At 66.7% G+C, this 55882-nt stretch carries 56 protein-coding genes and 1 tRNA gene (1 of these 57 cut by a window edge); 28 read left to right on the top strand and 29 right to left on the bottom strand.

The features are described from left to right. Positions 1-276 precede the first annotated feature (276 nt). The 20 genes from AB6807_RS37505 to serA form a co-directional block, all read right to left on the bottom strand. Positions 277-804, bottom strand: a complete 528-nt coding sequence (locus AB6807_RS37505; protein WP_371088565.1) for a BON domain-containing protein — start codon at positions 802-804, stop codon at positions 277-279. 101 nt (positions 805-905) lie between these two features. After that, positions 906-1103 carry a CsbD family protein gene (locus tag AB6807_RS37510; protein ID WP_116909124.1) on the bottom strand — a complete coding sequence of 66 codons (198 nt, stop codon included), beginning with the start codon at positions 1101-1103 and terminating at the stop codon, positions 906-908. Positions 1104-1224: 121 nt separating this feature from the next. Continuing rightward, the gene (locus tag AB6807_RS37515) at positions 1225-2049 is read right to left on the bottom strand and encodes a DUF429 domain-containing protein (protein WP_371088566.1); all 825 of its coding nucleotides are present in this window, start codon (positions 2047-2049) and stop codon (positions 1225-1227) included. 4 nt (positions 2050-2053) lie between these two features. After that, positions 2054-2935, bottom strand: coding sequence for an EamA family transporter (locus AB6807_RS37520; protein ID WP_371088567.1), 882 nt, complete (start codon positions 2933-2935; stop codon positions 2054-2056). A gap of 7 nt (positions 2936-2942) precedes the next feature. Further along, the gene (locus AB6807_RS37525; RefSeq protein WP_116909127.1) at positions 2943-3365 is read right to left on the bottom strand and encodes a BLUF domain-containing protein; all 423 of its coding nucleotides are present in this window, start codon (positions 3363-3365) and stop codon (positions 2943-2945) included. Between the two features lie 2 nt (positions 3366-3367). Further along, positions 3368-4099 (bottom strand): GTP cyclohydrolase I, encoded by a 732-nt coding sequence (gene folE, locus AB6807_RS37530; protein WP_116909128.1) that lies wholly within the window; start codon positions 4097-4099, stop codon positions 3368-3370. Positions 4100-4172: 73 nt separating this feature from the next. Next, positions 4173-4934 carry an endonuclease/exonuclease/phosphatase family protein gene (locus tag AB6807_RS37535; RefSeq protein ID WP_116909129.1) on the bottom strand — a complete coding sequence of 254 codons (762 nt, stop codon included), beginning with the start codon at positions 4932-4934 and terminating at the stop codon, positions 4173-4175. Then, complete coding sequence (nudB, locus tag AB6807_RS37540; protein ID WP_371088568.1) at positions 4931-5407, bottom strand: dihydroneopterin triphosphate diphosphatase; 477 nt, start codon at positions 5405-5407, stop codon at positions 4931-4933. The genes AB6807_RS37535 and nudB overlap by 4 nt, the downstream gene beginning before the upstream one ends. 12 nt (positions 5408-5419) lie before the next feature. Continuing rightward, on the bottom strand, positions 5420-7225 hold the full coding sequence (aspS, locus tag AB6807_RS37545) for an aspartate--tRNA ligase (protein WP_116909131.1): 1806 nt from the start codon (positions 7223-7225) through the stop codon (positions 5420-5422). A gap of 37 nt (positions 7226-7262) precedes the next feature. After that, a complete protein-coding gene (locus tag AB6807_RS37550; RefSeq protein ID WP_116909132.1) occupies positions 7263-7895 on the bottom strand; it encodes a DUF502 domain-containing protein in 633 nt (210 codons plus the stop codon). A 23-nt stretch (positions 7896-7918) separates the two neighbouring features. Beyond that, the gene (locus tag AB6807_RS37555; protein ID WP_371088569.1) at positions 7919-8272 is read right to left on the bottom strand and encodes an FmdB family zinc ribbon protein; all 354 of its coding nucleotides are present in this window, start codon (positions 8270-8272) and stop codon (positions 7919-7921) included. Between the two features lie 102 nt (positions 8273-8374). Next, a complete protein-coding gene (locus AB6807_RS37560; RefSeq protein ID WP_371088570.1) occupies positions 8375-9823 on the bottom strand; it encodes a sodium:solute symporter family protein in 1449 nt (482 codons plus the stop codon). Between the two features lie 13 nt (positions 9824-9836). Further along, the gene (gene ubiB / locus AB6807_RS37565; protein ID WP_116909135.1) at positions 9837-11402 is read right to left on the bottom strand and encodes a ubiquinone biosynthesis regulatory protein kinase UbiB; all 1566 of its coding nucleotides are present in this window, start codon (positions 11400-11402) and stop codon (positions 9837-9839) included. After that, positions 11399-11968: an SCP2 domain-containing protein gene (locus AB6807_RS37570; RefSeq protein WP_116909136.1), complete on the bottom strand. Its 570-nt coding sequence runs from the start codon at positions 11966-11968 to the stop codon at positions 11399-11401. The genes ubiB and AB6807_RS37570 overlap by 4 nt, the downstream gene beginning before the upstream one ends. Before the next feature lie 56 nt (positions 11969-12024). Continuing rightward, positions 12025-13056, bottom strand: coding sequence for a Tim44 domain-containing protein (locus tag AB6807_RS37575; protein ID WP_116909137.1), 1032 nt, complete (start codon positions 13054-13056; stop codon positions 12025-12027). A gap of 32 nt (positions 13057-13088) precedes the next feature. Then, positions 13089-13820: a bifunctional demethylmenaquinone methyltransferase/2-methoxy-6-polyprenyl-1,4-benzoquinol methylase UbiE gene (gene ubiE / locus AB6807_RS37580; protein WP_116909138.1), complete on the bottom strand. Its 732-nt coding sequence runs from the start codon at positions 13818-13820 to the stop codon at positions 13089-13091. Positions 13821-13966: 146 nt separating this feature from the next. After that, on the bottom strand, positions 13967-14380 hold the full coding sequence (locus AB6807_RS37585; protein WP_116909139.1) for a gamma-butyrobetaine hydroxylase-like domain-containing protein: 414 nt from the start codon (positions 14378-14380) through the stop codon (positions 13967-13969). Continuing rightward, a complete protein-coding gene (locus tag AB6807_RS37590; protein WP_371088571.1) occupies positions 14380-14820 on the bottom strand; it encodes an HIT family protein in 441 nt (146 codons plus the stop codon). Before AB6807_RS37590 ends, AB6807_RS37585 begins: the two co-directional genes overlap by 1 nt. After that, the gene (locus tag AB6807_RS37595) at positions 14817-18695 is read right to left on the bottom strand and encodes a DUF3683 domain-containing protein (protein WP_371088572.1); all 3879 of its coding nucleotides are present in this window, start codon (positions 18693-18695) and stop codon (positions 14817-14819) included. Before AB6807_RS37595 ends, AB6807_RS37590 begins: the two co-directional genes overlap by 4 nt. A gap of 181 nt (positions 18696-18876) precedes the next feature. After that, entirely contained in the window at positions 18877-20106 is a 1230-nt protein-coding gene (serA, locus tag AB6807_RS37600) for a phosphoglycerate dehydrogenase (protein ID WP_116909141.1), read from the bottom strand. Positions 20107-20287: 181 nt separating this feature from the next. Between serA and ugpB the strand changes: the two genes are divergently transcribed. The 6 genes from ugpB (at position 20288) to AB6807_RS37630 (ending at position 27828) form a co-directional block, all read left to right on the top strand. After that, positions 20288-21601 carry a sn-glycerol-3-phosphate ABC transporter substrate-binding protein UgpB gene (gene ugpB / locus AB6807_RS37605; protein WP_116909142.1) on the top strand — a complete coding sequence of 438 codons (1314 nt, stop codon included), beginning with the start codon at positions 20288-20290 and terminating at the stop codon, positions 21599-21601. A gap of 128 nt (positions 21602-21729) precedes the next feature. Further along, entirely contained in the window at positions 21730-22611 is an 882-nt protein-coding gene (ugpA, locus tag AB6807_RS37610) for a sn-glycerol-3-phosphate ABC transporter permease UgpA (RefSeq protein ID WP_116909143.1), read from the top strand. 54 nt (positions 22612-22665) lie between these two features. After that, positions 22666-23514, top strand: a complete 849-nt coding sequence (gene ugpE, locus AB6807_RS37615) for a sn-glycerol-3-phosphate ABC transporter permease UgpE (RefSeq protein ID WP_116909144.1) — start codon at positions 22666-22668, stop codon at positions 23512-23514. Between the two features lie 15 nt (positions 23515-23529). Next, positions 23530-24537 (top strand): sn-glycerol-3-phosphate ABC transporter ATP-binding protein UgpC, encoded by a 1008-nt coding sequence (gene ugpC, locus AB6807_RS37620; protein ID WP_116909145.1) that lies wholly within the window; start codon positions 23530-23532, stop codon positions 24535-24537. 2 nt (positions 24538-24539) lie between these two features. Further along, the gene (gene ugpQ / locus AB6807_RS37625; protein WP_371088573.1) at positions 24540-25286 is read left to right on the top strand and encodes a glycerophosphodiester phosphodiesterase; all 747 of its coding nucleotides are present in this window, start codon (positions 24540-24542) and stop codon (positions 25284-25286) included. 52 nt (positions 25287-25338) lie between these two features. Beyond that, on the top strand, positions 25339-27828 hold the full coding sequence (locus AB6807_RS37630; protein ID WP_371088574.1) for a DUF3772 domain-containing protein: 2490 nt from the start codon (positions 25339-25341) through the stop codon (positions 27826-27828). Between the two features lie 45 nt (positions 27829-27873). On the opposite strand, the gene AB6807_RS37635 is transcribed toward AB6807_RS37630, so the two are convergent. Further along, positions 27874-28344 (bottom strand): Lrp/AsnC family transcriptional regulator, encoded by a 471-nt coding sequence (locus tag AB6807_RS37635; RefSeq protein ID WP_116909148.1) that lies wholly within the window; start codon positions 28342-28344, stop codon positions 27874-27876. 221 nt (positions 28345-28565) lie between these two features. Here AB6807_RS37635 and AB6807_RS37640 point away from each other — a divergent pair, with 221 nt between their 5' ends. The 4 genes from AB6807_RS37640 to AB6807_RS37655 all read left to right on the top strand — a co-directional run bounded on the left by AB6807_RS37640 (position 28566) and on the right by AB6807_RS37655 (position 31861). Next, complete coding sequence (locus tag AB6807_RS37640; protein ID WP_371088575.1) at positions 28566-29570, top strand: ABC transporter substrate-binding protein; 1005 nt, start codon at positions 28566-28568, stop codon at positions 29568-29570. 73 nt (positions 29571-29643) lie between these two features. Next, the gene (locus tag AB6807_RS37645) at positions 29644-30540 is read left to right on the top strand and encodes an ABC transporter permease (RefSeq protein ID WP_116909150.1); all 897 of its coding nucleotides are present in this window, start codon (positions 29644-29646) and stop codon (positions 30538-30540) included. After that, positions 30540-31334, top strand: a complete 795-nt coding sequence (locus tag AB6807_RS37650) for an ABC transporter ATP-binding protein (RefSeq protein WP_371088576.1) — start codon at positions 30540-30542, stop codon at positions 31332-31334. Before AB6807_RS37645 ends, AB6807_RS37650 begins: the two co-directional genes overlap by 1 nt. Further along, positions 31334-31861 carry a GNAT family N-acetyltransferase gene (locus AB6807_RS37655; RefSeq protein ID WP_371088577.1) on the top strand — a complete coding sequence of 176 codons (528 nt, stop codon included), beginning with the start codon at positions 31334-31336 and terminating at the stop codon, positions 31859-31861. The genes AB6807_RS37650 and AB6807_RS37655 overlap by 1 nt, the downstream gene beginning before the upstream one ends. Before the next feature lie 7 nt (positions 31862-31868). On the opposite strand, the gene AB6807_RS37660 is transcribed toward AB6807_RS37655, so the two are convergent. Continuing rightward, the gene (locus tag AB6807_RS37660) at positions 31869-32147 is read right to left on the bottom strand and encodes a hypothetical protein (RefSeq protein WP_371088578.1); all 279 of its coding nucleotides are present in this window, start codon (positions 32145-32147) and stop codon (positions 31869-31871) included. 112 nt (positions 32148-32259) lie between these two features. Between AB6807_RS37660 and hemA the strand changes: the two genes are divergently transcribed. The 6 genes from hemA (at position 32260) to AB6807_RS37690 (ending at position 37861) form a co-directional block, all read left to right on the top strand. Further along, entirely contained in the window at positions 32260-33531 is a 1272-nt protein-coding gene (gene hemA, locus AB6807_RS37665; RefSeq protein ID WP_371088579.1) for a glutamyl-tRNA reductase, read from the top strand. A gap of 101 nt (positions 33532-33632) precedes the next feature. After that, a complete protein-coding gene (gene prfA / locus AB6807_RS37670; RefSeq protein WP_371088580.1) occupies positions 33633-34721 on the top strand; it encodes a peptide chain release factor 1 in 1089 nt (362 codons plus the stop codon). Further along, positions 34721-35575: a peptide chain release factor N(5)-glutamine methyltransferase gene (gene prmC / locus AB6807_RS37675; protein ID WP_371088581.1), complete on the top strand. Its 855-nt coding sequence runs from the start codon at positions 34721-34723 to the stop codon at positions 35573-35575. Before prfA ends, prmC begins: the two co-directional genes overlap by 1 nt. A 29-nt stretch (positions 35576-35604) precedes the next feature. Then, on the top strand, positions 35605-35931 hold the full coding sequence (gene grxD / locus AB6807_RS37680) for a Grx4 family monothiol glutaredoxin (protein WP_093134857.1): 327 nt from the start codon (positions 35605-35607) through the stop codon (positions 35929-35931). 49 nt (positions 35932-35980) lie between these two features. Further along, on the top strand, positions 35981-36499 hold the full coding sequence (locus AB6807_RS37685; RefSeq protein WP_116909157.1) for a cupin domain-containing protein: 519 nt from the start codon (positions 35981-35983) through the stop codon (positions 36497-36499). A gap of 51 nt (positions 36500-36550) precedes the next feature. Then, positions 36551-37861 carry a hemolysin family protein gene (locus AB6807_RS37690; RefSeq protein ID WP_116909158.1) on the top strand — a complete coding sequence of 437 codons (1311 nt, stop codon included), beginning with the start codon at positions 36551-36553 and terminating at the stop codon, positions 37859-37861. A 34-nt stretch (positions 37862-37895) separates the two neighbouring features. On the opposite strand, the gene AB6807_RS37695 is transcribed toward AB6807_RS37690, so the two are convergent. Together AB6807_RS37695 and AB6807_RS37700 are read right to left on the bottom strand one after the other, a co-directional pair. Continuing rightward, complete coding sequence (locus tag AB6807_RS37695) at positions 37896-38576, bottom strand: lytic transglycosylase domain-containing protein (protein ID WP_371088582.1); 681 nt, start codon at positions 38574-38576, stop codon at positions 37896-37898. Beyond that, a complete protein-coding gene (locus AB6807_RS37700; protein WP_371088583.1) occupies positions 38573-40318 on the bottom strand; it encodes a proline--tRNA ligase in 1746 nt (581 codons plus the stop codon). The genes AB6807_RS37695 and AB6807_RS37700 overlap by 4 nt, the downstream gene beginning before the upstream one ends. 147 nt (positions 40319-40465) lie before the next feature. Between AB6807_RS37700 and AB6807_RS37705 the strand changes: the two genes are divergently transcribed. Both AB6807_RS37705 and AB6807_RS37710 read left to right on the top strand, forming a co-directional pair. Continuing rightward, a complete protein-coding gene (locus tag AB6807_RS37705; protein WP_116909161.1) occupies positions 40466-41131 on the top strand; it encodes an RNA pyrophosphohydrolase in 666 nt (221 codons plus the stop codon). After that, on the top strand, positions 41082-41672 hold the full coding sequence (locus AB6807_RS37710) for a CNP1-like family protein (protein ID WP_207786674.1): 591 nt from the start codon (positions 41082-41084) through the stop codon (positions 41670-41672). The genes AB6807_RS37705 and AB6807_RS37710 overlap by 50 nt, the downstream gene beginning before the upstream one ends. A gap of 58 nt (positions 41673-41730) precedes the next feature. Here AB6807_RS37710 and proB read toward each other — a convergent pair whose 3' ends face one another. The 4 genes from proB to rplU all read right to left on the bottom strand — a co-directional run bounded on the left by proB (position 41731) and on the right by rplU (position 44682). Beyond that, positions 41731-42870 carry a glutamate 5-kinase gene (proB, locus tag AB6807_RS37715; RefSeq protein ID WP_371088584.1) on the bottom strand — a complete coding sequence of 380 codons (1140 nt, stop codon included), beginning with the start codon at positions 42868-42870 and terminating at the stop codon, positions 41731-41733. 80 nt (positions 42871-42950) lie between these two features. Next, entirely contained in the window at positions 42951-44027 is a 1077-nt protein-coding gene (gene cgtA / locus AB6807_RS37720; protein WP_371088585.1) for an Obg family GTPase CgtA, read from the bottom strand. A 70-nt stretch (positions 44028-44097) separates the two neighbouring features. Beyond that, positions 44098-44358: a 50S ribosomal protein L27 gene (rpmA, locus tag AB6807_RS37725; RefSeq protein WP_116909165.1), complete on the bottom strand. Its 261-nt coding sequence runs from the start codon at positions 44356-44358 to the stop codon at positions 44098-44100. Positions 44359-44370: 12 nt separating this feature from the next. Further along, positions 44371-44682 carry a 50S ribosomal protein L21 gene (gene rplU, locus AB6807_RS37730; protein ID WP_042578903.1) on the bottom strand — a complete coding sequence of 104 codons (312 nt, stop codon included), beginning with the start codon at positions 44680-44682 and terminating at the stop codon, positions 44371-44373. Between the two features lie 192 nt (positions 44683-44874). Here rplU and AB6807_RS37735 point away from each other — a divergent pair, with 192 nt between their 5' ends. The 10 genes from AB6807_RS37735 (at position 44875) to AB6807_RS37780 (ending at position 54349) form a co-directional block, all read left to right on the top strand. Next, positions 44875-45867 (top strand): polyprenyl synthetase family protein, encoded by a 993-nt coding sequence (locus AB6807_RS37735; RefSeq protein WP_371088607.1) that lies wholly within the window; start codon positions 44875-44877, stop codon positions 45865-45867. A gap of 51 nt (positions 45868-45918) precedes the next feature. Further along, positions 45919-45995, top strand: a tRNA-Pro gene (locus AB6807_RS37740). A gap of 113 nt (positions 45996-46108) precedes the next feature. After that, positions 46109-47842, top strand: a complete 1734-nt coding sequence (gene pilB / locus AB6807_RS37745; protein ID WP_371088586.1) for a type IV-A pilus assembly ATPase PilB — start codon at positions 46109-46111, stop codon at positions 47840-47842. A gap of 26 nt (positions 47843-47868) precedes the next feature. After that, entirely contained in the window at positions 47869-49098 is a 1230-nt protein-coding gene (locus tag AB6807_RS37750) for a type II secretion system F family protein (protein ID WP_116909168.1), read from the top strand. After that, complete coding sequence (locus AB6807_RS37755) at positions 49098-50063, top strand: A24 family peptidase (protein WP_371088587.1); 966 nt, start codon at positions 49098-49100, stop codon at positions 50061-50063. The genes AB6807_RS37750 and AB6807_RS37755 overlap by 1 nt, the downstream gene beginning before the upstream one ends. A gap of 39 nt (positions 50064-50102) precedes the next feature. Beyond that, positions 50103-50711, top strand: a complete 609-nt coding sequence (coaE, locus tag AB6807_RS37760) for a dephospho-CoA kinase (RefSeq protein ID WP_371088588.1) — start codon at positions 50103-50105, stop codon at positions 50709-50711. A gap of 69 nt (positions 50712-50780) precedes the next feature. After that, positions 50781-52274 carry an MBOAT family protein gene (locus tag AB6807_RS37765; protein ID WP_371088589.1) on the top strand — a complete coding sequence of 498 codons (1494 nt, stop codon included), beginning with the start codon at positions 50781-50783 and terminating at the stop codon, positions 52272-52274. Between the two features lies 1 nt (position 52275). Further along, positions 52276-53310 carry a hypothetical protein gene (locus tag AB6807_RS37770; protein ID WP_371088590.1) on the top strand — a complete coding sequence of 345 codons (1035 nt, stop codon included), beginning with the start codon at positions 52276-52278 and terminating at the stop codon, positions 53308-53310. A 39-nt stretch (positions 53311-53349) separates the two neighbouring features. After that, on the top strand, positions 53350-54105 hold the full coding sequence (zapD, locus tag AB6807_RS37775; protein ID WP_371088591.1) for a cell division protein ZapD: 756 nt from the start codon (positions 53350-53352) through the stop codon (positions 54103-54105). 34 nt (positions 54106-54139) lie between these two features. After that, positions 54140-54349, top strand: coding sequence for a DNA gyrase inhibitor YacG (locus AB6807_RS37780; RefSeq protein ID WP_116909173.1), 210 nt, complete (start codon positions 54140-54142; stop codon positions 54347-54349). Between the two features lie 46 nt (positions 54350-54395). Here the strand turns inward: AB6807_RS37780 and AB6807_RS37785 are convergent, their stop codons facing one another. Beyond that, positions 54396-55882, bottom strand: the 3' portion of a protein-coding gene (locus tag AB6807_RS37785; RefSeq protein WP_371088592.1) for an acyltransferase family protein. Its footprint extends 499 nt past the window's final position; only the last 1487 of its 1986 coding nucleotides appear in the window; the start codon falls outside the window, past its right edge; it ends in the stop codon at positions 54396-54398.

The following is a 55882-nucleotide window of genomic DNA, read 5'->3' on the forward strand; positions in this document are numbered from 1 at the left end:
GCGAAGCCTTCGATTATGCACTGCTTTTTCAAACCGCGTCAACTTCGAAGGAAGTTTTTTTACCCGACTCACTCGCAGTCAATTCCGAAGAACCCACCGCGACTCACCTTGCAGTGACTGTCAGTCGAGCTCTCGATTATGCACAGTTTTCCGCACCTGACGCAAGAACCTGACAAGTTTTTTGCCTCAAGCCGCCTCCAAGCGCCGCACCAGGTCGGTTCAGACAACAAAAAAGCCCGGACAGGCCGGGCTTTTTCCTGCACAGAAGCGTAGAGATCAGCTCCTGACCTCCAACTGGTTGTCCACCGAAGTCACGCCCTGCACTCCCTTTGCAATCTCTTCTGCACGCGCCTTCGCAGCGGCCGTCGGCGCCGGCCCCTTCAGGCTCACAGCTCCCGCCTTGGTATCGACGTTGATCTTGATCGCGCTCAAGTCCGGGTCCTTCGCCAGCCCAGCAGACACAGATGCGGTGATGGCCGCATCGTCCACAGTCGCGCTCACTGCAGCACCCGCGTCCTTGGCCGCTTCCTTCACGTTCGCCATGCCGTCCTTCACTTCGGCAGTCGTTCCTGAAGCGTCGACCTTGGCCTTGGCTTCCCTGACTGCTTCACCCGTCTTCGTGGCGGCGGTCTGCGCGGCCTGCTCGGTCTTCGCGACGGCGCTGTCCAGCTTCTCGCCGGCGGTGCGGTTGTCCGACTTGTCGCAGGCGGCAAGCGTCAACGCGGCACCTGCAGCCAAGACGACAAGCCATGCCCGCGAACGCGGCATAGCAGTGGATGGGGCGTATTGCTCTTGTTTGCTCATGAGAACCTCCTGTCAATCTGCGTGAGTCACCTGGAATCACGCAAAAAAGAAAAAAGGGCTGCACACACCCGCTTGGCGGGCACGTGCAACCCTTGGTCCGGTCACAGCTTGTCGGCGCCGCGCTTGATCGCGTCCTTGGCGTCTTCCTTCACGTCGCCGTAGGTCTTCTGTACCTTGCCGGCGGCTTGGTCGGCCACGCCTTCGCCCTGGAGCTTTTCATTGCCCACCACCTTGCCGGCGGCTTCCTTGATCTTGCCCTTGGCCTCTTCGACTCGGCCTGCCACTTGGTCCTTGTTCATGATGCGTTCCTTCCTGCGTAGGTGAATGTGTGGGCCGGGTTGACCCACTGGCTTCAATCTATGCCCCACGCACAGGCACCGAACACCGCCGGAAGCCCGAAGCGGTGTAGGACAACGAGGCTCAGGCGGTGACGATCCATCCTTCAAGCGGGTCGAAACGCTCCGGCAAGCCATAGCCGGGCCCGACGCTGCTCGCGCGAAGCGAACCCCAAGCTGCCTGCAGCAGGCACATCACCGCGTCGATGTCGTCACCACGGCTGTCGCCCAGCAATTCCGCACGTTGCGCAGCGGTGATGTCGAGCGCAAGGCCGAGTCGACTGCTCCCGCTTTCCAGCGCCGCGAGCAAATCAGTGCGCGCCGCAAGCCGCTCGGGCGTTTGCCTGGCGAGGTCGTCGCTCTTGTAGCTGCGCCGTGCGATCAGTTCGCGTGCCAGCAGGCCGGGGTAAGCCTCCAATGCAATACGGTCGGCGCCATCCCCCTCGTGCAACCCCGGAATGCGCGCACCCGCCGCCAGCAGGCGCGGCACGCCCGCGTGCAGCATGTATGCCACCGGCGGGTTCACCCACTTCATCGACGGGCTGGACCCTGCCGGCAGGTCAGCCGCACGGTGCGCGAACTTGCCACCCACGGGCCGGGCCGCGCAGAACGCAGCGAAGGTGCTCCGGATCTCTGCGCGGCTCAAGCCCGCGTAGTGCGCCATCAGCGGCGCCCATTGCACGGGCCAGCCCAGGTGCTCGACCAGCTCGCGCGGCAGGCTGAACGGAAAGTCGAAGCCACCGACCCAGGAAGGCGTGGCGCGCAACCAGTCTCCCCAGGCGTCGAGCGTGGAAAAACGCTGCAGGCCCGTCAGCCTGACGCGTCGAGCGCCGGCAAGCTCCCCGAGCGCCACCACGATGGGCTTGCGCCGCGTCGGCGCGCTCGAGAAGTCGCAGCCGAACAGCACCATCGCCTCAGCCCAGCGCCAACGCCACCACGCCGGCGGCGATGAACACCGCGCCCAGCAGCCGCAGCAGCCGGTCGCCCTCGCGCAGCAGGTGCCCGCCGATCAGCGCGGCGAACAGCATCGACACCTCGCGCGCCGGCGCCACATGGGAGATGGGCGCCTGCTGCACCGCGTACAGCACGAGCACATAGGACACCGGGCTGACCGCCGCCACCAGCACCGCGTACTTCCACTGCTGGCGCCACAGCCGCGCGGTGGTCGCGCGGTCGTTCAGCGCGACCGGGGCCAGCAGCACCATGCGCACGAGGTTGCCGAAGTAGTCGAGAAGAATCGGCGACATGGCCAGGAACTTGACCGCGTAGCTGTCGGCCACCGTATACGCCGCGATGAAGCCGCCGGTGAGCACGCCGTAGCGAATGCCCTTGAGCACCCGCTCGCGCTGCACCGGGTCGTGCGCCTTGCGCCACAGCTTGGGCCCGCCGGCCACCAGGAACACGCCGCCCACCACGCCGGCAATGCCTGCCACGCCGACCGCGCTGATCTTCTCGCCGAGAAACAGCACCGCCACCAGCGACGACAGCAAAGGCCCCGAACCCCGCGCGAGCGGATAGACCACCGTCAGGTCCGACCTGCGGTAGCCGCGCAGCAGCACGATGAAATAGAAGATGTGCAGCACGCCGCTGAGCACGACGAAGCCCCACTCCGTCGGGCCCCAGCCCGGCACCACGTTCCAGCCCAGCGTGATGCCCACGGGCGCCCAGATCAGCATGTTGAACACGCTGGTCTGGAAGCTGAAGCGCGCGTCGCCGTTCGCCTTCTTGGCGGCGATGTTCCAGCCGGCATGAATGACCCCGGCGAGCAGGATCAGCGCGAATGCGGAGAGCGGCACCCCGCGTTCAGTGGCGGCCGACGATGGCGGCGGTGGCCATCAGTTCTTCCAGCAGCGCCAGCGAGACCTTGCCCGAGACCTTGTACGGGTCGAGCTCGGGCTTTTCGGAATACTTCAGCAGCGTCGAGGCGTTCAGCTTCGACAGGTTGACCTGGCCCATGGTCCATCCGCCGAAACGGCGTTCGGCGATTTCCTCGTAGTGCAGCAGCACCACGTCCTTGTGGCGCGCATCGCGCTGGATGTGGCCGTACAGGTCGCTGATGGCGTCGCGCCCGCCCTCGATCGCCTGCAGGAAGGTGCCCGCGCCGTAGCAAAGAATGCCGGTGATGCCGCAGGCCGGGTTGTGCGTGCGCGACTTGCTGAGGATCGCCTCGATCGCCTCGGGACTGGTGTCGACGGCGCGGCTGGCGTAGAGGAGTCGGACCAGCATGTTCAGCTCTTTCTGGGAAGGAGAGACAAAAATTCGCGGCGCAGGCTCGGGTCTTTCAGGAACACGCCGCGCATCACGGAATTGATCATCTTGCTGTCCATTTCCTTCACGCCGCGCCAGGCCATGCAGAAATGTTCGGCTTCCATCACCAGCGCGAGGCCGTCGGGGCGCGTCTTTTCCTGGATCAGGTCGGCGAGTTGCACGATGGCTTCTTCCTGGATCTGCGGACGCCCCATCACCCATTCGGCCAGGCGCGCGTACTTCGACAGGCCAATCACGTTGGTGTGCTCGTTCGGCATCACGCCGATCCAGAGCTTGCCGATGATCGGGCAGAAGTGGTGCGAGCAGGCGCTGCGCACGGTGATCGGGCCGACGATCATCAGCTCGTTCAGGTGCTCGGCGTTGGGAAACTCGGTGAGCGCGGGCGGCGGCACGTAGCGGCCGCGGAACACCTCGTTCACGTACATCTTGGCGACGCGGCGCGCGGTGTTGTCGGTGTTGTGGTCGTTCTCGACGTCGATGACCAGGCTGTCGAGCACGCCCTTCATCTTCACCTCGACCTCGTCGAGCAGCGCTTCCAGCTCGCCGGGCTGGATGAATTCGGCGATGTTGTCGTTGGCGTTGAAGCGCTTGCGCGCGGCGGCAATGCGCTCGCGAATCTTCACGGAGACGGGCGTTCCCTCGTCATCGTCGTTTCGATCGGGGCGCGGGTCGACGTCGGTTTTCCTGAGCATGGCGGGGATCGTACCAGTGAATGACTCCAGACATTCGGGGCTGCAACGCCCGTCCCTTCTTGGAGCGATGCTATCAATTGAGTAGCGTGAAATCGGCGACCAACGGCAGGTGGTCGGACATGCGGGCCCAGATCGGTCCCCTGGGAACCGAACAGGCCAGCGGCTCCAGCTTGCGTCCGTAGACGAAGTCGAGCTGCGCCACCGGCAAGCGCGAGGGATAGGTGAGCGTGCGCGGGCCGCGCAGGTCGCTGGCATCGCGCATGCCCATGGCGTTCATGGCGTAGCGCATGCGCGCACCCCAGTCATTGAAGTCGCCGGCCACCACTACGGCTTCGCCGGGCGGCACCTCGCGGTCGATGAACTCGCGCAAGCGGGCAATCTGCCGCACCCGGCTGCCTTTGATGAGGCCCAGGTGCACCACGATGGCGTGCACCGGCTGGCCGTCCACGTCGATCACCACGTGCAGCAGGCCGCGCTGCTCGAAACGGTGATCGGAAATGTCCTGGTGGCTGGTGCGGATCACCGGCCAGCGCGTGAGCAGCGCGTTGCCGTGCTCGCCATGGCGCGTGACGGCATTGGTCTCGTAGACGGCGGTATAGCCCTCGGGCGCCAGGAAGTCGGCCTGCGGCAGTTCGGGCCAGCGGGCGAAACGCTGCGCGGCCTGCCGGTTCATCTTGCGAACCTCCTGCAGGCAGATGATGTCCGCATCGAGTTGTTCGATGGCATGGCCGAGGTTGTGGATTTCGAGTCGCCGGGCGGGCCCGATGCCCTGCACACCCTTGTGGATGTTGTAGGTCGCGACCCGGAGGTTCTGTGCTGCTGCCGGCTGGTTCATCGGGCAAATTCTGGCAGCAACAGAATGGCTTCGGCGTTCGATGGGGAAAAGCACGCGTCCGCCGCCTCCTGGTAAGGCAGCCAGCGCCAGTCGGCGTGCTCGCGCGGTGCGAGCGTGGGGGTGAGGCGTTCGGGCACGCACAGGCCGAACAAGTGCTCGGTGTTGTGGGTCACGCCGGGCGCGTAGCGGGCACGCCAGCGCGGGTAGATCTCGTAGACGTTGCGCAGCTGCCAGTCGACCAGCTGCAGAGCCAGCGCGGTGCCCTCGCCGCATTGGAAGCCGGTTTCCTCTGCCACCTCGCGCGCAGCGGTGAGCGCGAGCGGCTCGTCGACAACATCCTTGCTGCCGGTGACCGATTGCCAGAAGTCGGTCTCCGCATCCGCACGCCGGATCAGCAGTACATCGAGCGCCGGCGTGTGGATCACGACCAGCACCGACTCCGGGATCTTCCAGGGCCGGGGGCTGGTCGTCATGGCGTCAGGCCATCAAGCGGCTTGGGGCGTGTTGCGCAGCTTGATGTGCAGCTCGCGCAGCTGCTTCTCGTCGACCGGGCTGGGCGCCTGCGTCAGCAGGTCTTGCGCGCGCTGGGTCTTGGGGAAGGCGATCACGTCGCGGATCGACTCGGCGCCGGTCATCAGCATGACCAGGCGGTCCAGGCCGATGGCGATGCCGCCGTGCGGGGGGGCGCCGTATTGCAGCGCGTCCAGCAGGAAGCCGAACTTCAGCTGCGCGTCCTCGGCGCTGATCTTCAGCGCGCGGAACACCTTGCTCTGCACTTCCTCGCGGTGGATACGCACCGAGCCGCCGCCCATCTCGATGCCGTTGAGCACCATGTCGTAGGCCTTGGCGATGCACTTCTCGGGCGCGGTGTCCATGAGGTCTTCATGGCCGTCCTTCGGTGCGGTGAACGGGTGGTGCACGGCGCTCCAGCGCTGGCCTTCCTCGTCGAACTCGAACATCGGAAAGTCCACCACCCACAGCGGTGCCCAGCGGTCGTCGAACAGGCCGCTCTTCTTGCCGAAGGCGCTGTGGCCGATCTTCACGCGCAGCGCGCCGATGGCGTCGTTGACGACCTTTTCCTTGTCGGCGCCGAAGAACAGGATGTCGCCGTTGCGCGCACCCGTGCGGGCGATGATCTCGGCCAGCGTGTTGTCGTCCAGATTCTTCACGATCGGGCTTTGCAGGCCTTCGCGGCCAGCGGCCGCGTCGTTCACCTTGATGTACGCCAGGCCCTTGGCGCCGTAGATCTTCACGAATTCCTGGTACGCGTCGATTTCACCGCGCGACAGACCGCCTTCGCCACCGCCGCCGGGCACGCGCAATGCGACCACGCGGCCGTCCTTTTGCGTCGCGGCGTTCGAGAACACCTTGAATTCCACGCGCTTCATCAGCTCGGTGAGCTCGGTGAACTCGAGCTTCACGCGCAGGTCGGGCTTGTCCGAGCCGTACTTGAACATCGCGTCGCCGTACGTCATGGTCGGGAACACCGGCAGGTCGATGCCCGCGGCGTTGCGGAACACGTTGCGGATCATGCCTTCGAACATCTCGCGGATTTCCTCTTCGGCGAGGAACGAGGTCTCGATGTCGATCTGCGTGAATTCGGGCTGGCGGTCGGCGCGCAGGTCTTCGTCGCGGAAGCACTTCACGATCTGGTAGTAGCGGTCGTAGCCGGCCACCATCAAGAGCTGCTTGAACAGCTGCGGCGACTGCGGCAGCGCGAAGAAGCTGCCGTCATGCACGCGGCTGGGCACGAGGTAGTCGCGCGCACCTTCGGGCGTGGACTTGCCGAGCATCGGCGTCTCGATGTCGATGAAGCCGTTGGCGTCGAGGAACTTGCGCGTTTCCATCGTCACCTTGTAGCGCAGCATCATGTTGCGCTGCATGGCCGGGCGGCGCAGGTCGAGGACGCGGTGCGTGAGGCGGGTGGTTTCCGACAGGTTGTCGTCGTCCAGCAGGAACGGGGGCGTGACCGAGGGGTTGAGCACCTTCAGCTCGTGGCACAGCACTTCGATCTTGCCGCTCTTCAGACTGTCGTTGGTCGTGCCTTCGGGGCGCGAGCGCACCAGGCCGGTGATCTGCACGCAGAACTCGTTGCGCAGGTTCTCGGCCACGGCGAAGGTCGAGGCGCGGTCGGGGTCGCACACCACCTGCACGTAGCCTTCGCGGTCACGCACGTCGATGAAGATCACGCCACCGTGGTCGCGGCGACGGTTGACCCAACCGCACAGGGTGACGGTCTGGCCCAGCAGGGCTTCGGTCACAAGACCGCAATAGTGAGTACGCATGGCCATAGGAATCCATTCCGGCGCCTTGTGGGCGCGTTCGTTTTTATGAGTTGGAAGACTTCACCGCCACCGTGGCGGGGCCGCCTGGAACGACCACCCCCATCGAGACGATGTACTTGAGCGCTTCGTCCACGCTCATCTTCAGTTCGATGCAGTCGCTGCGCTTGAGCATCACGAAGTAGCCGCCCGTGGGGTTGGGCGTGGTCGGCACGTAGACGCCGAGGTAGTCGCCGCCACCGAGGTGCTCGACCACGTCGGCACCCGGCGTGCCGGTGACGAAGGCGATGGTCCAGACCCCTTCGCGGGGCCATTGCACCAGCACCGCCGTGCGGAAAGCGTTGCCGTTCTCGGAGAACAGCGTGTCCGACACCTGCTTGACGCTCGAGTAGATCGAGCGCACCACCGGAATGCGCCGCACCACGGCGTCGCCCCAGCCGAGCAGGCGCTTGCCGACGAAGTTGCTGGCCACGGCGCCCACCACCAGCAGGATCGCCAGCGTGAGCAGCACGCCGAGGCCGCGGATGTTGTTGTCGTACAGCCAGCGCTGCCAGGCGCCGGGCAGCACCCAGAGCGTCTGGTCCAGCGTGTCGATGATCCACTTCAGCACCGCGAGGGTGATGAACAGCGGAACGATCACCAGCAAGCCGGAGAACAACCATTTGCGCAGGGCGAGCATGGTGGTGGGGAGGTAGTTCTGGGTCAGTCGCCGCTCTTGGCGGCGGGGGCCGGGGCCGGCGAGGGGGCCGGGGCGGCGGGCGCAGGCGCTGGGCTGGGCGCCGCGGCGGGGCTGGCCGAAGCCGATTCGCCGGACTTGGCGTTGGCGGTGTCGCTCGACGCGGGCGCGGTCGACGGCTCGGACTTCTTGCCGCTGCCGTCCCGGAAATCGGTCACGTACCAGCCCGAGCCCTTGAGCTGGAAGCCGGCGGCCGTGACCTGTTTCTCGAAGGCACTCGCGCCACAGTTCGGACACACCGTGAGCGGCGCGTCGGACATCTTCTGCAAAGCGTCTTTGGCAAAGCCGCAGGCGCTGCACTTGTAGGCGTAGATGGGCATGGGAATGGGGTAAAAAAAGCGGCGCAGCTGCCGCTCGCAAAGCCCTCGATTATAGGGGCGCCCCCGCCAAACAGCGCCCGGCGTGGCCGCCGAGCCCCTGCGTCAGGCCGGCTCCGTCGCCAGGGGACGGTGCGGCGTGTGGGTGTTGGTGAGCCATTGCGGCAGCAGCGAACCGGCCACCATGCCCACGAACGCGCACAGCACGCCCGCCAGCTGCGCCGGAAAGGCGTTGCCCCAGGGCATGGCCAGGAACAGCAGCCACACCCCGATGCCCGACACGATGGACGCCACGGCGCCCTGCGTGGTGGCGCGGCGCCAGTACAGGCCGCACACCAGCGGCACGAAAGCGCCCACCAGCGGCACCTGGTAGGCGCCCGACACCAGCTCGTAGATGGGCGTGCCCTGCATGCGGATGGCGTAGGCCAGCACGGCGGCGCTGAACAGCAGCACCGTGATGCGCATCGTCCTGAGGTTCTCGCGGTCCGTGCCGGCCGGGCGGAACTGGCGCCAGATGTTCTCCGTGAAAGTGACGCTGGGCGCCAGCAAGGTGGCCGAGGCGGTCGACTTGATGGCCGAGAGCAGCGCACCGAAGAACAGCACCTGCATCACGAACGGCATCTTCTGCAGCACCAGCGTGGGCAGCACCTTCTGCGGATCTTCCTTCAGCAGCGTGGCTGTCTGCTCCGGCATGATCAGCAGCGCGCTGGCCACCAGGAACATCGGCACGAAGGCGAACAGGATGTACGCCACCCCGCCGATCACCGGGCCGCGCTGGGCCGCCTTCACGCTGTTGGCCGACATCACGCGCTGGAACACGTCCTGCTGCGGAATGGAGCCCAGCATCATCGTGATGGCGGCGGCAAAGAAGAACACCATGTCGTGCCAGTTCGGCTCGGGCCAGAACTTGAACAGGTCCTTGCTGACGGCAAAGGCGACCACCTTGTCGGCGCCGCCGGCCATGTTGCCCGCGAACATCGCGATGACGGCCAGGCCGGCCACCAGGATGATCATCTGCATGAAGTCGGTGACGGCCACCGACCACATGCCGCCGAACAGCGTGTAGGCCAGGATGGAAACCACCCCGATCACCATGCCCAGCGGAATGCTGATGGCGCCGGCCGACAGCAGGTTGAACACCAGCCCCAGCGCCGTGACCTGCGCCGACACCCAGCCCAGGTAGCTCAGCATGATGATCAGCGAGCACGCCACTTCCACCGTGCGGCCGTAGCGCTCGCGGTAGTAGTCGCTGATGGTCAGCAGCGTCATGCGGTAGAGCTTGCCCGCGAAGAACAGGCCCACCAGGATCAGGCAGGTGCCCGCGCCGAACGGGTCTTCCACCACGCCGTTCAAGCCCCCTTCGATGAACTTGGCCGGAATGCCGAGCACCGTTTCGGAGCCGAACCACGTCGCGAAGGTGGTCGTGACGATCATGAACAGCGGCAGGTGCCGTCCGGCAATGGCGAAGTCGGTGGTGTTCTTCACCCGCTTGGCGGCGTACAGGCCGATGGCGATGGTGACCAGCAGATAGACGATGACCAACGTCAGCAGCACAGCGAAAACTCCTCTAGAACAAGCGCACCCGCACCAGCAACTGCATGGCGAGCAACCCCAATACAAAACCTATGCCACCGTAGACGATGGTCTGGAGCAACCGGTTGGTGCGCTTTTGTTCGGCCAGCAGTTCGAGCAGTTCGCGCCGGTTGTCGGCGGGGCGATTTTCCAGGAAATCGTGCAGAAGTCGCGGAAACTGAGGAAGCAATTTGGCGTAGCGCGGCGCTTCGGCCTTGAGTTGCTGCAGGAGCTTCTTGGGGCCGATCTGGTCGACCATCCATTTCTCGAGAAAAGGCTTGGCCGTCGCCCAGAGGTCGAGGTCGGGGTCGATGTTGCGGCCCAGGCCCTCGATGTTGAGCAGCGTTTTCTGCAGCAGCACCAGCTGCGGCTGGATCTCGACCTGGAAGCGGCGCGACGTCTGGAACAGCCGCATCAGCACCATGCCCAGCGACAGCTCCTTCAGCGGCCGGTCGAAATACGGCTCGCACACGGTGCGGATGGCTGCTTCGAGCTCGTCGATGCGCGTGCCCACCGGCACCCAGCCGCTTTCCAGGTGCAGCTCGGCCACGCGCTTGTAGTCGCGCCGGAAGAAGGCCACGAAGTTCTGCGCGAGGTACTCCTTGTCCGACTCGGTCAGCGTGCCGATGATGCCGAAGTCCAGCGAGATGTAGCGCCCGAAGGTCTCGGGCTCCAGGCTCACCTGGATGTTGCCGGGGTGCATGTCGGCATGGAAGAAGCCGTCGCGGAACACCTGCGTGAAGAAGATCGTGACGCCGTCGCGGGCCAGCTTGGGAATGTCGACGCCCGCCGCGCGCAGGCGGTCCATCTGCGCAATGGGCACGCCCTTCATGCGCTCCATCACCATGACTTCGGGGTGGCAGAAGTCCCAGAACATCTCGGGGATCAGCACCAGGTCGAGCGAGGCCATGTTGCGGCGCAGCTGGGCCGCGTTGGCGGCCTCGCGCACCAGGTCGAGCTCGTCGTGCAGGTACTTGTCGAACTCGCCCACCACCTCGCGCGGCTTCAGGCGCTTGCCGTCGGCCGAGAGGCCTTCGACCCAGCCGGCCATCATGGCCATGAGCGCCAGGTCTTTCTCGATCACGCCGCGCATGTTGGGGCGCAGCACCTTCACCGCGACCTCGCGCACCTCGCCCTGGTTGGTGCGGATGGTTGCGAAGTGCACCTGCGCGATGGACGCGCTGGCGATGGGCGTCTCGTCGAACTGCACGAACACGTCGCCCACCGGACGGCGGAACGCGCGCTCGATGGTCGCGATGGCCACGGCCGAGGGAAACGGCGGCACGCGGTCCTGCAGAAAGGCCAGCTCGTCGGCGATGTCGGGCGGCAGCAGGTCGCGCCGCGTCGACAGCACCTGGCCGAACTTCACGAAGATGGGGCCGAGCCGCTCGAGCGCCTCGCGCAACCGCTGGCCGCGCGGCGCATCGAGGTTGCGCCCGATGGACACCACGCGCGCCACCACGCGCAGCCAGGGCTTCTGGAAGCTCGTGAGCACGAGCTCGTCGAGACCGTAGCGCAGCGCGACCCAGACGATGAACAGGCCGCGATAGAAGCGACTCATTCGACCCTGCCCGCCGAGCCAGACGCCGAGCCGCCGGCCTTGGCCGTGCGATCGCCGACGAACTGGCGCAGCGCGCCCACGACCCGGCGCACGCCGTTGCCCAGCGTGTGCGCTGGCACGTCGCCGATCACGCGTGCGAGGTCGTCCTCGACGTCCCAGCGCACATGGTCGACCAGCCAGTTGACCTCTGCGGCCAGTTGCACGTCACCCAGGATCTGCACCGCGGGCTTGTCGCCGCGCAGCGTGGCGCGGGCAATGTCGAAGGGGGAGTCGTCGGTGACGGTGAGCGTCAGCTCGGGCACCGAGCCCGCGGGTGCCAGGTCAAGCAGGCCGGCCGGCGTGGCCACCAGCTCCATGGTGACGAAGCGCCACTGAAAGCGCACCACCCGCCCCTGCTGGCGCAGCAGCCGCTGCTGAGCCTCGGGCTCCTGCTGCAGCACATGGTTCAGGAACAGGACGACGCGGTGCTGGATTTCGTGCACCGCCCAGTCCGGGGGTTGCAGACGCTCGCCGACGCGGTTGAACAGGTCGCCGAGAAAAGAAAAAGGGGACGATGGTGTGGCCATGTCCCCATTATCCCGTCTGTGTCGCGGCCCTGTGGGAGCCGCGCTTCAGGTTTTTCTTACTGCAGTGCCTGCACGCCGGCCACCAGCCAGCCGCTGTTGCCGCTGGTCGGCTTGGTCATGTTCCAGACTTCGCGGAACGGACCCGGGCCTGCCGAGGCGTCTTCGCGGATCATGCCGGAGAACTCCACGCTGGCCATGTAGGCGTCGGGCAACTCTTCGATGCCCAGCAGCTTGGCGTCGAGCATCACGACTTCGGTCTTGTTCGAGGCACCGCCCGTGTGGCTGGCGCGGTCGGCCAGCTGCGTGCGAATTTCCTCGACCATGCTGTCGGTCATCATCGAACGCAGCATCGACACGTCGGCGCGGTCCCATGCATCCTGCAGCGTCACGAAGTTGCGCTTGGCGGCACCGAGGAAGCCGTCGACATCGAAGCCCGCGGGGATGCCCCAGGACTGCGAGCCGCCGAGCGCCGAGCCGATCATGCTGCCACCGGCCGCGGCACCCGCTGCCGAGAGGCTGCTGCCGTGCGGCGCGTCGTTCGAGGGTGTGGCGTCGAAGGACGTCGCGTTGCGCTCCCACGGACGGGCCGAGGCGTCGTTGCCGACATTGGCCGGGCTGTACTGCGCGGGGGCGCTGGCGTTGCTCGGGCTGGCACCCGCGCCCTGGAACGCGAAGCCACCCTGGCGGCTGGCGCCCGAGGCCTGCGAACGCGCCTTGAACATGCGCCACACCATCACGCCGGCCAGCACCAGCAGGCCGATCAGCAGGATGTTGCCGAAGCCGGCGCCCAGGCCCAGCGAATGCGCGAGCCATGCGAGGCCCAGGCCGGCCGCGAGGCCGCCGAGCATCGCGCCCCACGGGCGCTTCGGTGCAGCGGCCGCCGGTGCGGGCGTTGCAGGCTTGGCTGCCGCGTTGGTCGCGTTCTGCTGCGCGGGTGCGCCGGGCGATGCGGGCGGCGTGGCCTGGCGTTGCGTCACGTTGGACGACTGGCGCCCGAACGACTTGCCGCCACCCATGCGTGCCGCCTCGGCCTGGACACTGCCCAGGACCAAAGCCGCCGCCAAAAACAAAGTACCCAAATTCTTCATGTCGTCTCCTCTCGAGCGAAAGATTCGCGTCATCAACATTTGATTCCAACATGCAGCGCGGCGATGCCACCCGTCATGTTGTGATAGTCCACATGTCCGAAACCGCCCTCTTTCATGAGGGTCTTGAGTTCCTCTTGCGAGGGGTGCATCCGGATCGATTCGGCCAGGTAGCGATAGCTCGCGTCGTCGCCGGCCACGAGCTTGCCCAGGCGGGGCAGCACGTTGAAGGAGTACCAGTCGTAGGCCTTGGCCAGCGGCTTGGCAACCTTCGAGAACTCGAGCACGAGCAGCTTGCCGCCCGGCTTGATCACGCGGTTCATTTCCTTGAGCGCGACGTCCTTGTGCGTCATGTTGCGCAGGCCGAAGGCCACGGTGACCACGTCGAAGTGGTTGTCGGGGAACGGGAGCTTTTCAGCGTCGCAGACCGTGGTGGGCAGCGAGACGCCGGCGTCGAGCAGGCGGTCGCGGCCGGTGCGAAGCATGGCTTCGTTGATGTCGGTGTGCACCACCTGGCCGCTGGCGCCGACCTTCTTCGCGAAGGCCAGGGCGAGGTCGCCGGTGCCGCCCGCGATGTCGAGCACGCGCGAGCCTTCGCCCACGTTCGCGACCATGACGGTGTACGCCTTCCAGGCGCGGTGCAGGCCGGCCGACATCAGGTCGTTCATGATGTCGTAGCGCGAGGCAACCGAATCGAAGACACCGCGAACGCGGCGGGCCTTCTCGCTTTCGTCGACTGTTTCGAAGCCGAAGTGTGTGGTACTCATGCGACCGATGTTAGGCCGGAAGCCTTCACATCAAGCCGACGACCCCGCGGGCACGGCGGGCATTCGTTGCTTTTTTTGTCGCGCCCTTCCGGGGTGTAGGGCCATGGGGCCCGGTGCGGCGCCGGAGTTTCGAGAGATTTCGCCGCTCAGTGGCTGCTGCAGGCCGGGCCGCTGTCCTCGATCATCGGCGCGTCGCGGTCCACGCCCGCCGCGGCCAGGCGGCTTTCGTAGGTGGCCCACAGCTCGGCCTGTTTCGCGCCCAGCTCGTAGAGCAGGTCCCACGAGTAGATGCCGGTGTTGTGGCCGTCGCTGAAGGTCGGCTGCACGGCGTAGTTGCCCACGGCCTCGAGCGCGACCAGCTCGACCTCGCGCTTGCCCGTCTGCAAGATCTCCTGCCCCGGGCCATGCCCCTGCACCTCGGCCGACGGCGAACAGATGCGCATCAGCTCGAACGGAATGCGAAAGCTCGCGCCGTCCGAAAAACCCACTTCGAGCACGCGCGACTGGCCGTGCACGGTGATCGATTGCGGCGTCGGTGCGCCCGGTTTCAAGCCTGCCATCAGAAGCTCCCGTTGCTCAATCGCTCGATCATCGCAGCCTCGGCGGCCGGCAGGCGCGCGGTGGTGGCGGCCTCTTGCGCGGCATTGCGCTCGCGCAGCATCGGCGCCCACACCGAACCCGGAAAGTGGCTGTCGTCGGTGAAGCGCGCAATCACGTGCCAGTGCAGGTGCGCCACCATGTTGCCCAGCGCCGCCAGGTTGATCTTGGCCGGTTGCAGGTGCTCGCGCAGGCTCTGCTCGACCAGCGCCACGGCCTCCATGCACAGCATGCGGTCGGCCGCGTCGAGGTCGGAAAACTCCGGCGCATGGTCGCGCCACACCACGCGGTAGAAGGCCGGAAAGCCCGCCTCCTGCGCATGGATGACGCGCAGCTTCGCGCCCTCGAACACCAGCCGGCCGCCAGGGCCGTCGCACAGCACGCAACCTTGCACGCTCGTCATACCAGCACCCGCTCGATCCCGCCCTGGTTGGCCGCGGCCACATAGGTCGGCATCCAGTCGGCGCCGAGGATCTTGTTGGCCATCTCGACCACGATGTAGTCGGCTTCGAGCAGGCCGTTGTTCAGGTCGTTGCCGTAGCGCGAGAGGCCCTGCAGGCAGCTCGGGCAGCTGGTGAGGATCTTCACGTTGTCGTTCGCGCCGACCTTGCCGCTGTCGCGCAGCACGGCCTCGCCTTTCTTCAGCTCTTCTTCCTTGCGGAAGCGGATCTGCGTGGAGATGTCGGGCCGCGACACGCCCAGCGTGCCCGACTCGCCGCAGCAGCGGTCGTTCTTGAGCACGTTGTCGCCCACCAGCGCCTTCACCGTCTTCATCGGGTCCTGCTGCTTCATCGGGCTGTGGCAGGGGTCGTGGTACAGGTAGCCACCGCCGCCCGCGTCCGCCAGGGTGATGCCCTTCTCGAGCAGGTACTCGTGGATGTCGATGATCCGGCAGCCCGGGAAGATCTTGTCGAACTGGTAGCCCTGCAGCTGGTCGTAGCAGGTGCCGCAGCTCACCACCACCGTCTTGATGTCGAGGTAGTTCAGCGTGTTCGCCACGCGGTGGAAGAGCACGCGGTTGTCGGTGATCATCTTCTCGGCCTTGTCGAACTGGCCGCTGCCGCGCTGTGGATAGCCGCAGCACAGGTAGCCGGGCGGCAGCACGGTCTGCACGCCCGCATGCCAGAGCATGGCCTGCGTGGCCAGCCCGACCTGCGAGAACAAGCGCTCCGACCCGCAGCCCGGAAAGTAGAAGACCGCCTCCGTCTCAGACGTGGTCGCCTTCGGGTTGCGGATGATGGGCACGTAGTCCGCGTCCTCGATGTCGAGCAGCGCGCGCGCGGTCTGCTTGGGCAGGTTGCCCGGCATCTTCTTGTTGATGAAGTGGACCACCTGCTCCTTCAGCGGCGCAGGGCCCAGCGTGGCCGGTGGCGCGCCAGTCTGCTTCTTCGCGAGGCCGCGCAGCAGGTCGTTGGCCAGGCGCTGTGCCTTGAAGCCCACGCCCACCATGCCCGCGCGCACCGCCTTGATGGTCTGCGGGTTGGTCGCGTTCAGGAAGAACATGGCCGCCGCGTTGCCGGGGCGGAAGCTCTTCTGCCCCATCTTGCGCAGCAGGTTGCGCATGTTCATGGACACGTCGCCGAAGTCGATCTTCACCGGGCATGGCGTGAGGCACTTGTGGCACACGGTGCAGTGGTCGGCCACGTCCTCGAACTCTTCCCAGTGCTTGATGCTCACGCCGCGGCGCGTCTGCTCTTCGTACAGGAAAGCCTCCACCAGCAGCGAGGTGGCGAGGATCTTGTTGCGCGGGCTGTACAGCAGGTTGGCGCGCGGCACGTGGGTGGCGCACACCGGCTTGCACTTGCCGCAGCGCAGGCAGTCCTTCACGCTGTCGGCAATGGCGCCGATGTCGCTCTGCTGCATGATCAGCGACTCGTGCCCCATGAGCCCGAAGCTCGGCGTGTAGGCGTTGGTCAGGTCGGCGTGCAGCGTCTCCGCCACGCCCGCCGGCGCGCGCAGCAGCTTGCCCTTGTTGAAGCGGCCTTCGGGGTCGACCCGGGCCTTGTACTCGGTGAACGGACGCAGCTCTTCGTCGCTCAGGAACTCGAGCTTGGTGATGCCGATGCCGTGCTCGCCCGAGATCACGCCGTCCAGGCTGCGCGCCAGCGCCATGATGCGCACCACCGCGGCATGCGCGGTCTGCAGCATGTCGTAGTTGTCGCTGTTCACGGGAATGTTGGTGTGCACGTTGCCGTCGCCCGCGTGCATGTGCAGCGCGACCCACACCCGGCCCTTCAGCACGCGCTTGTGGATGGCCGTGCACTCGGCCAGGATGGGCGCGAACTCGGCGCCCGAGAAAATTTCCTGCAGCGGCTGGCGCAGCTGGGTCTTCCAGCTCGCGCGCAGCGAATGGTCCTGCAGCTGCACGAACTGCGCATCCACGTTGCGCAGCCAGCCGGCCCACAGCGCGCGCACCTCCTGCACCAGCGCCACGGCCTGCGCCACGCGATCTTCCAGCAGCTCGGCCGCCGGAATCTCGTGGGCGTCGTCGGTCTTGCCCAGCGGCAGGTTGCCGCGCGTGAGGAAGGTCTCGAGCTCGTCGGTGAGCGCGAGCTTGTTCTGCAGCGACAGCTCGATGTTGATGCGCTCGATGCCGTCGCTGTACTCGGCCATGCGCGGCAGCGGAATCACCACGTCTTCGTTGATCTTGAAGGCGTTGGTGTGCTTGCTGATGGCGGCCGTGCGCTTGCGGTCGAGCCAGAACTTCTTGCGCGCCTCGGGGCTGATGGCAATGAAGCCTTCGCCGCTGCGCGAGTTGGCGATGCGCACCACTTCCGACGTCACGCGCGCCACCGCATCGGCGTCGTCGCCGGCGATGTCGCCGAACAGCACCATCTTGGGAAGGCCGCCGTGCTTCTTCGACTTGGTGGCGTAGCCCACGGCCTTCAGGTAGCGGTCGTCCAGGTGCTCCAGCCCGGCCAGCAGCACGCCCGAGCGTTTCTGCTCGGCGAACATGAAGTCCTTGATCTCGACGATGCTGGGCACCGCGTCCTTCGCGTTGCCGAAGAACTCCAGGCACACGGTGCGCGTGTGCGCGGGCATCTTGTGCACCACCCAGCGGCAGCTGGTGATGAGGCCGTCGCAGCCCTCTTTCTGGATGCCCGGCAGGCCCGAGAGGAACTTGTCGGTCACGTCCTTGCCCAGGCCTTCCTTGCGGAAGCTGCGGCCCGGAATGTCGAGCCGCTCGGTACGCAGCTTCGTCTTGCCGTCGGCCGCGTAGTACTGCAGCTCGAACACGGCGCTCTCGGCGTCGTGGATCTTGCCCAGGTTGTGGCCGATGCGCGTGACCTCGAGCCACTCGGCCTGCGGCGTCACCATGCGCCAGGAGGCCAGGTTGTCCAGCGCCGTGCCCCACAGCACGGCCTTCTTGCCGCCCGCGTTCATGGCCACGTTGCCGCCCACGCACGACGCCTCGGCCGAGGTCGGGTCGACCGCGAACACGAAGCCCGCGCGCTCGGCCGCGTCGGCCACGCGCTGCGTGACCACGCCGGCCTCGGTCCAGATGGTGGGCACGGGGTCGGCCAGGCCGGGCAGCGGCATGTGCTCGACCTCGGTCATCGCCTCGAGCTTCTCGGTGTTGATGACCACGCTGTTCCAGGTCAGCGGAATGGCGCCGCCGGTGTAGCCGGTGCCGCCCCCGCGCGGAATGATGGTCAGGCCCAGCTCGATGCAGCCCTTGACCAGCAATGCCATCTCGGCCTCGGTGTCGGGGCACAGCACCACGAACGGATACTCCACGCGCCAGTCGGTGGCGTCGGTCACGTGCGACACGCGCGAGAGGCCGTCGAACTTGATGTTGTCCTTGGCCGTGAGACGGCGCAGCACGCGCGTGGCCTTGCGGCGCAGGGCGGCCACGTCGCGGAACTTGGTGTCGAAGGCCGCCACGGCCTCGCCCACCAGGCCGGTGAGCTCGCCCACGAGCTGGTCGCGCGAGGGGTCGCTGTCGGGGGTGCGGCGCTTCTGCACCTCGCTCAGGCGGTGCTTGAGGGCATCGACCAGCTGGCCGCGGCGGCGCGGGTTGTCGAGCAGGTCGTCGACCAGGTAGGGGTTGCGCTGCACCACCCAGATGTCGCCCAGCACCTCGTAGAGCATGCGTGCCGACCGGCCGGTGCGGCGCTCGGCGCGCAGGGTCTGCAGCAGGTCCCAGCCGCGTTCGCCCAGCAGGCGAATCACGATTTCTCGGTCGGAGAAGCTGGTGTAGTTGTACGGGATCTCGCGCAGTCGGACAGGCTCTGCGGCCTGTGCCAACAGCGTGTTCAACGCGGTCGGAGCATTCATCGGGTGGGGCGCCTCGGCCGGGCGCTGCGCACCCATAGCCGGGCTGGGGATTTTAGGGCAGGCCTCGGGGTCTTGCCTCGTGGCGTGCCGGCCGCCCTTGTGCTAGGGGCGCCGGCGGGCTGAATGCCGCGGCGCCCTCACCCCAACCCGCTCCCCGGGGGGGAGGGAGCAAGCCAGCGCGTCAGAACAGCACGCGGCTGCGGATGGTGCCGTTCACCTTCGCCAGCTTCTCCAGCGCCAGGTCGGAGGAAGCCGCGTCGATGTCCATCACCACGTAGCCGACCTTCTCGTTGGTCTGCAGGAACTGCGAGGCGATGTTGATGTGGTTGTCCGAGAAGATCTTGTTGATTTCCGACAGCACGCCCGGCACGTTGCGGTGCACGTGCAGCAGCCGGTGCTTGCCCGGGTGCGCCGGCAGCGCCACTTCCGGGAAATTGACCGACGAGATCGAGGTGCCGTTGTCGCTGTACTTGACCAGCTTCTCGGCCACCTCGCCGCCGATGTTGGCCTGCGCCTCCATGGTGGAGCCGCCGATGTGCGGGGTCAGGATCACGTTGTCCAGGCCGCGCAGGGCCGACACGAACTCGTCCTTGTTGCTGCCCGGCTCGACCGGGAACACGTCGATGGCGGCGCCCCAGAGCTTCTTGGCCTTGATGGCGTTGGCCAGCGCCTCGATCTCGACCACCGTGCCGCGCGCGGCATTGATGAGAATGCCGCCCGGCTTCATGGCGGCGATTTCCGCCTCGCCGATCATCCACTTGGTGGAGGGGAGCTCGGGCACGTGCAGGGTGACGATGTCGCTCTGCGCCAGCAGGTCGTGCAGCTTGGGCACCTGGCGGGCGTTGCCCAGCGGCAGCTTGCTGACCACGTCGTAGAAAGCCACGTGCATGCCCAGCGCCTCGGCCAGCACCGACAACTGGGTGCCGATGGAGCCGTAGCCCACGATGCCCAGGGTCTTGCCGCGGATTTCATGCGAATTGACAGCCGACTTGAGCCAGCCACCGCGGTGCGCCAGCGCGTTTTTCTCGGGAATGCCGCGCAGCAGCAGGATGGCTTCGGCCAGCACCAGTTCGGCCACCGAGCGCGTATTGGAATAAGGCGCGTTGAACACCGCCACGCCGCGCTCGCGGGCCGCGTCCAGGTCGACCTGGTTGGTGCCGATGCAGAAGCACCCCACGGCCACCAGCTTCGGCGCGGCCGACAGCACGTCGGCGGTGAGCTGGCTTTGCGACCGGATGCCCAGGAAGTGCACGTCGGCCAGCTTGGCCTTGAGCTCTTCGCCCTGCAGGGCCTTGGGCAGGGTCTCGATCTGACTGTAGCCAGCCCCTCGGATCACCTCGATGGCCGAGGGATGAACACCTTCAAGAAGAAGGAACTTGATCTTGCTTTTGTCGAGAGAGGTTTTGCTCATGCACCGAAGGCTAGCATGGTGCAGCGCAACAAGTTGGTGCGCTGAACGGGAGCGCGGATGGTCAAAAGGGTTTCCCCGGTTTGAGTCAAATCGCGTTCATGCGAAAAGAAACGCCGCGAAACGTTCACATTAGTAACCTAATATCGCGTCCTTTTCAGAACCACCTCCAGGAGTTTTCCACATGCGCTTCAAGACGCTTGCCATCGCCTCGGCGCTGGCCACCACGCTGGCGATGCCAGTGATTGCCCAGGCACAAACCGAGATCCAATGGTGGCATTCCATGGACGGTGCGCTGAACGACTGGGTCAACGACCTGGCCAAGCAGTTCAACGAGAGCCAGAAAGAATACAAGGTCATCCCCACCTACAAGGGTGAGTACGACCAGTCCATGGCCGCCGGCATCGCCGCCTTCCGCTCGGGCAACGCACCCGACATCCTGCAGGTGTTCGAAGTGGGCACCGCCACCATGATGTATTCCAAGGGCGCCATCAAGCCCGTGGCCGACGTCATGAAGGAAGGTGGCCAGAAGTTCGACCCCAAGGCGTACATCCCCGCCGTGGCCGGCTACTACACCGCCCCCAGCGGCCAGATGCTGTCGTTCCCGTTCAACAGCTCCACGACGGTGTTCTATTACAACAAGGACGCCTTCAAGACCGCCGGCCTGGACCCCGAAAAGGCCCCCGCCACCTGGCCTGAAGTCGTTGCCGCCGCCGCCAAGCTGAAGGCCAGCGGCAGCCAGTGCCCGTTCACCACCTCGTGGATGAGCTGGGCCCAGCTCGAGAGCTTCTCGGCCTGGCACAACACCTCGTACGCGACCAAGAACAACGGCTTCGGCGGCCTCGACGCCCGCCTGGAATTCAATTCGCCGTTGCATGTTCGCCACTTCGAGAACCTGTCCAACATGGCCAAGCAAGGCCTGTTCGTCTACAAGGGCCGCGCCAGCAAGCCCATCACCTCGTTCACCTCGGGCGAGTGCGCCATGTTCATCGGCTCGTCGGGCAGCTACGCCAGCGTGAAGCGCGATGCCAAGTTCAAGTTCGCCGAGTCGGCGCTGCCGTTCTACCCGGACGTGCAGGGCGCACCGCAGAACACGATCGTGGGCGGCGCCAGCCTGTGGGTCATGTCGGGCAAGCCGGCCGACCACTACAAGGGCGTTGCGCAGTTCTTCACCTTCCTGTCGAGCCCCAAGGTGCAGTCGGACAGCCACATCCGCACCGGCTACCTGCCGATCACCATGGCTTCCTATGAGCTGACCGAAAAATCGGGCTTCTACAAGGAAAACCCGGGTACGGACGTTGCCGTGACGCAAATGATCAAGAAGACCACGGACAAGTCGCGTGGCGTGCGCCTGGGCAACCTGCCCCAGATCCGCGCCATCGAAGACGAGGAAACCGAGCTGATCTGGACCGGCAAGAAGACCCCGAAGGAAGCCCTCGACAGCGCGGTAAAGCGCGGAAACGAACTTTTGGTGAAATTCCAGGCCGCAAACAAGTAAGCTCTGCACCCGGATCGGCGCGAACGAATGTTCGTTTCGGTTCGTTTTAACCCCGCCGCAAGCCAGCCTGCCCCGTGCAGTGCTGGCTGTTTGCTTATTTGTGTGTCTGTGACCTGAACGCTCCCCCCATGGAAAAACGCGTCCTCTTCCGTTCGAGCTGGCTGCCCTGGGCCTTGCTGGCCCCGCAGCTGATCATCGTCGGCGTCTTCTTCTTCTGGCCCGCCGGCCAGGCGCTGGTGCAGTCGCTGCAGCAGCAGGACGCGTTCGGCAACTCGGTCACCTGGGTGGGCCTGGACAACTTCGTGGCGCTGTGGAACGACAGCACCTACATGGCCTCGTTCCAGACCACGCTGATCTTCTCTGCGCTGGTGACGGTGCTGGGCCTGAGCATCGCGCTGCTGCTGGCCGTGTTCGCCGACCGCGTAGTGCGCGGCTCGCGCTTCTACCGCAGCGTGCTCATCCTGCCGTACGCGGTGGCGCCGGTGGTCACCGGGCTGCTGTGGTCGTTCATGTTCTCCTCGTCCATCGGCATCGTGGCCTACTGGCTCAAGAAGATGGGCTTCAGCTGGAACCACCTGCTCAACGGCAACGACGCCATGGCACTGGTGGTGATGGCCGCCGTGTGGAAGCAGATCTCGTACAACTTCCTGTTCTTCCTGGCGGGCCTGCAGTCGATTCCCAAGTCGCTGATCGAGGCCGCCGCCATCGACGGCGCGCGCCCGATGCGCCGCTTCTGGACCATCCAGTTCCCGCTGCTCACGCCCACCACGTTCTTCCTGCTCGTGATCAACATGGTGTACGCCTTCTTCGACACCTTCGCGATCATCGACGCCACCACGCAGGGCGGCCCCGGCAAGGAAACCGCCACGCTGGTCTACCGCGTGTACTTCGACGGCTTCCGCGGCATGGACTTCGGCGGCGCCGCCGCGCAGTCGGTGGTGCTGATGGCCATCGTCATCTGCCTCACGGTGCTGCAGTTCCGCTACGTCGAAAAGAAGGTCCAGTACTGATGACCTCCTTCACCACCCCCATGCAAACCACTCTCTCGACGACGGAGGCCCGCCATGGTTGAGCGCCGCGCTTCCCTGGGCATCCTGGCCCACGCCATCATGATCTTCGGCGTGATCCTGGTGGTCTTTCCCATCTACCTGGCCTTCGTCGCCTCCACGCACACGCCGCAGGAAATCATGCAGGCGCCGATGCCCATCCTGCCGGGCGGCAACTTCTGGGAAACCTACAAGGCCGCGCTCACCGGCGGCGGGCGCACCAGCACCAACGTGTCGGTGGCCCGCATGATCTGGGTCAGCTCGGTCATCACCTTCATCATCACCTTCGGCAAGATCAGCATCTCGCTGCTGTCGGCCTTCGCGGTGGTGTACTTCCGCTTTCCGCTGCGCAGCCTGTGCTTCTGGCTGATCTTCATCACGCTGATGCTGCCGGTGGAAGTGCGCATCGGCCCGACGTACCAGGTGGTGGCCAGCCTCGGCATGATCAACACCTTCGCCGGGCTCTCGGTGCCGCTGATCGCCTCGGCCACGGCCACCTTCCTGTTCCGCCAGTTCTTCCTGACGGTGCCCGACGAGCTGGTGGAGGCCGCGCGCGTCGACGGCGCGGGCGCCATGCGCTTCTTCAAGGACATCCTGCTGCCGCTGTCGAAGACCAGCATCGCGGCGCTGTTCGTGATCCAGTTCATCTACGGCTGGAACCAGTACCTGTGGCCGCTGATCGCCGCGACCAGCGAAAACATGTACCCCATCGTGGTCGGCATCAAGGCCATGACGGGCAACGGCGAATCGCCGGTGGACTGGAACGTGGTCATGGCCACCGCCGTCCTGGCCATGCTGCCGCCGGGCATCGTGGTGGTGCTGATGCAGAAGTGGTTCGTCAAGGGCCTGGTCGATACCGACAAATAAAACGCTGAACGAAAAATGGCTGCTCTCTCTCTACGCAACGTCATCAAGCGCTACGGCCACGGGCCGAAAGCCAACCAGGTCATCCACGGCGTGAGCGCCGAGATCGCCGACCATGAATTCATCGTGATCGTCGGGCCCTCGGGCTGCGGCAAGTCCACGCTGCTGCGCATGGTGGCCGGCCTGGAGGAAATCTCCGCCGGCGAGATCGCCATCGGCAACAAGGTGGTGAACAACCTCGAGCCGTCCGAGCGCGACATCGCGATGGTGTTCCAGAACTACGCGCTCTACCCGCACATGACGGTGTTCGCGAACATGGCCTACGGCCTGAAGATCCTGAAGGTGCCGGTGCCCGAGATCAAGGCGCGCGTGGACAAGGCCGCGAAGATCCTCGAGCTGGGCCACCTGCTGGAGCGCAAGCCGCGCGAACTCTCCGGCGGCCAGCGCCAGCGCGTGGCCATGGGCCGCGCCATCGTGCGCCAGCCGCAGGTGTTCCTGTTCGACGAGCCGCTGTCCAACCTGGACGCCAAGCTGCGCGCGCAGACCCGCCTCGAGATCCAGAAGCTGCACCGCGAGCTCGGCATCACCTCGCTGTTCGTCACGCACGACCAGGTCGAGGCCATGACGCTGGCGCAGCGCATCATCGTGATGAACGGCGGCGTGATGGACCAGTTCGCCACGCCCGAGGAGGTGTACAACCGCCCCGCCACCACCTTCGTGGCCAGCTTCATCGGCTCGCCGCCCATGAACCTGCTCAAGCAGGCACCAGGCGTGCGCCCGGGCAAGACGCTGGGCATCCGCCCCGAGCACATGAAGCTCGACGAGAACGGCTGGACCGTGCAGGTCGAGCAGGTCGAGCTGCTGGGCGCCGAGCGCCTGGTGTACGGGCGCATCGGCGACGAGCAGATCATCATGCGCACCGACGAAGGCGACCACCCGCCGGTGGCCGGCGACACGGTGAAGATCGCCGCGCGCGAAGACAAGCTGCACTGGTTCGACGCCGGCTCCGGCAAGCGCGCAGACTGAGCATGGCCCTGGCAACACCCTGGCCCTACCCACGCTGGGTCGCGCACCGCGGCGCCGGCAAGCTGGCACCCGAGAACACGCTGGCCGCCTTCAAGCTGGGCGCCGCGCACGGCTACCGCATGTTCGAGTGCGACGCCAAGCTCAGCGCCGACGGCGTGCCCTTCCTGATGCACGACGCCACGCTCGAGCGCACCACCAGCGGCCGCGGCATCGGCGGCGAGCAGCCGTGGAACACGCTGGCGCAGCTCGACGCGGGCGGCTGGCATTCGCGCGGCTACGCTGGCGAGCCGCTGCCCACGCTGGAAAACGTCGCGCGCTTCTGCCTGGCCAACGGCCACCTGCTGAACATCGAGATCAAGCCCACGCCCGGCGCCGGGCGCCAGACCGGCGAAGTGGTGGCGCGCGAAGCCGCGCGCCTGTGGCAGGGCGCGGCCGTGCCGCCGCTGCTCACCTCCTTCCAGGTCGATTCGCTCAAGGGCGCGCAGGCCGTGCAGGCCGAGCTGCCGCGCGGCCTGCTGCTCGACAAGCTGTGGGACGGCTGGCTCGACACCGCGAAGCAGCTGGGTTGCGTCGCCATCGTCTGCAACCACGCCCTGTGGGACGCCGAGGTGGTGGCACAGGTGCACGGCGCGGGCCTGCGCGCGCTGAGCTACACGGTGAACGACGAGTGGGCCGCGCAGCGGCTCATCGCGCTGGGCACCGACGGCATCATCACCGACCGGGTCGACCTGTTCAGCCCTGCCGGCTGAGCCGTACGTTTCTTACAGGCCCTTACCGCAGGGCCGCTTCTATGATGCGGCCATGAAACGGACCTCTCGCCTGGCGAGCCACTGCCTCGCCATCCTGCTGGCCCTGTCGATGTTCGGCGTTGCCTTCGCGCAGCCCGACGCCAGCATGAACGCCGGCAGCGGCAACCCCAACAACAGCGCCAACACCGCCACCCCGGCGCCCGCCGCCCCCACGGTGGCCGACCTGCGCGCGCAGTTCAACAAGATCACGGCGGACCCGGGCAAGGATGGCAAGGACGGCGCCCGGGACAGCGAAGAAGACCCGCGCAAGCAGCTCTCGCTCATCAACGACATCGGCGCGCAGGCCGACAAGTTCGTGGCCGCGCGCACCGGCGACCTGGCCGACCTGAACGCGCGGCTCGGCGAGCTCGGCAACCCGCCGGCCGCCGGCACCACCGAAGACCCCGACATCACGCGCCAGCGCACGCGGCTCACCAAGGAGCGCAACGCGCTCGACGCTGACATCCGGCTGGCCAAGCTGCTGTCCATCGACGTGCGCCAGCGCGGCGCCGACCTCGTCACGCAGCGGCGCCAGGTGTTCGAGGCGCAGCTCACCGAGCGCGCGGCCTCGCCGCTGACCGGCGCCTTCTGGAGCGACCTGCAGGACGCCTGGCCCGACGACGTGGAGCGGCTGCAGGCCATGGGCTCGGCGCTGAAAGACGGCTTCGAGCAGGCGCTGGCGAGCGCCTCGCGCACGCCGGTGGTCGCCGCCCTGCTCGGCGCGCTGCTGCTGGCGCTGGCGGGCATCTGGGCGGCCGAGCACGGGCTCGTGCGCCTGGCCATGCGGGTGCTGCCGGCCGGACGGCTGCGGCGCTCTTTGCTGGTGATTGCCATCGTCGCGACCCACGTGCTGCTGGTGGCGGTGGCCGCGCACGGCTTCGTCGAAGTGCTCAAGGCGCACGCCACCTGGGACGCGCAGGCGCGCAAGGCGCTGCAATCGACGGCGCAGGCGCTGACCTTCATGGCCTTCGTCATCGGGCTGGGCCGTGCGCTGCTGGCCACCTCGCGCCCTTCGTGGCGGCTGCCGCCCATTCCCGACGCCATGGCCGCCAGGCTTGCCGCGCTGCCGTGGCTGGTGGCGCTGGTGGCCGCGCTGGCCTGGACGCCGGCCGAGGTCAACGCGCTGATCGACGCCAGCTTCGCGGCCGTGGTGGCCACGCACGTGCTCACCGCGCTGATCCTCACCGCGCTGGTGGGCACGGTGATCTACCGGCTCAAGGCACTGCGCGCCGACGCGCCCGAAGCCGGCCTCCCCGAGCGGCCGATGTGGGTCGGCCTGCTGGTGGCGCTGATCGGGGTGCTGATGATCGCCATCTGGGTGCTGGTGGCGCTGGGCTACGTGGCGCTGGGCAGTTTCCTGGCCTCGCAGCTGACCTGGACCGGCATCGTGGCGGCGGCCTTCTACGTGCTGTTCAAGTTCGCCGACGACGTGTTCATGGCCATCGTGTCGTCCCGCAGCGCCTTCGGCCAGAAGCTGCAGAAGAGCTTCGGCCTGGCGCCGCAGACGCTGGACCAGGCGGCCACGGTGCTCTCAGGCATCAGCCGTGTGGCGCTGTTCGTGTACATGCTGATCGCGCTGGCCGCGCCGCTGGGCACCTCGCCGGGCGAGGTGTTTCAGCGCAGCGGCAAGCTGGGCTCGGGCGTGAAGGTGGGCGAGTTCCAGCTGGTGCCGGGCGCCATCCTGAGCGCGCTGGCGGTGGCGCTGGTCGGCTTCATCGTGCTGCGGGTGTTCAAGCGCTGGCTGGAGCGCAGCTACCTGCCCAACACGCAGTTCGAGCCGGGCATGCAGAGCTCCATCACCACGCTGCTGGGCTACGTGGGCGGCATCCTGGTGATTGCCTTCACGCTGTCGGCGCTGGGCATCGGCATCGAGCGCATCGCGTGGGTGGCCAGCGCGCTGTCGGTGGGCATCGGCTTCGGCCTGCAGGCCATCGTGCAGAACTTCATCTCGGGGCTGATCCTGCTGGCCGAGCAGCCGGTGAAGGTGGGCGACTGGGTGGTGCTGGGCACGGCCGAGGGCGATGTGCGCCGCATCAACGTGCGGGCCACCGAGATCCAGCTGGGCGACCGCTCGACGCTGATCGTGCCCAACTCCGAATTCATCACCAAGACCGTGCGCAACATGACGCTGGCCAACGCCGAAGGCCGGGTGCTGATTCGCCTGCCGATGCCGCTGACCACCGACGCGCAGCGCGTGCGCGAGCTGATCCTGTCGGCCTGCAAGGCGCACGAGGGCGTGCTGGAAACGCCGGCGCCCTCGCTCACGCTCGAGGGCATCGAGAACGGGCTGCTGATCTTCCAGGCCATTGCCTACGTGCCGAGCCCCCGGCTGGCGGGCGGGGTGCGCAGCGACCTGCTGTTCGTGATCCTCGACGAGCTGAAGAAGGCCTCGCTGCCCTTGGCGGTGCCGACCATGGTGATGGCGGCGTCCACGCCGGAGCCGCTCGCCACGCCCGCGGTGCCTTCGTCGCCCGCGTCGCCGATTCCCGGCATGCCGAGCTGAGGGCCCGGCACCGAAGCTGGCTTCCGCGCCAGCTTCGGCGCCCGTTCACTCCAGCGGCAGCGCGGTAGTGAACTTGACCTCGTTCAGGCACACGCTGGAGCGCACCGCCGACACGCCCGGCATGTGCATCAGCGTGTGCATGAGGAACTGCGAGAGCGCCTCCAGGTCGTGCGCGACCACCTTGAGCACGTAGTCGAAGTCGCCGGTCACCGAATAGCACTCCAGGATCTGCTTCATGTCGGCGATCAGGTCCTGGAACTTGGGCAGCTCGTCGACATGGCCGCGCGCCATGGTCACGTGGATGAACGCGATCACGCCCAGCCCGATGTGACGCGCGTTCAGGCGCGCCGCGTAGCCGTGGATCAGCCCCAGTTCCTCCAGCCGCCGGTGCCGCCGCAGGCATTGCGCCGGCGACAGGTTGGCCGCCTCGGCCAGGTCGAGGTTGGACGCGCGGCCGTGCACCTGGAGGTGTTCCAGGATCTTCCGGTCGATCCGGTCCAGTGCGATGTCATGCAATTTAATTTCCCAATGCACCAAATGAATGCAATTTTAGGGCGCAAAGCGGGGTAAGTCCGGGCCTTCGATGCACCTTAATTGTGCAAAGTACGATCTAGACTTCGGGCCTCCCGGCGCCGCCCCGTTGCGGTGCCGGGACGCTGAACCCTGCTGCCCCTCTGGCTCCGGCTGCCGCCGGCGGCTTCAGACGCACTCTTTTTCCCACCCGGAGACCCTTTCCCGTGAAAAACGCCTCGCTTCGCACCCCTTTCAGCGCCATCGCCCTCGCCCTTCCGCTCGCCCTCCCCCTTGCTCTCGGCATGCTGGCCGCGGCGCCCTCCTTCGCGGCCGACACCAAGTCGGTGGCGGTGACGGCCATCGTCGAGCACCCGGCGCTGGACGCGGTGCGCGACGGCGTGAAGGCCGAGCTGAAGTCCGCCGGCTACGAAGAAGGCAAGAACCTGAAGTTCACCTACCAGAGCGCGCAAGGCAACGTGGGCACCGCCGCCCAGATCGCGCGCAAGTACGTGGGCGACGCGCCCGACGTGATCGTCGCCATCGCCACGCCGTCGGCGCAGGCCGTGGTGGCCTCGACCAAGACCATTCCGGTGGTGTACTCGGCCATCACCGACCCGGTGGCCGCCAGGCTGGTGAAGAACTGGGAGCCCACGGGCACCAACGTGACCGGCGTGTCCGACCTGTCGCCGCTGGAGAAGCACGTGGCCCTCATCAAGCAGGTGGTGCCCGGCGCCAAGCGCATCGGCGTGATCTACAGCCCGGGCGAAGCCAACTCGGTGGCCATCGTGGCCGCGCTGAAGAAGGCCGCCACCGACGCCGGCATGACCGTGGTCGAGGCCGCCGCCGCCCGCACGGTGGACGTGCCCACCGCCGCCCAGAGCCTGGTCGGCAAGGCCGACGTGATCTACACGCCCACCGACAACAACGTGGTCTCGGCCTTCGAAGGCATCGTGAAGGTGGCCCAGCAGGCCAAGCTGCCCGTGGTGGCCGCCGACACCGCCACCGTGGAGCGCGGCGCCGTGGCGGCGCTGGGCCTGAACTACAGCGACATCGGCCGCCAGACCGGCAAGATCGTGGTGCGCATCCTGAAGGGCGAGAAGCCCGGCACCATCGCCTCGCAGACCAGCACCAACTTCGAGCTGGTGGTGAACCCCGGCGCGGCCAAGTTGCAGGGCGTGACGCTGTCGGACGCGCTGCTGAAGACGGCCAAGGTCGTGAGCACCAAGTAATCGCACGACAACCCGACGGGCCGGCCTTCACGAGGCGGGCCCGTTTTTTCGTTCCGCCGGAAGCCTTCGCCCCATGTCCCTCATCGCCTCCCTGGGCGCCATCGAGATCGGTCTGATATTCGGACTGGTCGCGCTGGGCGTCTTCATGTCGTTTCGCATCATCAACTTTCCCGACCTCACGGTGGACGGCAGCTTTCCGCTCGGCGCCGCCGTGGCCGCGACGCTGATCGTCCTGGGCTGGAACCCGGTGGCCGCCACGGCGGTCGCCTGCGTGGCCGGCGCCGCGGCGGGCTGGGTCACGGCCTGGCTCAACGTGAAGCTGAAGATCATGCAGCTGCTCGCCAGCATCCTGGTGATGATCGCGCTGTACTCCATCAACCTGCGCGTGATGGGCAAGCCCAACGTGGCGCTCATCACCGAACCCACGGTGTTCAGCATGGTCGACTTCGGCGGCATGCCGGAGCAGTGGGCCAAGCCGCTGCTCCTGCTGCTCATCGTGATCGTGGCCAAGCTGCTGGTCGACATGTTCTTCGCCTCTGAAGCCGGGCTGGCGATGCGCGCCACCGGCGGCAACGCGCGCATGGCGCGGGCGCAGGGCATTTCGACCGACTTCCACACCATGGCGGGGCTGGCGCTGTCGAACGCGCTGGTGGCGCTGGCCGGCGCGCTGTTCGCGCAGAGCCAGGGCACGGCCGACATCTCGATGGGCGTTGGCACCATCGTGATCGGCCTGGCCGCGGTGATCATCGGCGAGACGCTGCTGCCCGCGCGCAGCATGGTCGTCACCACGCTGGCCTGCGTGCTGGGCGCGCTGCTGTACCGCTTTTTCATCGCGATGGCGCTGAACACCGACTTCATGGGCCTGCAGGCGCAGGACCTGAACCTGGTGACCGCCGTGCTGGTGGCCTTCGCGCTGCTGGTGCCGACGTACAAGCGCAAGCTGCGCGCGCTTTTCAAGGGAAAGAACTGATGCTGCGCGCCCAACAACTCGAGATGACCTTCAACCCGGGCACGCCCATCAAGAACCGCGTGCTGCGCGGGCTCAGCCTGGACATTCCCACCGGCCAGTTCGTCACCGTGATCGGCTCGAACGGCGCGGGCAAGTCGACCTTCCTGAACGCGGTGAGCGGCGACCTGATCGTCGACAAGGGCGGCATCGAGATCGACGGCAAGGACGTGACGCGCCTGAACGCCTGGCAGCGCTCGGGCATGGTGGCGCGCGTGTTCCAGGACCCGATGGCCGGCACCTGCGAGGCGCTGACCATCGAGGAGAACATGGCGCTGGCCTGGAAGCGCGGCGAGCGCCGGGCCTTCGGCTTTGCGCTGAACCGCAACCTGCGCGAGCTGTTCCGCGAGAAGCTGTCGATTTTGAAACTGGGGCTGGAAAACCGGCTGGCGGACCGCATCGGCCTGTTGTCCGGCGGCCAGCGCCAGGCGGTGAGCCTGCTGATGGCGTCGCTCAAGCCCTCGCGCATCCTGCTGCTGGACGAGCACACCGCCGCGCTGGACCCGAAGACCGCCGCCTTCGTGCTGGAGCTGACGGCCAAGATCGTCGAAGGCAGCCAGCTGACCGCGATGATGGTCACCCACAGCATGCGCCAGGCGCTGGACTACGGCTCGCGCACGGTGATGCTGCACGAGGGCCAGGTGATCCTCGACGTGGCCGGGCCGCAGCGCGCGGGGCTGGACGTGCCCGACCTGCTGCGCATGTTCGAGCAGACGCGCGGCGAAAAGCTCGACGACGACAAGCTGCTGCTGGCCTGATGACGCAGCCGGACGCCATCCTCGTGCGCGCCATGCGCGCGGACGACCTCGACGCGGTGCTGGCGATACAGCTCGCCTGCTACGGCGCGGGCTTCGTGGAGGACGGCGCGCTGATCGCGCGGCGCCTCGCGGCGGCGCCGCACACGGGCTGGGTGGTGGAACACCGGGGGGAACACCAGGGCGGTGTGCAGGCGTATCTGGCGGGCTATCCGTCGGTGGTGGGCAAGCTGACGCCGCTGCACGGGGAGTTCGAGGTGGCGGCCACGGCCGATTCGCTGTACCTGCACGACCTGGCGGTTCATCCCGACGCATCGGGCCTGGGGTTGGGGCCGCGGCTGGTGCGCCACGCCTGGACCCATGCGGCGCAGGCCGGCTGGCGGCATTCGACCTTGGTGTCGGTGCAGTCGTCGGTCGGGTTCTGGGAGCGCCAGGGCTATGCGCCGGCACAACCCGCCGGCACCGGGCAACAGGCGCGGCTCGCCACCTATCCGGGCGATTCGGTCTACATGCTGCGCCGGCTGGGCTGAGCGCTCTTCAGCGGCGCCAGCCGCGCATCGCCAGCCATTGCACGGTGCCGCAGACCACCACCAGCGCGGCGTAGGTCACCATGGTTCCGTCGCGCCCGGACACCACCAGGCCGGCCACCGACACCGCCACGCCCGCCAGGAAAGTGCATGCGCATTGCACCCACCAGCGCGGCACGCCGGCGCGCCGGCCGCCCACGAAACGTCCGGCAAAGACCAGCACCAGCGCCAGGAAGGCCGCGGGTGCCACAAAATTAAGCAGGTGATTCAGCAGGGCCAGCAGGTCCATCGGAAGGGGCGACGTGGGCGTCGGGTCATGCGGCCGGTGATATGGCTGTCATAGGGAAAGCCATTTGTCCCTGCGCAAGCCGGGTGCGGCTGCTGATTTTATAATCACGGCCATGTCAGTCTGGGCTCTCGGCTTGAACCACACGACCGCGCCGCTCGATCTGCGCGGTCGTTTCGCGTTCGCCCTCGACCAGATCGCCCCCACGTTGCAGAGCCTGCGCAGTTCCTTCGCCTCCGGCCGGCACCCCCAGGTCGAGGCGGCCATCATCTCCACCTGCAACCGCACCGAGATCTACTGCGCCTCCGAGCACATCGCGCTCGACCACACCTTCGGCTGGCTGGCCCAGAGCGGCGGCGTGGCCCCGGCGCTGCTGCGCTCGCATGCCTACACGCTGCACAACGACGAAGCCGCACGCCATGCTTTCCGCGTGGCCAGCGGGCTGGACTCCATGGTGCTGGGCGAGGCGCAGATCCTCGGCCAGATGAAGGACGCCGTGCGCGCCGCGGAAACCGCCGGCGCCCTCGGCAGCACGCTCAACCAGCTGTTCCAGCGCTCGTTCGCCGTGGCCAAAGAGGTCCGCACGGCCACCGAGATCGGCGCGCATTCCATCAGCATGGCCGCCGCCGCCGTGCGCCTGGCCGGCCAGCTCTTCGAAGACCTGCGCACCACGCGCGTGCTGTTCGTGGGCGCGGGCGAAATGATCGACCTGGCCGCCACGCACTTCGCGGCCAAGGAACCCAAGGCCATCGCCATTGCCAACCGCACGCTCGAGCGCGGCGAAAAGCTCGCCTCGCGCTTCGGCGGCGAGGCCATGCGGCTGGCCGACCTGCCCTCGCGGCTGGCCGAGTTCGACATCATCGTGAGCTGCACCGCCAGCACGCTGCCGATCATCGGCCTGGGCGCCGTGGAGCGCGCGCTCAAGGCGCGCAAGCACCGCCCCATGTTCATGGTCGACCTGGCCGTGCCGCGCGACATCGAGCCCGAGGTGAAGGCGCTCGAGGACGTCTATCTCTACACCGTCGACGACCTCGCCCAGGTCGTGCAACAGGGCCAGGCCAACCGCCAGGCCGCCGTGGCGCAGGCCGAGGTGATCATCGACGCAGGCGTGCAGAGCTTCATGCACTGGCTGGGCCAGCGTGGCACGGTGCCGCTGATCCAGCAGCTCAATGCGCAGGCCGACGAGTGGCGCGCCACCGAGATGGCGCGCGCGCGCAAGCTGCTGGCCAAGGGCGAGCCGGTCGAGGCCGTGCTCGAGGCCATGTCGCGCGGCCTCACGCAGAAGATGATGCACGGCGCCATGGCCGAGCTGCATGCGGGCGACGCCGCTTCGCGCGAGCAGACGGCGCAGACCATTTCGCGCCTGTTCCTGCGCAAAGAGCGTTAGCGACGCTGGTCAGCGGCCCGGCCTGTGTGCCGCGGCCTTTTGCGCCTTGCCGCTGCACCGCCGCGGCACCCCTTCCCCATTTTTTTCGAGCCTTCTTCGCCGTGAAATCATTTCTGCGCCACCAACTCGAACGCTACGTCCAGCGCCTGGGCGAGCTCGACTTCCTGCTTTCGCGCGAAGACATCATGAGCGACATGGCGCAGTACCGCACCATCTCGCGCGAGCACGCCGAAATCACGCAGATCGCCGGGCGCTACGAACGCTACAAGCAGCGCGAGGCCGACATCGCGGGCGCCACCGAGATGCTCGACGACCCCGACATGGCCGAGATGGCCAAGGAAGAAATCGCCGGGGCGCAAGCCGAGCTGGTGCAGCTCGAAGAAGAGCTGCAACGCCTGCTGCTGCCCAAGGACCCCGACGACGCGCGCAACGCCTTCCTTGAAATCCGTGCCGGCACCGGCGGCGACGAATCGGCCCTGTTCGCGGGCGACCTGCTGCGCATGTACACGCGCTACTGCGAGCGCGTGGGCCTGCGCTGCGAGATCGTGAGCGAGAGCCCGAGCGAACTCGGCGGCTACAAGGAAGTGGTGATCCGCGTGGTCGGCGATGAAGTGTTCGGCAAGCTGCGCTTCGAATCCGGCGGCCACCGCGTGCAGCGCGTGCCGGCCACCGAAACGCAGGGGCGCATCCACACCAGCGCCTGCACCGTCGCCGTGCTGGCCGAGCCCGACGAAACCGTGGCGGTGCAGATCAACCCGGCCGACCTGCGCATCGACACCTACCGCGCGAGCGGCGCGGGCGGGCAGCACATCAACAAGACCGACTCGGCCGTGCGCATCACGCACATCCCGACCGGCATCGTGGCCGAGTGCCAGGACGACCGCAGCCAGCACCGCAACAAGGCCAAGGCGCTGCAGGTGCTTTCGGCGCGCATCCAGGAGAAGGACCGCAGCGAGCGCGCCGCCAAGGACGCCGCCATGCGCAAGGGCCTGATCGGCAGCGGCGACCGCTCGGACCGCATCCGCACGTACAACTTTCCGCAGGGGCGGCTCACCGACCACCGCATCAACCTCACGCTCTACAAGTTGCTGGCCATCATGGAAGGCGACCTGGGCGACGTGCTGGACGCGCTGCGCGCCGCGCGCGAGGCCGAGCAGCTGGCCGAGCTGGAATCGAGCCTGCCGCCGTGATGGACACCGCCGACAACCCGCTGCCGTCGACCGTGGCGCAGGCGCTGGCCGCGGCCGTGGCGCTGGGCGTGGAGCGGCTCGACGCGCAGTTGCTGCTGCTGCACGCGCTGGGCCGCGCCCCGCACGACCGCGCCTGGCTGCTGGCGCACGACACCGATGCCATGCCCGAGGCGGCGTGGTCCGCGCTGGCCGCGCAGCTGTCGCGCCGCCTGGCGGGCGAACCGGTGGCCTACCTGCTGGGCGAAAAGGAATTCCACGGCCTCGACCTGAAGGTCGATGCCCGCGTGCTGGTGCCGCGCCCGGACACGGAAACGCTGGTCGAATGGGCGCTGGAGTGCCTCGAAGGCCATGCGGCACCGCGCGTGCTCGACCTGGGCACGGGCAGCGGCGCGATCGCGCTGGCCCTGCAGAACGCACGCCTCGACGCCCACGTCGATGCGGTCGATGCCAGCGCCGATGCGCTCGCGGTGGCGCAGGCCAACGCCCTGCGCCTGGGCCTGTCGGTGCGCTTCGCGCAGGCCGACTGGCTGGCCGGCGCAGGCACCGGCTACACGGTCATCGCCAGCAACCCGCCGTACATCGCCGCCGGCGACCCGCACCTGCCCGCCCTGCGCCACGAGCCGGCATCGGCCCTGGTGGCCGGCGCGGACGGCCTCGACGACATCCGCCGCATCGTGCGCGACGCGCCCGCCCACCTTGCCGAAGGCGGCTGGCTGCTGCTCGAACACGGCCACGACCAGGCCGCGCCCGTGCGGCAGCTGCTGGCCGAGCGGGGCTTTGCCGAGGTGCAAAGCCGCGACGACCTTGCCGGCATCGCGCGCTGCTCCGGCGGAATCTGGCGCGCGGTGAAATAATCCCCCCAGCCCACTTTTCAGGAGTTCCCATGTCCGACGCTCAACAACGCATCGACGACCTCGTCAAAACCAACGAACTCGTGCTCTTCATGAAGGGCAACGCCAGTTTTCCGATGTGCGGCTTCTCGGGCCGCGCCATCCAGATCCTGAAGGCCGTCGGTGTCGACACCAAGGCGCTGAAGACCGTCAACGTGCTCGAAGACGACGGCATCCGCCAGGGCATCAAGGAATACAGCAACTGGCCCACCATTCCGCAGCTCTACGTGAAGGGCGAGTTCATCGGCGGCTCGGACATCATGATGGAGATGTACGAATCGGGTGAGCTGCAGCAAGTGGTGAACGGCAGCCCGGCCTGATTGCACCGGAATTTCGCCGAAACTGCACCGAGACCGCGCTGAGGCTGAAATGAGCCACGATCACGGCCATTCGCATTCTCACGACGAGCCTTCGTCAGTGCCGCCCGAGCCGGCCTGGAAGCACGACGGCGTGCGCGTGGTCGGCGCCAACCAGCTCGACGTCAACACCGCGCAGACGCCCGGCATGAACCGGGCGGCCGCCATCAACTTCGCGCGCGTCGGCGCGCAGAAGCTGTGGGCCGGCACCGTCACCATCCACGCCGATGCCAAGACCGGCGCCCATCACCACGGCCCGCTCGAATCGGTGATCTACGTGGTGCGCGGCAAAGCCCGCATGCGCTGGGGCGACAAGCTGGAGTTCACGGCCGAGGCCGGTCCGGGCGACTTCATCTACGTGCCGCCCTTCGTGCCGCACCAGGAAATCAACGCCAGCGCGACCGAGCCGCTGGAGTGCGTGCTGTGCCGCAGCGACGGTGAAGCGGTAGCGGTCAACCTCGACATCGAGCCCGTCGAAAAACCTGAATCGGTGCTGTGGGTGGACCCCACGCACCCGCACGGCGGCGTCTGAGCGCTGGACCCGGCCGAGTCATGGCACCATGGCACTCTTCACCGTGCCACCATGACCCTGACCCAAAGCCTGCTCATCATCGTCTTGCTGATCGCGTTGAGCGCGTTCTTCTCCCTGGCTGAAATCACGCTGGCCGCCTCGCGCCGCCTGCGCCTGCGCCAGATGGCCGACGAAGGCGATCCCCGGGCCGAGAAGGTGCTTCGCGTGCAGGAGCAGCCGGGCCACTACTTCACCGTGGTGCAGATCGGCCTCAACGCGGTGGCCATCCTCGGCGGCGTGGTCGGCGAAGGCTCGCTCAGCCCCTACTTCGCGGTGTTCTTCGAGAAATGGCTCAGCGTGGAAGCCTCGGCCAACGTGGCGTTCCTGTGCTCGTTCGTGATCGTCATCGCGGTGTTCCTGGTGTTCGCCGACCTGTTCCCCAAGCGCCTGGGCATGAGCAACCCCGAGCAGCTCGCGGTGCGCATGGTCGGTCCGATGCAGCTGCTCATCACCACCTTCAAGCCGTTGGTGTGGTTCTTCACGCGTTGCACCGACCTGCTGTTCAAGGTGCTCGGCATGCCGATGGCGCGCGACGACAAGATCACCTCGGCCGACATCCTCGCCATGACCGAGGCCGGCGCGCGGGCCGGCGTGCTCGCGGTGCGCGAGCAGCAGGTGATCGCCAACGTGTTCGAGCTGGAAACCCGCCTGGTCAGCAGCGTGATGACCGCGCGCGACAGCATCGCCTGGTTCCTGCACGACGACCCCGAGTCGGTGCTGCGCGCGCGCATCGTGGCCGAGCCCTTTTCCGCCTACCCGGTGTGCGACGGCGACATCGACCACGTGCTGGGCTACGTGGATGCCAAGGACATGTTCCAGCGCGTGCTCAGCGGCCAGCCGCTGGCATTCGACCAGGGGCTGCCGCTGCACAAGGCGCTGGTGATTCCCGACCGGCTCTCGCTCACGGAAGTGCTCGAACAGTTCCAGCAGGCGCACGAAGACTTCGCGATCATCGTCAACGAGTACAGCCTGGTGGTGGGCGTGATCACCCTCAACGACGTGATGAGCACGGTAATGGGCGACCTGGTGTCGATGCCCGACGAAGAGCAGATCGTGCAGCGCGACGAGAACTCCTGGCTCATCGACGGCATCACCCCCATCCAGGACGTGCAGCGCGCGCTGCACATCGACGAACTGCCGCATTCGGAAGAGTACGAGACGCTCGCGGGCTTCCTGATGGTGATGCTGCGCCGCGTGCCGAAGCGCACCGACAACGTGACCTGGGGCGGCTACACCTTCGAGGTGATGGACGTGGACAGCTACCGCATCGACCAGGTGATGGTCACGAAGGGCTCGGGCACCGCGAAGGCGCCGGCCGGCTGACCGCCCACCGAAACCGCAGGGCGGATTGCGGCGTTCAGGCCGCCGAGCGGTCCTTGTCCTTCTCGCGCTCGCGTTCCCTGTCGTTGAACACCCAGAGCCGCTGGTTCGCGAACACCGCGTTCGGGTACGGCGACTTGCCGCGGCTGCCGTTGTAGCGGCCCAGCGTCATGTACAGGTCACCGCTCTCGCGGTCGAGGTAGTGGCGCAGGATGACGCAGCCGAAGCGCAGGTTGGTCTGCATGTGGAAGAGCTTGGCCGGGTCGGCGTCGCCGATCACGCGCGTCCAGAACGGCATGACCTGCATGTAGCCGCGCGCACCGGCACTGGACACGGCGAACTTGCGGAAGTTGCTCTCGACCTGCACCAGCCCCAGCACCAGGCTCACCTCGAGGCCCGAGCGCTTGGCTTCGTACCAGGCGGTCTGCAGGAACTCGATGCGCGAGGGCGCGTCGGGCACCTTCTTCTTGAGCCGTTCGCTCATCTCGCCGAGCCAGCGCAAGTAGGCCAGCCGGGCTTCGGTGTTCGGAAACTGGGGCACCGGCGGTGCCTTGTTGTGGATGGCCGAGCTCAGCGCGGTGCGCACCGAGTCGATCAGCGGCTCCTCGATCTGCGCGCCGGCCAGGGCGGTCGTGGGCAGCGACAGCGCGGCGAGGGCGCCCGCCGTCACGGCGCCGCCCATGCACTGGCGTCGCGTGAGGCCGCCCTCCGGGCTCATTTCGCGAGCTTGCCGGCGATGAATTCGGCGATGCCGACGGCAGGCACCTTGGTCGCGGCGGTGTCGCGGCGGTGCTGGTACTCGAGCTGCCCTTCCTTCAGGCCGCGGTCGGAGATGACCACGCGGTGCGGCACGCCGATCAGTTCCCAGTCGGCGAACATCGCGCCGGGGCGCTCGCCGCGGTCGTCGAGCAGAACGTCGACGCCCTTGGCCAGCAGCTCTTCGTAGAGCGCCTCGGCGGCGGTCTTGACCTCGGCGCTGCGGTCCATGCCGATGGGGCACACCACCACGGTGAAGGGCGCGATCGCGTCGGGCCAGATGATGCCGCGCTCGTCGTGGTTCTGCTCGATGGCAGCGGCCGGCAGGCGGGTGATGCCGATGCCGTAGCAGCCCATCTCGAGGAACTGCGGCTTGCCACCTTCGTCGAGGTAGGTGGCGTTCATGTCCTTGCTGTACTTGGTGCCGAGCACGAAGACGTGGCCCACTTCGATGCCGCGCTCGATGGCCAGCACGCCCTTGCCGTCGGGCGAGGCGTCGCCGGCGACCACGTTGCGCAGGTCGGCCACGAGCTCGGGTTCGGGCAGGTCGCGGCCCCAGTTCACGCCGGTCATGTGGAAGTCGACCTCGTTGGCGCCGGCGATCCAGTCGGCCATCACGGCCACTTCGCGGTCGGCCACGAGCTTCACCGGCTTCTTCAGGTTCAGCGGGCCCAGGTAGCCGGGCTTGCAGCCGAAGTGCTCGTCGATCTCGGCCAGCGTGGCGAAGCGGAAGCCCTTGTCGAGGCCGGGCAGCTTGCTGACCTTGATCTCGTTCATGTCATGGTCGCCGCGCAGCAGCAGCAGCCAGACCTGCGCGCCCTTGATGTTGCCGGCCGCGTCGACGATGTCGGTGGCCAGCACCAGCGACTTCACGGTGGTCGAGAGCGGCACGCCGAGCAGCACGGCGACGTCTTCGCAGGTGCTCTTGCCGGGCGTGGCCGTCTTCTCGAGCGCGTTGGCGGCGGCGGGGCGCGGGCCGGCCGGGGCGAGTGCCTCGGCCTTTTCCATGTTGGCGGCGTAGTTGCTGTCGGGGCAGTAGACGATGGCGTCTTCGCCGGTCGCGGCGATCACCTGGAACTCTTCGCTCAGGTCGCCGCCGATGGCGCCGCTGTCGGCCGCCACGGCGCGGTAGCGCAGGCCGAAGCGGTCGAAGATGTTGCGGTAGGCCTGGGCCATGACCTGGTAGCTCGCCTTGGCGGCGTCGAGGTCGCGGTCGAAGCTGTACGCGTCCTTCATGATGAATTCACGCCCGCGCATCAGGCCGAAGCGCGGACGGCGCTCGTCGCGGAACTTGGTCTGGATCTGGTAGAAATTCTTCGGCAGCTGCTTGTAGCTGCGGATTTCCTGGCGCGCGATGTCGGTCACCACCTCTTCGCTGGTGGGCTGGATCACGAAGTCGCGGTCGTGGCGGTCCTTGATGCGCAGCAACTCGGGGCCCATCTTCTCGAAGCGCCCGGTCTCCTGCCAGAACTCGGCCGGCTGCACCACGGGCATCGTCATCTCGACGGCGCCGGCGCGGTTCATTTCCTCGCGCACGATCGCCTCGACCTTGCGGATCACGCGCAGGCCCATGGGCATGTACGTGTAGATGCCCGTGCCGAGCTTCTTGATCATTCCGGCACGCGTCATGAGCCGGTGGCTCGCGACCTCTGCGTCAGCCGGCGCTTCCTTGAGGGTGGAGACAAAAAATCGGGAAGCTTTCATCGGGATCGGTGTGATGGATTCGCTGGATTCGAAGCGTGGAAGTGGGGGACTGCTCCCCCGGAGAGACCCTGAGAGCCTGGCATCGGCAGCTTGCCGAGGGGACCCCGGCATGCATAATCGACTCAGTTCAAAAATTGGGGTTTGATTATGCTCGACCGGGACGGCTTCAGGCCCAACGTCGGCATCATCCTGCTCAACCAGAGAAACCAGGTTTTCTGGGGCAAGCGCATACGCACACATTCCTGGCAGTTTCCGCAAGGCGGCATCGACCGCGGCGAAAGTCCCGAGCAAGCCATGTTCCGGGAACTGCATGAGGAAGTGGGGCTCCATCCGGAGCACGTGCGCATCGTGGCCCGTACCCGTGACTGGTTGCGCTACGAGGTGCCGGATCGGTTCATCCGCCGTGACGCACGGGGCCACTACAAGGGCCAGAAGCAAATCTGGTATTTGCTGCAACTTGTCGGACACGACTGGGATCTGAACCTGCGTGCCACCGACCATCCCGAATTCGACGCTTGGCGCTGGCACGACTACTGGGTGCCGCTCGACGTGGTCGTCGAGTTCAAGCGCGGCGTCTACGAGATGGCGCTCACCGAGCTTGCTCGCTACCTGCCAAGGCAGGATTTCCGCAACCGCTTCCTGCGCAGCAACGTGCGCGCTCGTGAGTTCGAGCGCCACTCGCTGGACGCCGGAGCGCCCCCCGGACTGGACCTGCCGCCCGGCGGCAGCTTCGATCCGCATCCCGACATTCCTTCCGCGAGCGATGAACCTCCTTCCCACAACAACGCGCCCTTCTTTCCGACGCAACGCTGAACGCGCGCTCCTGCTGGTGTGCTTCGGCATCCTCGCCGGCTGCGCATCGGGGCCGCACGACACCGACAACCCGGACTGGGCCCAGGCAGGTTCGCCGCCCCCGCCCAAGCGCTACGGCACCGACAAGGAATGGGAAGAAACCGCCGTGCCGCCGCCGCCGGCATTCAGCGAAAGCAAGCTGCTCGACATCACGATGCCGCCGTACATGAGCCTGAAGTTCGGCGTCGATCCGAGCACGATCGCCATCACGGGCGACGGCATCGTGCGCTACGTGGTGGTGGCGCACAACCGCAGCGGCGGCGCCGTCAATGCTTTCTACGAAGGCGTGCGTTGCTCGACCGCGGAAATGAAGGGCTACGCGCGCTTCAACAACGGCATCTGGCACGAGACGCCGACGCCCGAGTGGAAGCGGCTCAACGACATGAACTCCACCTACACCAAGGCGCTGGCGGTTCAGGGCCTGTGCCGCGGGGACGCACCGCGCGCTTCGGTCGGAGACATGGTGCAGAACATGCGCAACCCGGTACGGGAAGTGCAGTAAGACCGAGCCGTGCCGTCACGGCAATGAGAAAAACGGGGCCCTCGGCCCCGTTGTCGTTTCAGCTCGGCATCAGCACCATGTTGTCGCGGTGGACCATTTCAGGCTCCGCGACATAACCGAGCAAGCGCTCGAACTCGCTCGAGGGCTTGCGGCACAGGAGGCGCGCCTCCACGCTGGAGTAGTTGGCCAGGCCGCGCGCCAGCTCCACGCCTTCTGCATCACGCACCGCGATCACGTCGCCGCGCGAGAACTCGCCCGACACGCTGGTCATGCCGATCGGCAGCAGGCTCTTGCCCTCGGCGCGCACCTTGGCGGCGGCGCCCGCGTCGACCACCACGGCGCCGCGCAGCTGCAGATGGTCGGCCATCCAGCGCTTGCGGGCCTGGTGCTTGGCGGTCTGCGCGACCAGCAGTGTGCCGATGGCTTCGCCACGGGTGAGGCGCAGCAGCGCGTCGGCTTCGCGCCCCCAGGCGATGACGGTGGAAGCACCCGACCCGGCGGCGCGCTTGGCCGCGAGGATCTTGGTGAGCATGCCGCCGCGGCCGATGCTGGAACCGGCGCCGCCCGCCATGGCTTCGAGCGCCGGGTCTCCGGCGGCGGCCTCGTGCACGAACGTCGCATCGGGGTCCTTGCGCGGGTCGGCCGTGTACAGGCCCTTCTGGTCGGTCAGGATGACGAGCGCATCGGCCTCGACCAGATTGGCCACGAGCGCGCCCAGCGTGTCGTTGTCGCCGAACTTGATCTCGTCGTTGACGACCGTGTCGTTCTCGTTGATGACCGGCACCACACCCAGCTTGAGCAGCGTGACCAAGGTCGAGCGGGCGTTCAGGTAGCGCTCGCGGTCGGCCAGGTCGGCGTGCGTGAGCAACACCTGGGCGCTGCCGATCTCGTTCTGGCGCAGCTTGGTCTCATACATCTGGGCCAGGCCCATCTGACCGACGGCGGCCGCCGCTTGCAGTTCGTTGATTTCGTGCGGGCGGGTGCGCCAGCCGAGTCGCTTCATGCCTTCGGCGATGGCGCCGCTGGACACCATGACCACCTCGCGACCCTCGCGCACCAGCGCCGCCAGCTGCCGGCACCATTCGCCGATGGCTGCCTCGTCCAGGCCGCGACCCTCGTTGGTCACCAGGCTGGAGCCCACCTTGACGACGATTCGGCGGGCATCCCGCAAGGCTGTGGATCCGGAGTTCGAGGTCATGTCGGGCGGTGCTGTCGTGAGTGCTGCGGGGCTGCTGTCTGTCTATCGATTGGCAGCACCCCGGGGTGCTGCGATGCTGCTCAAGTGCCTTCGGGCGGCAGCGGAACGAAGCGCGGATCGACGACGACGGGCACCTGCTCGGCCACCTGTTGCGCCTTCACCTGCTGGTAGACGGCCTGCACCAGGTGCTCGCAGCCCTCGCGCGTGAGCGCCGAGATTTCAAACACGGGCCCCTTGAAGCGCAGGCGCTTCACGACGTCCTTGACGCGTGCGGCACGCTCTTCGTCGGGCACCATGTCGAGCTTGTTCAGCACCAGCCAGCGCGGCTTCTCGTACAGTGCGGCGTCGTACTTCTTGAGTTCGCCGACGATGGCCTTGGCTTGCGCGACCGGGTCGACGTTGTCGTCGAAGGGCGCCATGTCGATCACGTGCAGCAGCAGGCGGGTGCGCTGCAGGTGGCGCAGGAACAGGTGGCCCAGGCCGGCGCCTTCGGCGGCACCCTCGATCAGGCCAGGCAGGTCGGCCACCACGAAGCTCTGCTCCGGGCCGACGCGCACCACCCCGAGGTTGGGGTGCAGCGTGGTGAAGGGGTAGTCCGCGATGCGCGGGCGCGCATTGGAAATGGCGCTGATGAGCGTCGACTTGCCCGCGTTCGGCATACCGAGCAGGCCCACGTCGGCCAGCACTTTCAGCTCGAGCTTGACGCTGCGCTTTTCACCAGGCCAGCCGGGCGTCTTCTGGCGCGGCGCGCGGTTGATGGCGCTCTTGAAACGCATGTTGCCGAAGCCGCCGTCGCCGCCCTTGGCGATGGTGATGACCTCGCCCTCTTCGAGCAGTTCGAACAGCACCTCGCCGGTTTCGGCGTCGGAGATGATCGTGCCGACCGGCATCTTGAGCGTGATGTCGTCGCCCGCGGCGCCGAACATGTCGGAGCCCATGCCGTGCTCGCCGCGCCTGGCCTCGTGGCGGCGCGAATAGCGGAAATCGACCAGTGTGTTCAGGTTCGAGTCGGCCACCGCGAAGACATGGCCGCCGCGGCCGCCGTCGCCGCCGTTGGGGCCGCCGAATTCCTTGTACTTCTCATGACGGAACGACACGCAGCCGTTGCCGCCATCGCCGGCGGCGATGTCGATGAAGGCTTCGTCGACGAACTTCATGGGATGTCCTGTTTACAAATGAAGAAGCCCCGGCAATGCGGGGCCTCGGGTGGTCGAAGTGACTCGAGGCTTACGCCGCGGGGGTCACGTTGACCGTGTGCTTGTTCAGAGCACCCTTTTGACCGAACGACACGTGGCCGTCGACCAGGGAGAACAGCGTGTGGTCCTTGCCCACGCCGACGTTCACGCCGGGGTGGAAACGGGTGCCGCGCTGGCGCACGATGATCGAGCCTGCGCTGATCAGTTCGCCGCCGAAGGCCTTCACACCGAGCATCTTGGGCTTGGAATCGCGCCCGTTTCGCGTTGAGCCGCCGCCTTTTTTCTGTGCCATGGAATGTGCTCCTTAGCCGGCGATCGCGCCGATTTGCAGTTCGGTGAACTGCTGGCGATGGCCTTGACGTTTTTGATAGTGCTTGCGACGGCGCATCTTGAAGATGCCGACCTTGTCGTGCTTGCCGTGCGACAGTACCGTGACTGTCACCGTTGCGCCGGACACCAGGGGCGTGCCAACCTTGATTTCAGCGCCGTTTCCGACTGCCAGAACCTGGTCGATCACGATTTCCTGGCCTACGTCCGCAGCAATCTGTTCTACTTTAATTTTTTCGCCGGAAGCAACGCGATATTGCTTGCCGCCGGTTTTTATGACCGCGTACATGTAAACCTCTTAGAAATTGAGTCCCCACGGCGAATTCCGCAGAGCCCAAGATTATAGCGCGGTTTGGCTTCGACAGCCACCCCAAGGCCCGTACGCCCCGCCAGACGGCGCCCGCTCCCTATAATTTGCGCCTTCGGCCCTGCCCCCTTGCACGGGCTTTCATCATTTCCAGCAGCGCCTCGCGCCCACGCCTTGCCAGTTCCCGCCGCAGACTCTTCCCCCACCGCCACCGTGCTGGACCTGATTGCCGGCGACATGGTCGAAGTCGACCGTGTGATTGCCCAACGCCTCGACACGGGCGTGCCGCTGGTCAGCCAAGTCTCCAAGTACATCATTTCCGCGGGCGGCAAACGCCTGCGCCCAGCGCTCTTGCTGCTGATGTCGGGCGCACTGGGCTACACCGGCGAGCAGCGATTCAACCTGGCGGCCGTCGTGGAGTTCATTCACACCGCCACCCTGCTGCACGACGACGTGGTCGACGAGTCGACCCTGCGCCGTGGCCGGGCAACCGCCAACGAATCGTTCGGCAACCCGGCGAGCGTGTTGGTCGGCGACTTCCTCTACTCACGCGCATTCCAGATGATGTTGGACGCCAACAACATGCGCGTGATGCAGATCCTTGCCGAAGCGACCAACGTGATCGCCGAAGGCGAAGTGCTACAGCTGATGAACATGCACGACGCATCGCTGGACGAAGAAGCGTACCTGCGCGTGATCCGCTCGAAGACGGCCAAGCTCTTCGAAGCCAGCACGCGGCTCGCGGCCGTGCTGGCCGGCGCCACGCCTGAAGTGGAAGAAGCCTGCGCCACCTACGGCCAGGCGCTGGGCACCGCCTTCCAGGTCATCGACGACGTGCTCGACTACGCGGGCGACATCCAGGAAACCGGAAAGAACGTCGGCGACGACCTGCGCGAAGGCAAGACCACCCTGCCCCTCATCTTCGCGATGCAGCGCGGCACGCCAGAACAAAGCGCGCTCGTGCGCGCCGCCATCGAAGCCGGCGATACGGCGCAACTGAGCAAGATCGTCGAGATCGTTCGGGAAACCGGCGCGTTGGACGCCTCGCGTGCGGCCGCCGCGGCCGAGGCGCAACGTGCAATTTCTGCACTCAAAGACTTTCCGTCCAATTTGCACGCTTCAGGTTTGCTACAATTGGCGGCTCAGTTGCTTGAGCGACGTGCCTGAACACCTCACCTGAGTTGGCATCTAGGACGATTACTTTTTTCTTGCAACCATCGGGGTGTAGCTTAGCCTGGTAGAGCGCTACGTTCGGGACGTAGAGGCCGGAGGTTCGAATCCTCTCACCCCGACCAGCCTTTGGCTGGCATAAATAAATGGCCATGCCTGTTGCTGTGTAGCGATTTACAGCACAGGACTGTTCAGCGATGATCGTGAAGCACTTTTTCACATCTTTTGCATTCGCTGAATGGCCGCTGCCGAACTTCCAGTTAAAGAACCCACGCAGATCGCGCTCCCTGGGCTCGCTCGCGCCCTGGTTTCGGCCGGCAAGCTTCCCTCCAAGTCCGCCGAGGACATCTATCAAAAGTCGCTGAGCGGTCGCACCAGCTTCATCGCCGAGCTGACCGGCTCGGGTGCCGTCTCCGCCGCCGACCTCGCCCACACGCTTTCCACCGCTTTCGGGGCCCCCCTCCTCGACCTCGACGCCATTGATCCGCAGCGCCTGCCCAAGGACCTGCTCGACGCCAAGCTGTGCCACGCGTACCGCATCGTCGTTCTCAGCAAGCGCAACAACCGGCTGATCGTCGCCACGGCCGATCCGTCGGACCAGCAGGCGGCCGAAAAGATCAAGTTCGCCTCGCAGATGGGCGTCGACTGGGTCATTGCCGAGTACGACAAGCTTTCGCGAATGATCGAGGCCGCCGCTGTGAGCGCGGCCGAAACCATCAACAACATCGTCGGCAGCGAGTTCGAGTTCGACGAAGTCTCCGCCGACACCACGAACGAAGCGGCCGACCAGGCGATTGCCGAAGTCGAAGACGCGCCGGTCGTGCGTTTTCTTCACAAGATGCTGCTCGACGCCATCGGCATGCGGGCGTCGGACATTCATTTCGAACCCTACGAGCACAACTACCGCGTGCGCTTTCGTATCGACGGCGAGCTGCGCGAAATTGCCAGCCCGCCCACCGTCATCAAGGACAAGCTGGCGTCGCGCATCAAGGTGATCTCGCGGCTCGACATCTCGGAAAAGCGCGTGCCGCAAGACGGCCGCATGAAGCTCAAGATCGGGCCCGACCGGGTCATCGACTTTCGCGTGAGCACCTTGCCGACGCTGTTCGGCGAGAAGATCGTCATTCGTATTCTGGACCCGAGCAGCGCGCGCCTTGGCATCGATGCGCTGGGCTACGACGCGGACGAAAAGGCGCGCCTGCTGCATGCCATCGGCCGGCCCTACGGCATGGTGCTCGTGACCGGGCCCACGGGCTCGGGCAAGACGGTGTCGCTGTACACCTGCCTGAACCTGCTGAACCAGCCGGGCGTGAACATCGCGACGGCAGAAGATCCGTCAGAAATCAACCTGCCCGGCGTCAACCAGGTCAACGTGAACGAAAAGGCGGGGCTCACCTTCGCAGCGGCCCTGCGCGCCTTCCTGCGCCAGGATCCCGACATCATCATGGTCGGCGAAATCCGCGACCTGGAAACCGCCGACATCTCGATCAAGGCCGCGCAAACGGGCCACTTGGTGCTGTCCACGCTGCACACCAACGACGCCCCGACCACGCTCACGCGCATGCGCAACATGGGCATCGCGCCGTTCAACATCGCGTCCAGCGTGATCCTGATCACCGCGCAGCGGCTGGCCCGCCGCCTGTGCACCGTGTGCCGCGTGCCCGCCGACGTGCCGCGCGAAGCGCTGATCGAAGCCGGATTCGCCGACGACCAGCTCGACGGCACATGGAAGCCCTACCGCCCCGTCGGTTGCTCCGCATGCAGCGGTGGCTACAAGGGCCGCGTGGGCATCTACCAAGTGATGCCGATCACCGAGGCGATCCAGGAAATCATCCTGCGCGACGGCAGCGCACTGGACATCGCCCAGCAGTCCGAGGCCGAAGGCGTGCGCTCGCTGCGGCAATCGGGCCTGCGCAAGGTCATGCAAGGTCTCACTTCGCTCGAAGAAGTGGTCGCCTGCACCAACATATAACGAACACACCGAAGACCGGAGATCGAATGGCAACAGTGGCATCCCCCCGCTCCAAGCCCACGCACAAGGAATTTGTCTTCGAATGGGAGGGCAAGGACCGCAACGGCAAGCTGGTGCGCGGCGAACTTCGCGCCGCCGGCGAGAACCAGGTGCAGGCCGCGCTGCGCCGCCAGGGCGTGCTCGCCTCGAAGATCAAGAAGCGCCGCATGCGCTCGGGCAAGGCCATCAAGCCCAAGGACATCGCGATCTTCACGCGCCAACTGGCGACCATGATGAAGGCCGGCGTGCCGCTGATGCAGTCCTTCGACATCGTCGGGCGCGGCAACGCCAACGCGAGCGTGGCGAAGCTGCTCAACGACATTCGCACCGACGTGGAAACCGGCACCTCGCTGTCGGCCGCGTTCCGGAAGTTTCCGAAGTACTTCGACAACCTCTACTGCAACCTGGTGGAAGCCGGCGAAGCGGCCGGTATCCTGGAAGACCTGCTGGACCGCCTGGCCACGTACATGGAGAAGACCGAGGCGATCAAGTCCAAGATCAAGTCGGCGCTGATGTACCCGACCTCGGTGGTCGTGGTGGCCTTCGTGGTGGTGGCCATCATCATGATCTTCGTGATTCCGGCGTTCAAGCAGGTGTTCACCTCCTTCGGCGCCGACCTGCCCGCGCCCACGCTGTTCGTGATGGCCATCAGCGAGTTCTTCGTGTCGTACTGGTGGCTGATCTTCGGCGCCATCGGCGGCGGCATCTATTTCTTCCTGCAGGCCTGGAAACGCAACGAGCGCTTCCAGAAGGTCATGGACCGCGTGCTGCTGCGCATTCCGATCTTCGGCACGCTGATCGAAAAATCCTGCGTGGCCCGCTGGACCCGCACGCTGGCGACCATGTTCGCCGCGGGCGTTCCGTTGGTCGAAGCGCTCGACTCGGTCGGCGGCGCCTCGGGCAACAGCGTGTACGGCGATGCCACGGCCAAGATCCAGCAGGAAGTGTCCACCGGCACCAGCCTCACGGCGGCCATGACCAACGTCAACCTGTTCCCCTCGATGGTGATCCAGATGACGGCCATCGGCGAAGAGTCGGGTTCCATCGACCACATGCTGGGCAAGGCAGCCGACTTCTACGAGTCGGAAGTCGACGACATGGTCGCGGGCCTGTCCAGCCTGATGGAGCCCATCATCATCGTGTTCCTGGGCACCATCATCGGCGGCATCGTGGTGTCGATGTACCTGCCCATCTTCAAGCTCGGCCAGGTCGTCTGATGCTGGTGTCGAGGGAGTTCGACACCGCGTTCGCCGGTGTGCTGGGGCTATTGATCGGCAGTTTCCTCAACGTCGTCATCTACCGCACGCCGGTGATGATGTACCGCGACTGGCTCGCCGACGCCGTCGCCAACCTCATGTCCTCGAAGGACGCCCCCTCGCTGTGGACCATGGCCTTCGGCCCGAAGGTCGTGCCCCCGGCAGGGCTCGAGGCGGAAGCGGACAAGGCCGCGGCGGTGCTCGAAGCGCAGCCCCCCTTCGACCTGACCCGCCCCGCCTCGCGCTGCGGCGCCTGCGGCCACAAGATCCGCTGGTACGAGAACATTCCCGTGCTGAGCTACCTGGTGCTGCGCGGGCGTTGCGGCAGCTGCAAGACCTTCATCAGCCCGCGCTACCCGCTGGTCGAGCTGGTCACGGCCGCGCTCTTCGCGCTGTGCGGCTGGCGCTTCGGCATCACGCCGCAGGGGGCGCTCTGGGCGGCGTTCGGCGCCTTCCTGGTCTGCCAGTTCCTGATCGACTTCGACACCCAGTTCCTGCCCGACTCGCTGAACTATCCGCTGCTGTGGCTCGGCCTGATCGGCGCGGCCATGGGCTGGACCGGCGTGTCGCTGAGCTCGGCCGTCTGGGGCGCCGTGTTCGGCTACCTGAGCCTCTGGCTTGTGTACCATGCCTTTCGCCTGGTCACGGGCAAGGAGGGCATGGGCTATGGAGACTTCAAACTGCTGGCCGCGCTGGGTGTCTGGCTCGGCGCCGACTACCTCATCGCGATCATCCTCGTGTCCTCGCTGGTGGGCGCCGTGATCGGCATCACGCTGCGCGTGGCGGGCAAGCTGGCGCACAAGGACATCCCGATCGCCTTCGGCCCCTTCCTGGCCGGCGCGGGCCTGGTCTGCCTGGTGGCGGGGCCGGAGATGGTGAAGCAATGGATTCCGTTCGCCTTCCCCCTGGGCGCGCTAATCCGTTAACTCACTGACCCACTGACCCACTGACCCACTGACACAGACATGGTGCGACGCATCGGCCTCACGGGCGGCATCGGCAGCGGCAAGAGCACTGTGGCCGGGCTGCTGGCGCGGCAGGGCGCCGTGCTGGTGGACACCGACGCCATCGCGCGCGCCATCGCGCAGCCGGGCGGCATCGCGATGCCCGCCCTGGAGGCCGCCTTCGGCCCCGGCGTCATCGCCGCGGACGGCGGGCTCGACAGGGCCGCCATGCGCCAGATCGTGTTCGCCGATGCCGGCGCCAAGCTTCGCCTCGAAGGCATTCTCCACCCCCTGATCGGCACCGAGACCCAACGCCAGGCCGCCGCGGCCGGGGACGACGCGGTGGTCGTGTTCGACGTGCCGCTGCTGGTGGAGTCCGGCCGCTGGCGCGCCATCGTGGACCGGGTGCTGGTCGTGGACGCGACCGAGCAGACGCAGTTGAAACGCGTGGTCGCGCGCTCGGGCTGGGCGCCCGAAGCCGTGCAGGCCGTCATTGCCCAGCAGGCCTCGCGCAGGGCGCGGCGGGCGGCGGCGGACGCGGTGCTCTACAACGAGACTCTTAGCCTGGAGGAACTCGGCGCGCAGGTGTGGGGTCTCTGGAATCGGTGGGTCGGGCCCGGCACGCGATAATTTGGGGTTGACGCCGCGACGGCTGCACGACGATCACGTCACACGGCGCACGCCTCAGCGCCCCTCACGATGCTTTTCAATTCGTATCCCTTCATCTTCGTTTTCTTCCCGCTGGTCCTGATCGGCTTCTTCCTGATCGGCGCGCGCAGCCCCCGGTCGGCGGCGGGTTTCCTGGCACTGGCCTCGCTCTTCTTCTACGGGTGGTGGAGCGTCAAGGCACTGCCCCTGCTGCTGGGGTCGATCTGCATCAACTACTGGTTCGGGCTACGCCTCACGCCGTCCCCGAGCCGCGAAGACAAGCACCGCAAGGCGCTGCTGATCATCGCGCTGGTGATCAACCTGGGCGTGCTGGCCGTCTTCAAGTACGCCAACTTCTTCCTGGAGAACATCGACGCCGGGCTGGCCGCCGCGGGCTTTGCGCAGATCGACCTGGTGCACATCGTGCTGCCGATCGGCATCTCGTTCTACACCTTCACGCAGATCGCCTTCCTGGTCGACTGCTGGCAGGGCAAGGTGCACGAGCGCAGCTTCATTCACTACCTGCTGTTCGTCACCTACTTCCCGCACCTGATCGCGGGGCCCGTGCTGCATCACGCGCAGATGATGCCGCAGTTCAACAGCCCGGCCACCTACCGCTTCAATGCCAACAGCGTGGCACTCGGGCTGGGCATCTTCGTCTTCGGCCTGGCCAAGAAGATGCTCATCGCCGACCCGCTGGGCCAGTACGCGGACATGATGTTCAAGGGCGTGCACGAAGGCGTGATGCCTTCGCTGTACACCGCGTGGTTCGGGGTGCTGGCGTACACGCTGCAGATCTACTTCGACTTCTCGGGCTACTCCGACATGGCGGTGGGCCTGTCGCTGTGCCTGGGCGTGCAGCTGCCGCTGAATTTCCGCTCGCCCTACAAGTCGACCAACATGATCGAGTTCTGGCGGCGCTGGCACATCTCGCTGTCGACCTTCCTGCGCGACTACCTCTACGTGCCGCTGGGCGGCAACCGCAAGGGCCCGGCGCGCCGCTACATCAACCTGTTCCTGACGATGCTGCTGGGCGGCCTGTGGCACGGCGCGGCCTGGACCTTCGTGATCTGGGGCGCGCTGCACGGCGCATACCTCATGGTCAATCACTTCTGGAACGCCAAGGTGCGCCGCGGCAGCACCAGGACGACCTGGTACGGCCGCGTGGCCGGCTGGTTCATCACCTTCCTGTGCGTGATGATCGCCTGGGTGGTGTTCCGCGCCGACAGCCTGTCGGCCGCCATCGAGATCTACAAGGGCATGCTGGGCCTGCACGGTGCGCCGGTGTCGGCCTTCGGCGAATTCCGCGTGCCCTTCCGCAAGCCGGAGTTCTTCCAGACCCTGCTGGTGGCCCTGGTGATCTGCCTGGCGCTGCCACCCACCATCACGCTCGACCGCTGGATTCCCAACGTCGCGGGCCTGGCCGGGCGCCCGCGCCTGCAGCGCGTGGCCACCTGGGTCACGGGCCTGGGCTGCATCTATCTTTTTGGCCTGTGCGTGTCGAAGTTCGGCAACTACAGCCCGTTCCTCTATTTCCAGTTCTGACATGGAAGACACGAAATCGGCCAGGACCTGGCTTGGCATCTTCGCGGTGGGTTTCCTGGTGTGCTGCGCCCTGCTCGTCGTGAGCCTGTTCACGCCCATTCCCTATGGCGACCTGACCCGCATCGGCCGCATCTCGGAGCGCGAATTCGGCTGGCACGCGCCGCCGCCGCCCATTCCGGACGCGGACGTCAAGACCTGGCCCATCAACGAATCGGACATCCTGGTCATCGGCGACAGCTTCTCGGTGCGCTACGCCTGGCAGGCCTCGCTCGTGGGCGCGGGCTACAAGGTGACCACCACGCACTGGGACAACCTCGACAGCACGGTGTGCGACGACTTCTCGGGCTGGCTCCAGAAGTCCGGCTTCAAGGGCAAGGTCGTGATCGTCGAGAGCATCGAGCGCCTGCTGCAGGAGCGCATCGAAAAGTCCGAGACGTGCGCGACCATGAAGCACGCCTTCAAGCCCACGCCGCCGCCGTTCGAGAATCCGGCCAGGCCCGCTCCCGGCTTCCAGCTCAACTGGGACGCCGAACTGCTCAGCGGCTGGCTGACCTTCGTGAACACACGCGGGATCATGGCCTCCGACAGCTGGTCGAACAAACCGGAACGCTGGGGCCAGCTGATCGACGCGCGCAAGGTGCCCGACGGCTGCAAGCAGTTCAGCCATCGCGCCTGCGACAAGCTGCTGATGACCGCCGAGGACCGCCTCAAACCGGCGCTGACGGCCGAATCCGCACGGTTCATGAAGCGTTTCGAAAGCAACGCCGCGCCCTACAAGGTCGTGTGGATGGTGGTGCCGAACAAGAGCACCGTGTATTTGCAACAAAACCATGCCGATGCGTTCAGGGCCGAGTTCAACCCGCAAAATATCGGACCGGACCTGTTCGAGCTTGCCGAGCAGAACCGCTACAAGGTCATGGACCTCTTCCCCGCCAACGAGACACATGTGTCAACCCGGGGTTACATTCTTTTCGGTCAGCGTATGCTGGAGGCTGTGCGCCAGGTGCTGCCAGCACCGGCCGCCAAATCACAATGAGCGCAATGCGCTCGCCCCTGACGTGAAAAAACGAGACGCGTGATCCTCTACGAGTACCCCTTCAACGAGCGCATCCGCACCTACCTGCGGCTGGAGCACCTGTTTCGCCGGCTCGGCGAGCTGGTGCCCTCTGAATCGCCGCTGTCCCACCACTACGCCCTCATCACGATCTTCGAGATCATGGACGTCGCCGCCCGCGCCGACCTGAAGGCCGACGTGCTGCGCGACCTGGACAAGCACAAGAACGTCTTCAACAGCTACCGAGGCAATCCGGCCATTGCCGAGACCGTGCTCGACCAGGTCGTCGGCCAGCTCGAGCGCAACTTCACCACGCTGAACGGCGTGGCGGGCAAGGCTGGCCAGGCATTGACCGAGAACGAGTGGCTCATGAGCATCCGCAGCCGCGCCGGCATTCCGGGCGGCACCTGCGAGTTCGACCTGCCGGCCTACTACGCCTGGCAGCATCGCCCCGCTCCCAGCCGCCGTGCCGACCTGGAGCGCTGGTCGAACACCCTGTCGCCGCTGGCCTCGTCGATCTACCTGCTGCTCAAGCTGCTGCGCGACGCCGACGTGCCCTACAAGGTGATCGCCACCCACGGCCAGTTCCAGCAGAACCTGCCCCAGGGCCGCAGCTTCCAGTTGCTGCGCCTGCGCATCGACCCGCGGCTGGCGTTGATTCCCGAAATCAGCGGCAACCGTCTCATGGTGTCCGTGCGCCTCATGCGCCACGACAAGGACGACCGCATGCACCAAAGCTCGGACGACGCGCCCTTCGAGCTGACCCTCTGCGCATGAGCGCGGCGCCGGGACGCCCCACGAAGGTATTGCAATGAGCAAGTTGAACGCGAAGGGCGAGCGCATCGTGCGCTGCCCCACCTGCGGCGGCGACAGCATCTACGCCCCGAGCAACGCCTACCGGCCGTTCTGCAGCGCGCGCTGCAAGGGCGTCGACCTGGGGGCCTGGGCCAGCGAGGAATTCCGCATGCCCGCCGAAGCACCGCCCGACGACAACCCGTTCGGCGACCCCAAGATCCAATAAGACCGGCGAAACCGGCGGCCTCGGGCCTCTTTCCAGAGGCCCCGGATTACTTGCCGCTCGCTTCTTGGTCCAGCAACGCCGGGTCGATGTAGGTCGCGAAACTGCGCGCGTAGCGCGGGCGCAGATGGCCAATGTCCTTGTACGCGGGCGATCCGTCGTCCGGCATGCTTCGCAGGCACTGGCCGTCGGCGCACAGGCTGTCGAAAGGCGCGATCACTTGCGCCCCGTTGGCCTCGGCCACCTGCCTGAGCCGCGCGTTGAACTGCGCCTGGTCCGCCGGCATCGGCGCCTTCAGCTGGCCGCTGGCGGCCGTCATGCCGCCGAGCCGGCTGCCCTGGATCTGCCGGAGCGGATCGAAGTCCATGCCCACCGGATTGCCCAGCACCAGGTAGACCTTCTTGTGCGCCGACAGCCGCTTCAGCACCTCGCCCAGCGACTTGAGCGACAGGTCGATGCCGTCGCCGCCGAGGAAGGGGTGCACGGCCTTCTTGTCGTCCACGAAGTAGTTCACCGTGGGGCCGGCGCCGGTGAAGTAGCAGCTCCAGCAGGCACCGATCACCACCGAATCGACTTCCGGCTTGAGCGCCAGGTCGAGCACCGCCGCGCGCCGCTCGTCGCAGCCGGTGTCGCTGCCGCTGAACAGGCCCGGCACCGGCGGGCAGGAGCCCCGGGTCGCGAAATAGGCCGTGCGCGCCTTGTCGGGTTGCGTGCGCAGCAGCTCGAGCGCGCGCGGCGCGTACTGCTCGACGTGGCTGTCGCCGATCAGCAGCACGTTGTGCTTGCCGTTGCCGGCGCGGTAGACGAACTGCCCGCCCAGCGCCGCCTCCTCGAAGCCCGCGTAGTAGTTGTCCTCGCGCGTGGCGTCGGCCACCGCCTGCAGGGCCGGGCTGTCGTTGCGCGGCAGCGGGGTGCCCAGGAACACCAGCACGCCGGCCACCGCCAGCGCCGCGCCGCCGCCGGCCAGGCCGCGCAGCATGCCCTGCGACAGGTGCAGCTTCACGAAGCGTTCGAGAAAGCGGTAGGTGGCCCACGCCAGCACGACGGAGGCCACCACCATCGCGATGCGCACCTGCAGCGAAGGCTCTCCGCCCGCCACGATGCGCGCGTAGGACAGCAGCGGCCAGTGCCACAGGTACAGCGGATAGCTGATCAGGCCGATCCACACCATCACCCGGTTCGACAGCAGGTATCTGTTGAGCACGCCGTTCGGCCCCGCCGCGATGCAGCTCACCGCGCCCAGCACCGGCAGCAGCGCCCACCAGCCCGGAAACGCCTTGGTGCTGCGCGTCATGAACAGGCCCAGCACGATCAGGCCCACGCCGACGACGGACTGCAGGTGCTTCGTCCAGGGTTGTGATGCAGATGAATCCGCCGCGCCCGCCGGCGCGTTCATCGCCTGCAGCCGCATCGCCGCCAGCAGACCGCCGGCCATCAGCTCCCATGCCCTCGACAGCGGCGAGTAGAAGGCGGCTGCGCGGTGCGGTTGCACCGTGAGCACGTTGACCAGGAACGAGGCGATGGCCACCGCCAGCG

The sequence above is a fragment of the Variovorax sp. RCC_210 genome, from assembly GCF_041355175.1.
Lineage (GTDB): Bacteria > Pseudomonadota > Gammaproteobacteria > Burkholderiales > Burkholderiaceae_C > Variovorax.

Bases quoted from the DNA above. Each gene is read 5' to 3' on its own strand.
- AB6807_RS37505 (WP_371088565.1), bottom strand. From the start codon at position 804: ATGAGCAAACAAGAGCAATACGCCCCATCCACTGCTATGCCGCGTTCG.
- AB6807_RS37510 (WP_116909124.1), bottom strand. From the start codon at position 1,103: ATGAACAAGGACCAAGTGGCAGGCCGAGTCGAAGAGGCCAAGGGCAAG.
- AB6807_RS37515 (WP_371088566.1), bottom strand. From the start codon at position 2,049: ATGGTGCTGTTCGGCTGCGACTTCTCGAGCGCGCCGACGCGGCGCAAG.
- AB6807_RS37525 (WP_116909127.1), bottom strand. From the start codon at position 3,365: ATGCTGGTCCGACTCCTCTACGCCAGCCGCGCCGTCGACACCAGTCCC.
- folE (WP_116909128.1), bottom strand. From the start codon at position 4,099: ATGCTCAGGAAAACCGACGTCGACCCGCGCCCCGATCGAAACGACGAT.
- AB6807_RS37535 (WP_116909129.1), bottom strand. From the start codon at position 4,934: ATGAACCAGCCGGCAGCAGCACAGAACCTCCGGGTCGCGACCTACAAC.
- nudB (WP_371088568.1), bottom strand. From the start codon at position 5,407: ATGACGACCAGCCCCCGGCCCTGGAAGATCCCGGAGTCGGTGCTGGTC.
- aspS (WP_116909131.1), bottom strand. From the start codon at position 7,225: ATGGCCATGCGTACTCACTATTGCGGTCTTGTGACCGAAGCCCTGCTG.
- AB6807_RS37550 (WP_116909132.1), bottom strand. From the start codon at position 7,895: ATGCTCGCCCTGCGCAAATGGTTGTTCTCCGGCTTGCTGGTGATCGTT.
- AB6807_RS37555 (WP_371088569.1), bottom strand. From the start codon at position 8,272: ATGCCCATCTACGCCTACAAGTGCAGCGCCTGCGGCTTTGCCAAAGAC.
- ubiB (WP_116909135.1), bottom strand. From the start codon at position 11,402: ATGAGTCGCTTCTATCGCGGCCTGTTCATCGTCTGGGTCGCGCTGCGC.
- AB6807_RS37570 (WP_116909136.1), bottom strand. From the start codon at position 11,968: ATGGCCACACCATCGTCCCCTTTTTCTTTTCTCGGCGACCTGTTCAAC.
- AB6807_RS37575 (WP_116909137.1), bottom strand. From the start codon at position 13,056: ATGAAGAATTTGGGTACTTTGTTTTTGGCGGCGGCTTTGGTCCTGGGC.
- ubiE (WP_116909138.1), bottom strand. From the start codon at position 13,820: ATGAGTACCACACACTTCGGCTTCGAAACAGTCGACGAAAGCGAGAAG.
- AB6807_RS37585 (WP_116909139.1), bottom strand. From the start codon at position 14,380: ATGGCAGGCTTGAAACCGGGCGCACCGACGCCGCAATCGATCACCGTG.
- AB6807_RS37590 (WP_371088571.1), bottom strand. From the start codon at position 14,820: ATGACGAGCGTGCAAGGTTGCGTGCTGTGCGACGGCCCTGGCGGCCGG.
- AB6807_RS37595 (WP_371088572.1), bottom strand. From the start codon at position 18,695: ATGAATGCTCCGACCGCGTTGAACACGCTGTTGGCACAGGCCGCAGAG.
- serA (WP_116909141.1), bottom strand. From the start codon at position 20,106: ATGAGCAAAACCTCTCTCGACAAAAGCAAGATCAAGTTCCTTCTTCTT.
- ugpB (WP_116909142.1), top strand. From the start codon at position 20,288: ATGCGCTTCAAGACGCTTGCCATCGCCTCGGCGCTGGCCACCACGCTG.
- ugpA (WP_116909143.1), top strand. From the start codon at position 21,730: ATGGAAAAACGCGTCCTCTTCCGTTCGAGCTGGCTGCCCTGGGCCTTG.
- ugpE (WP_116909144.1), top strand. From the start codon at position 22,666: ATGGTTGAGCGCCGCGCTTCCCTGGGCATCCTGGCCCACGCCATCATG.
- ugpC (WP_116909145.1), top strand. From the start codon at position 23,530: ATGGCTGCTCTCTCTCTACGCAACGTCATCAAGCGCTACGGCCACGGG.
- ugpQ (WP_371088573.1), top strand. From the start codon at position 24,540: ATGGCCCTGGCAACACCCTGGCCCTACCCACGCTGGGTCGCGCACCGC.
- AB6807_RS37630 (WP_371088574.1), top strand. From the start codon at position 25,339: ATGAAACGGACCTCTCGCCTGGCGAGCCACTGCCTCGCCATCCTGCTG.
- AB6807_RS37645 (WP_116909150.1), top strand. From the start codon at position 29,644: ATGTCCCTCATCGCCTCCCTGGGCGCCATCGAGATCGGTCTGATATTC.
- AB6807_RS37650 (WP_371088576.1), top strand. From the start codon at position 30,540: ATGCTGCGCGCCCAACAACTCGAGATGACCTTCAACCCGGGCACGCCC.
- AB6807_RS37655 (WP_371088577.1), top strand. From the start codon at position 31,334: ATGACGCAGCCGGACGCCATCCTCGTGCGCGCCATGCGCGCGGACGAC.
- AB6807_RS37660 (WP_371088578.1), bottom strand. From the start codon at position 32,147: ATGGACCTGCTGGCCCTGCTGAATCACCTGCTTAATTTTGTGGCACCC.
- hemA (WP_371088579.1), top strand. From the start codon at position 32,260: ATGTCAGTCTGGGCTCTCGGCTTGAACCACACGACCGCGCCGCTCGAT.
- prmC (WP_371088581.1), top strand. From the start codon at position 34,721: ATGGACACCGCCGACAACCCGCTGCCGTCGACCGTGGCGCAGGCGCTG.
- grxD (WP_093134857.1), top strand. From the start codon at position 35,605: ATGTCCGACGCTCAACAACGCATCGACGACCTCGTCAAAACCAACGAA.
- AB6807_RS37685 (WP_116909157.1), top strand. From the start codon at position 35,981: ATGAGCCACGATCACGGCCATTCGCATTCTCACGACGAGCCTTCGTCA.
- AB6807_RS37690 (WP_116909158.1), top strand. From the start codon at position 36,551: ATGACCCTGACCCAAAGCCTGCTCATCATCGTCTTGCTGATCGCGTTG.
- AB6807_RS37695 (WP_371088582.1), bottom strand. From the start codon at position 38,576: ATGAGCCCGGAGGGCGGCCTCACGCGACGCCAGTGCATGGGCGGCGCC.
- AB6807_RS37700 (WP_371088583.1), bottom strand. From the start codon at position 40,318: ATGAAAGCTTCCCGATTTTTTGTCTCCACCCTCAAGGAAGCGCCGGCT.
- AB6807_RS37705 (WP_116909161.1), top strand. From the start codon at position 40,466: ATGCTCGACCGGGACGGCTTCAGGCCCAACGTCGGCATCATCCTGCTC.
- AB6807_RS37710 (WP_207786674.1), top strand. From the start codon at position 41,082: ATGAACCTCCTTCCCACAACAACGCGCCCTTCTTTCCGACGCAACGCT.
- proB (WP_371088584.1), bottom strand. From the start codon at position 42,870: ATGACCTCGAACTCCGGATCCACAGCCTTGCGGGATGCCCGCCGAATC.
- cgtA (WP_371088585.1), bottom strand. From the start codon at position 44,027: ATGAAGTTCGTCGACGAAGCCTTCATCGACATCGCCGCCGGCGATGGC.
- rpmA (WP_116909165.1), bottom strand. From the start codon at position 44,358: ATGGCACAGAAAAAAGGCGGCGGCTCAACGCGAAACGGGCGCGATTCC.
- rplU (WP_042578903.1), bottom strand. From the start codon at position 44,682: ATGTACGCGGTCATAAAAACCGGCGGCAAGCAATATCGCGTTGCTTCC.
- pilB (WP_371088586.1), top strand. From the start codon at position 46,109: ATGGCCGCTGCCGAACTTCCAGTTAAAGAACCCACGCAGATCGCGCTC.
- AB6807_RS37750 (WP_116909168.1), top strand. From the start codon at position 47,869: ATGGCAACAGTGGCATCCCCCCGCTCCAAGCCCACGCACAAGGAATTT.
- AB6807_RS37755 (WP_371088587.1), top strand. From the start codon at position 49,098: ATGCTGGTGTCGAGGGAGTTCGACACCGCGTTCGCCGGTGTGCTGGGG.
- coaE (WP_371088588.1), top strand. From the start codon at position 50,103: ATGGTGCGACGCATCGGCCTCACGGGCGGCATCGGCAGCGGCAAGAGC.
- AB6807_RS37765 (WP_371088589.1), top strand. From the start codon at position 50,781: ATGCTTTTCAATTCGTATCCCTTCATCTTCGTTTTCTTCCCGCTGGTC.
- AB6807_RS37770 (WP_371088590.1), top strand. From the start codon at position 52,276: ATGGAAGACACGAAATCGGCCAGGACCTGGCTTGGCATCTTCGCGGTG.
- AB6807_RS37780 (WP_116909173.1), top strand. From the start codon at position 54,140: ATGAGCAAGTTGAACGCGAAGGGCGAGCGCATCGTGCGCTGCCCCACC.